The 55,666-nt window shown below is 73.0% G+C and carries 54 protein-coding genes and 2 pseudogenes (1 of these 56 cut by a window edge); 24 read left to right on the forward strand and 32 right to left on the reverse strand.

What is annotated here, in order from left to right; all coding sequences use genetic code 11:
- The first annotated feature begins 9 nt into the window (after positions 1-9).
- Positions 10-606 carry a DUF1697 domain-containing protein gene (locus AC5WRL_RS12195; protein WP_496088816.1) on the forward strand — a complete coding sequence of 199 codons (597 nt, stop codon included), beginning with the start codon at positions 10-12 and terminating at the stop codon, positions 604-606.
- A 651-nt stretch (positions 607-1,257) separates the two neighbouring features.
- Here the strand turns inward: AC5WRL_RS12195 and AC5WRL_RS12200 are convergent.
- The 5 genes from AC5WRL_RS12200 to AC5WRL_RS12220 all read right to left on the reverse strand — a co-directional run bounded on the left by AC5WRL_RS12200 (position 1,258) and on the right by AC5WRL_RS12220 (position 7,638).
- Positions 1,258-2,508, reverse strand: a complete 1,251-nt coding sequence (locus tag AC5WRL_RS12200; protein WP_496088465.1) for an MFS transporter — start codon at positions 2,506-2,508, stop codon at positions 1,258-1,260.
- Positions 2,509-2,529: 21 nt separating this feature from the next.
- The gene (locus tag AC5WRL_RS12205) at positions 2,530-3,069 is read right to left on the reverse strand and encodes a GNAT family N-acetyltransferase (RefSeq protein WP_496088466.1); all 540 of its coding nucleotides are present in this window, start codon (positions 3,067-3,069) and stop codon (positions 2,530-2,532) included.
- 90 nt (positions 3,070-3,159) lie between these two features.
- On the reverse strand, positions 3,160-6,405 hold the full coding sequence (locus AC5WRL_RS12210) for a S8 family serine peptidase (protein WP_496088467.1): 3,246 nt from the start codon (positions 6,403-6,405) through the stop codon (positions 3,160-3,162).
- A 272-nt stretch (positions 6,406-6,677) separates the two neighbouring features.
- Positions 6,678-7,148, reverse strand: coding sequence for a rhodanese-like domain-containing protein (locus AC5WRL_RS12215; protein ID WP_496088468.1), 471 nt, complete (start codon positions 7,146-7,148; stop codon positions 6,678-6,680).
- A gap of 7 nt (positions 7,149-7,155) precedes the next feature.
- Positions 7,156-7,638: a cysteine dioxygenase gene (locus AC5WRL_RS12220; protein WP_496088469.1), complete on the reverse strand. Its 483-nt coding sequence runs from the start codon at positions 7,636-7,638 to the stop codon at positions 7,156-7,158.
- A 335-nt stretch (positions 7,639-7,973) separates the two neighbouring features.
- Here AC5WRL_RS12220 and AC5WRL_RS12225 point away from each other — a divergent pair, with 335 nt between their 5' ends.
- The 3 genes from AC5WRL_RS12225 (at position 7,974) to AC5WRL_RS12235 (ending at position 9,403) form a co-directional block, all read left to right on the forward strand.
- On the forward strand, positions 7,974-8,057 hold the full coding sequence (locus AC5WRL_RS12225) for a putative leader peptide (RefSeq protein WP_354341493.1): 84 nt from the start codon (positions 7,974-7,976) through the stop codon (positions 8,055-8,057).
- Positions 8,058-8,271: 214 nt separating this feature from the next.
- Positions 8,272-8,835: an NADPH-dependent FMN reductase gene (gene ssuE, locus AC5WRL_RS12230; RefSeq protein WP_496088470.1), complete on the forward strand. Its 564-nt coding sequence runs from the start codon at positions 8,272-8,274 to the stop codon at positions 8,833-8,835.
- A gap of 31 nt (positions 8,836-8,866) precedes the next feature.
- Positions 8,867-9,403, forward strand: coding sequence for a winged helix-turn-helix domain-containing protein (locus AC5WRL_RS12235; protein ID WP_496088471.1), 537 nt, complete (start codon positions 8,867-8,869; stop codon positions 9,401-9,403).
- Here AC5WRL_RS12235 and AC5WRL_RS12240 read toward each other — a convergent pair.
- From AC5WRL_RS12240 to AC5WRL_RS12300, 13 genes and pseudogenes are all read right to left on the reverse strand, one after another.
- Positions 9,376-9,771, reverse strand: a pseudogene (locus tag AC5WRL_RS12240) (CbiX/SirB N-terminal domain-containing protein); the annotation flags it as partial. The gene AC5WRL_RS12235 and the pseudogene AC5WRL_RS12240 sit on opposite strands and share 28 nt — an antisense overlap.
- 729 nt (positions 9,772-10,500) lie before the next feature.
- Positions 10,501-10,848 (reverse strand): annotated as a pseudogene (locus AC5WRL_RS12245) (sirohydrochlorin chelatase); the annotation flags it as partial.
- A gap of 14 nt (positions 10,849-10,862) precedes the next feature.
- Positions 10,863-11,756 (reverse strand): ABC transporter permease, encoded by an 894-nt coding sequence (locus tag AC5WRL_RS12250; RefSeq protein WP_496088472.1) that lies wholly within the window; start codon positions 11,754-11,756, stop codon positions 10,863-10,865.
- Positions 11,743-12,543: an ABC transporter ATP-binding protein gene (locus AC5WRL_RS12255; protein ID WP_496088473.1), complete on the reverse strand. Its 801-nt coding sequence runs from the start codon at positions 12,541-12,543 to the stop codon at positions 11,743-11,745. Before AC5WRL_RS12255 ends, AC5WRL_RS12250 begins: the two co-directional genes overlap by 14 nt.
- A gap of 40 nt (positions 12,544-12,583) precedes the next feature.
- Positions 12,584-13,696 carry an ABC transporter substrate-binding protein gene (locus AC5WRL_RS12260; protein WP_496088474.1) on the reverse strand — a complete coding sequence of 371 codons (1,113 nt, stop codon included), beginning with the start codon at positions 13,694-13,696 and terminating at the stop codon, positions 12,584-12,586.
- 203 nt (positions 13,697-13,899) lie between these two features.
- Entirely contained in the window at positions 13,900-15,249 is a 1,350-nt protein-coding gene (locus AC5WRL_RS12265; RefSeq protein ID WP_496088475.1) for a sulfate adenylyltransferase subunit 1, read from the reverse strand.
- The gene (gene cysD, locus AC5WRL_RS12270; protein WP_496088476.1) at positions 15,249-16,169 is read right to left on the reverse strand and encodes a sulfate adenylyltransferase subunit CysD; all 921 of its coding nucleotides are present in this window, start codon (positions 16,167-16,169) and stop codon (positions 15,249-15,251) included. Before cysD ends, AC5WRL_RS12265 begins: the two co-directional genes overlap by 1 nt.
- The gene (cysC, locus tag AC5WRL_RS12275) at positions 16,166-16,729 is read right to left on the reverse strand and encodes an adenylyl-sulfate kinase (RefSeq protein WP_496088477.1); all 564 of its coding nucleotides are present in this window, start codon (positions 16,727-16,729) and stop codon (positions 16,166-16,168) included. The genes cysD and cysC overlap by 4 nt, the downstream gene beginning before the upstream one ends.
- A gap of 32 nt (positions 16,730-16,761) precedes the next feature.
- Positions 16,762-17,481 (reverse strand): phosphoadenylyl-sulfate reductase, encoded by a 720-nt coding sequence (locus AC5WRL_RS12280; RefSeq protein ID WP_496088478.1) that lies wholly within the window; start codon positions 17,479-17,481, stop codon positions 16,762-16,764.
- On the reverse strand, positions 17,478-17,657 hold the full coding sequence (locus tag AC5WRL_RS12285) for an eL43 family ribosomal protein (RefSeq protein WP_496088479.1): 180 nt from the start codon (positions 17,655-17,657) through the stop codon (positions 17,478-17,480). The genes AC5WRL_RS12280 and AC5WRL_RS12285 overlap by 4 nt, the downstream gene beginning before the upstream one ends.
- Complete coding sequence (locus AC5WRL_RS12290; protein ID WP_496088480.1) at positions 17,654-19,348, reverse strand: nitrite/sulfite reductase; 1,695 nt, start codon at positions 19,346-19,348, stop codon at positions 17,654-17,656. The genes AC5WRL_RS12285 and AC5WRL_RS12290 overlap by 4 nt, the downstream gene beginning before the upstream one ends.
- 327 nt (positions 19,349-19,675) lie before the next feature.
- Positions 19,676-20,275 (reverse strand): GNAT family N-acetyltransferase, encoded by a 600-nt coding sequence (locus AC5WRL_RS12295; RefSeq protein ID WP_496088481.1) that lies wholly within the window; start codon positions 20,273-20,275, stop codon positions 19,676-19,678.
- A 30-nt stretch (positions 20,276-20,305) separates the two neighbouring features.
- The gene (locus tag AC5WRL_RS12300) at positions 20,306-21,958 is read right to left on the reverse strand and encodes an acyl-CoA dehydrogenase family protein (RefSeq protein ID WP_496088482.1); all 1,653 of its coding nucleotides are present in this window, start codon (positions 21,956-21,958) and stop codon (positions 20,306-20,308) included.
- A 17-nt stretch (positions 21,959-21,975) separates the two neighbouring features.
- Between AC5WRL_RS12300 and AC5WRL_RS12305 the strand changes: the two genes are divergently transcribed.
- From AC5WRL_RS12305 to AC5WRL_RS12320, 4 genes are all read left to right on the forward strand, one after another.
- On the forward strand, positions 21,976-23,409 hold the full coding sequence (locus AC5WRL_RS12305; RefSeq protein ID WP_496088483.1) for a YihY/virulence factor BrkB family protein: 1,434 nt from the start codon (positions 21,976-21,978) through the stop codon (positions 23,407-23,409).
- Positions 23,384-24,283 carry a Sco1979 family transcriptional regulator gene (locus AC5WRL_RS12310; protein WP_496088484.1) on the forward strand — a complete coding sequence of 300 codons (900 nt, stop codon included), beginning with the start codon at positions 23,384-23,386 and terminating at the stop codon, positions 24,281-24,283. Before AC5WRL_RS12305 ends, AC5WRL_RS12310 begins: the two co-directional genes overlap by 26 nt.
- 93 nt (positions 24,284-24,376) lie before the next feature.
- Entirely contained in the window at positions 24,377-26,779 is a 2,403-nt protein-coding gene (gene lon, locus AC5WRL_RS12315) for an endopeptidase La (protein WP_496088485.1), read from the forward strand.
- A gap of 42 nt (positions 26,780-26,821) precedes the next feature.
- Entirely contained in the window at positions 26,822-27,292 is a 471-nt protein-coding gene (locus AC5WRL_RS12320) for a PPOX class F420-dependent oxidoreductase (protein WP_496088486.1), read from the forward strand.
- Here the strand turns inward: AC5WRL_RS12320 and AC5WRL_RS12325 are convergent.
- Positions 27,289-28,491 (reverse strand): MFS transporter, encoded by a 1,203-nt coding sequence (locus tag AC5WRL_RS12325; protein ID WP_496088487.1) that lies wholly within the window; start codon positions 28,489-28,491, stop codon positions 27,289-27,291. The two genes, AC5WRL_RS12320 and AC5WRL_RS12325, sit on opposite strands and share 4 nt — an antisense overlap.
- A 92-nt stretch (positions 28,492-28,583) precedes the next feature.
- Between AC5WRL_RS12325 and AC5WRL_RS12330 the strand changes: the two genes are divergently transcribed.
- Entirely contained in the window at positions 28,584-29,003 is a 420-nt protein-coding gene (locus tag AC5WRL_RS12330; RefSeq protein WP_496088488.1) for a MarR family winged helix-turn-helix transcriptional regulator, read from the forward strand.
- A gap of 58 nt (positions 29,004-29,061) precedes the next feature.
- A complete protein-coding gene (locus AC5WRL_RS12335; protein ID WP_496088817.1) occupies positions 29,062-30,519 on the forward strand; it encodes an AlkA N-terminal domain-containing protein in 1,458 nt (485 codons plus the stop codon).
- Here AC5WRL_RS12335 and AC5WRL_RS12340 read toward each other — a convergent pair.
- The 5 genes from AC5WRL_RS12340 to AC5WRL_RS12360 all read right to left on the reverse strand — a co-directional run bounded on the left by AC5WRL_RS12340 (position 30,485) and on the right by AC5WRL_RS12360 (position 33,761).
- On the reverse strand, positions 30,485-30,667 hold the full coding sequence (locus tag AC5WRL_RS12340) for a hypothetical protein (RefSeq protein WP_496088489.1): 183 nt from the start codon (positions 30,665-30,667) through the stop codon (positions 30,485-30,487). The two genes, AC5WRL_RS12335 and AC5WRL_RS12340, sit on opposite strands and share 35 nt — an antisense overlap.
- Positions 30,668-30,824: 157 nt before the next feature.
- Positions 30,825-31,202 (reverse strand): PPOX class F420-dependent oxidoreductase, encoded by a 378-nt coding sequence (locus tag AC5WRL_RS12345; RefSeq protein ID WP_496088490.1) that lies wholly within the window; start codon positions 31,200-31,202, stop codon positions 30,825-30,827.
- 25 nt (positions 31,203-31,227) lie between these two features.
- Positions 31,228-31,713, reverse strand: coding sequence for a DUF456 domain-containing protein (locus AC5WRL_RS12350; RefSeq protein ID WP_496088491.1), 486 nt, complete (start codon positions 31,711-31,713; stop codon positions 31,228-31,230).
- 51 nt (positions 31,714-31,764) lie between these two features.
- Positions 31,765-32,778: a DUF2637 domain-containing protein gene (locus tag AC5WRL_RS12355; RefSeq protein WP_496088492.1), complete on the reverse strand. Its 1,014-nt coding sequence runs from the start codon at positions 32,776-32,778 to the stop codon at positions 31,765-31,767.
- A gap of 155 nt (positions 32,779-32,933) precedes the next feature.
- Positions 32,934-33,761 (reverse strand): (2Fe-2S)-binding protein, encoded by an 828-nt coding sequence (locus tag AC5WRL_RS12360; RefSeq protein ID WP_496088493.1) that lies wholly within the window; start codon positions 33,759-33,761, stop codon positions 32,934-32,936.
- A gap of 147 nt (positions 33,762-33,908) precedes the next feature.
- Here AC5WRL_RS12360 and AC5WRL_RS12365 point away from each other — a divergent pair, with 147 nt between their 5' ends.
- Positions 33,909-34,607: a GntR family transcriptional regulator gene (locus AC5WRL_RS12365; RefSeq protein WP_496088818.1), complete on the forward strand. Its 699-nt coding sequence runs from the start codon at positions 33,909-33,911 to the stop codon at positions 34,605-34,607.
- A gap of 243 nt (positions 34,608-34,850) precedes the next feature.
- Here AC5WRL_RS12365 and AC5WRL_RS12370 read toward each other — a convergent pair whose 3' ends face one another.
- Positions 34,851-35,636, reverse strand: a complete 786-nt coding sequence (locus AC5WRL_RS12370; protein WP_496088494.1) for a hypothetical protein — start codon at positions 35,634-35,636, stop codon at positions 34,851-34,853.
- 163 nt (positions 35,637-35,799) lie between these two features.
- Between AC5WRL_RS12370 and AC5WRL_RS12375 the strand changes: the two genes are divergently transcribed.
- On the forward strand, positions 35,800-36,897 hold the full coding sequence (locus AC5WRL_RS12375; protein WP_496088495.1) for an ABC transporter permease: 1,098 nt from the start codon (positions 35,800-35,802) through the stop codon (positions 36,895-36,897).
- Between the two features lie 21 nt (positions 36,898-36,918).
- Here the strand turns inward: AC5WRL_RS12375 and AC5WRL_RS12380 are convergent, their stop codons facing one another.
- Positions 36,919-38,565 (reverse strand): PucR family transcriptional regulator, encoded by a 1,647-nt coding sequence (locus AC5WRL_RS12380; RefSeq protein WP_496088496.1) that lies wholly within the window; start codon positions 38,563-38,565, stop codon positions 36,919-36,921.
- Positions 38,566-38,748: 183 nt separating this feature from the next.
- On the opposite strand from AC5WRL_RS12380, the gene AC5WRL_RS12385 reads away from it, so the two are divergent.
- Genes AC5WRL_RS12385 through AC5WRL_RS12400 form a run of 4 tightly spaced genes read left to right on the forward strand, consistent with a single transcriptional unit; the run spans position 38,749 to position 43,597 of the window.
- Positions 38,749-39,630 (forward strand): FAD binding domain-containing protein, encoded by an 882-nt coding sequence (locus AC5WRL_RS12385; protein ID WP_496088497.1) that lies wholly within the window; start codon positions 38,749-38,751, stop codon positions 39,628-39,630.
- Positions 39,621-40,118, forward strand: a complete 498-nt coding sequence (locus AC5WRL_RS12390; protein ID WP_496088498.1) for a (2Fe-2S)-binding protein — start codon at positions 39,621-39,623, stop codon at positions 40,116-40,118. The genes AC5WRL_RS12385 and AC5WRL_RS12390 overlap by 10 nt, the downstream gene beginning before the upstream one ends.
- Position 40,119: 1 nt before the next feature.
- Positions 40,120-42,483 carry a xanthine dehydrogenase subunit D gene (gene pucD, locus AC5WRL_RS12395; protein ID WP_496088499.1) on the forward strand — a complete coding sequence of 788 codons (2,364 nt, stop codon included), beginning with the start codon at positions 40,120-40,122 and terminating at the stop codon, positions 42,481-42,483.
- A gap of 4 nt (positions 42,484-42,487) precedes the next feature.
- Positions 42,488-43,597: an XdhC family protein gene (locus AC5WRL_RS12400; RefSeq protein WP_496088500.1), complete on the forward strand. Its 1,110-nt coding sequence runs from the start codon at positions 42,488-42,490 to the stop codon at positions 43,595-43,597.
- Positions 43,598-43,774: 177 nt separating this feature from the next.
- On the opposite strand, the gene AC5WRL_RS12405 is transcribed toward AC5WRL_RS12400, so the two are convergent.
- Positions 43,775-44,461 carry a hypothetical protein gene (locus tag AC5WRL_RS12405; protein ID WP_496088501.1) on the reverse strand — a complete coding sequence of 229 codons (687 nt, stop codon included), beginning with the start codon at positions 44,459-44,461 and terminating at the stop codon, positions 43,775-43,777.
- 297 nt (positions 44,462-44,758) lie between these two features.
- On the opposite strand from AC5WRL_RS12405, the gene AC5WRL_RS12410 reads away from it, so the two are divergent.
- From AC5WRL_RS12410 to AC5WRL_RS12440, 7 genes are all read left to right on the forward strand, one after another.
- Complete coding sequence (locus AC5WRL_RS12410; protein ID WP_496088502.1) at positions 44,759-45,094, forward strand: DUF5955 family protein; 336 nt, start codon at positions 44,759-44,761, stop codon at positions 45,092-45,094.
- A 40-nt stretch (positions 45,095-45,134) separates the two neighbouring features.
- Positions 45,135-45,410 (forward strand): hypothetical protein, encoded by a 276-nt coding sequence (locus AC5WRL_RS12415; RefSeq protein ID WP_496088503.1) that lies wholly within the window; start codon positions 45,135-45,137, stop codon positions 45,408-45,410.
- The gene (locus AC5WRL_RS12420) at positions 45,407-45,799 is read left to right on the forward strand and encodes a helix-turn-helix domain-containing protein (protein WP_496088504.1); all 393 of its coding nucleotides are present in this window, start codon (positions 45,407-45,409) and stop codon (positions 45,797-45,799) included. The genes AC5WRL_RS12415 and AC5WRL_RS12420 overlap by 4 nt, the downstream gene beginning before the upstream one ends.
- A 96-nt stretch (positions 45,800-45,895) precedes the next feature.
- Positions 45,896-46,741 carry a 2-oxo-4-hydroxy-4-carboxy-5-ureidoimidazoline decarboxylase gene (gene uraD / locus AC5WRL_RS12425; protein ID WP_496088505.1) on the forward strand — a complete coding sequence of 282 codons (846 nt, stop codon included), beginning with the start codon at positions 45,896-45,898 and terminating at the stop codon, positions 46,739-46,741.
- A 5-nt stretch (positions 46,742-46,746) separates the two neighbouring features.
- Positions 46,747-47,652 (forward strand): factor-independent urate hydroxylase, encoded by a 906-nt coding sequence (gene pucL / locus AC5WRL_RS12430; RefSeq protein ID WP_496088506.1) that lies wholly within the window; start codon positions 46,747-46,749, stop codon positions 47,650-47,652.
- Positions 47,653-47,665: 13 nt separating this feature from the next.
- On the forward strand, positions 47,666-49,033 hold the full coding sequence (locus tag AC5WRL_RS12435; RefSeq protein WP_496088507.1) for an 8-oxoguanine deaminase: 1,368 nt from the start codon (positions 47,666-47,668) through the stop codon (positions 49,031-49,033).
- A gap of 44 nt (positions 49,034-49,077) precedes the next feature.
- Positions 49,078-50,337, forward strand: a complete 1,260-nt coding sequence (locus tag AC5WRL_RS12440) for a sulfite oxidase (RefSeq protein ID WP_496088508.1) — start codon at positions 49,078-49,080, stop codon at positions 50,335-50,337.
- A gap of 9 nt (positions 50,338-50,346) precedes the next feature.
- Here AC5WRL_RS12440 and AC5WRL_RS12445 read toward each other — a convergent pair whose 3' ends face one another.
- From AC5WRL_RS12445 to AC5WRL_RS12465, 5 genes are all read right to left on the reverse strand, one after another.
- Positions 50,347-51,510, reverse strand: a complete 1,164-nt coding sequence (locus tag AC5WRL_RS12445; RefSeq protein WP_496088509.1) for a phospholipase D-like domain-containing protein — start codon at positions 51,508-51,510, stop codon at positions 50,347-50,349.
- Between the two features lie 42 nt (positions 51,511-51,552).
- On the reverse strand, positions 51,553-53,133 hold the full coding sequence (aceB, locus tag AC5WRL_RS12450; protein ID WP_496088510.1) for a malate synthase A: 1,581 nt from the start codon (positions 53,131-53,133) through the stop codon (positions 51,553-51,555).
- Between the two features lie 69 nt (positions 53,134-53,202).
- Entirely contained in the window at positions 53,203-53,799 is a 597-nt protein-coding gene (locus AC5WRL_RS12455; protein WP_496088511.1) for a nucleotidyltransferase family protein, read from the reverse strand.
- A 36-nt stretch (positions 53,800-53,835) separates the two neighbouring features.
- Entirely contained in the window at positions 53,836-54,429 is a 594-nt protein-coding gene (locus tag AC5WRL_RS12460; protein WP_496088512.1) for a Uma2 family endonuclease, read from the reverse strand.
- Positions 54,430-54,594: 165 nt separating this feature from the next.
- A complete protein-coding gene (locus tag AC5WRL_RS12465; RefSeq protein ID WP_496088513.1) occupies positions 54,595-55,371 on the reverse strand; it encodes an IclR family transcriptional regulator in 777 nt (258 codons plus the stop codon).
- Positions 55,372-55,522: 151 nt separating this feature from the next.
- On the opposite strand from AC5WRL_RS12465, the gene allB reads away from it, so the two are divergent.
- Positions 55,523-55,666 carry the start of an allantoinase AllB gene (allB, locus tag AC5WRL_RS12470; protein ID WP_496088819.1) on the forward strand. It continues 1,233 nt past the right edge of the window, so 144 of the gene's 1,377 nt are visible here — the first part of the coding sequence; its start codon is at positions 55,523-55,525; the stop codon falls past the right edge of the window.

Raw genomic sequence — 55,666 nt, forward strand, 5'->3', positions numbered from 1 at the left:
GCTGCGGACATGACGGAAGGCACCGAAGACACGACCGAAGGCGCGGCGGCGGACACCGCCCGGTTTGTCGCGCTGCTGCGCGGAATCAACGTCGGCGGGCACCGCAAGGTGCCGATGGCCCAGCTGCGGGAAGTGCTCACCGAGCTGGGGCACGGGGCGCCGAAGACCCATCTCCAGAGCGGCAACGCCGTCTTCTCGGCACCGGCCGGCGCGGACCCGGCCGCGCTGGGCCGGGAGCTGGCGGCGGCGCTGGAGCGGCGGTTCGGCTTCGCGGTCGACACCCTGGTGCTCGGCGCCGACCAACTGCGCGCCACCGCCGGGCGCTGCCCGTACGACGCCGCCGCGCTCGACCCGGCCAAGCTGCTGGTGCTCTTCCTGGACCGTGCCCCGGATCCGGCCGCCCTGGCCCGTGTCGACCCGGCCCGCTACGCCCCGGACACCTTCCGGGCGGGCGAGCGCGAGATCTTCGCGTACTTTCCGGGCGGCATGGGCCGCAGCAAGCTCGACGGCGCCCTGGGCAGCGCCCTCAAGGGCCACCTCGCCACCGGCCGGAACTGGCGCACCGTCATGAAGCTGATCGAACTGACGGCCGGGGAGCCGGGCTGACCCCGGCCCGGTTCCGGGCAGGGAGCCCGTCATCGCGGTGCGATGCACGGCCTGACGGCCGGGCGCTCGACCGGCGCGTTCGGAGCCGGGGCGGCACCCGGTAGTCGCCCGTCTCTCCGGGCCCGCGGGGGCCCGGAGAGACGGGCCGGCCGCCGGGCCGCGCGCTGTGGTGAGACGCCAGGGCTGATCCGCCGTCCCGTCGGACCCGCCCCGCCCGGGGCGCTCCGGGAGGCCACCCGCCCGGCAGTGGCCGCCTCGGGCCGGCGCCGGTGCTGGCCCGCCCGGCGTGGCCTGGCGGGCCGCTCGGCGGGGGGCCGTGTGCCGTTGGGCCCGGGGTGGGTACCGCCCGGTACCGGCGCTGCCAGCGGCGGCGTCGCCGGCATGGTCAGCGGGCCGGTAGTGGTTCGGGTGGCTTTGGGCGGGGGGCCGTGTGCTGTTGGGCCCGGGGTGGGTTCTGCCCGGTGCCGGCGCTGCCAGCGGCGGCGTCGCCGGCATGGTCAGCGGGCCGGTACTGGTTCGCGTGGCTTTGGGCGGGGTCCGTGTGCTGTTGGGCCTGGGGTGGGTTCTGCCCGGTGCCGGTGCCGGTGCCGGCATGGTCAGCGGACCGGTGCTGGTTCGGGTGGCTTTGGGCGGGGGCTGTGTGCCGTTGGGTCAGGCATGGTTTTGTTGGAGGGGTGTTGGGGTGGGGCTTGCCCGGTAGCGTGTCAGCTCCGGTACCAGCGCCGCCAGCAGCAGCATCGCCGTCACCGTCAGCAGGCCGCCGCCGGTGATCGCCCAGGTGGTGCCGAAGGCGGCGCCTGCCGGGCCGTGGGCCAGCTGGGCCAGCCACGGCCCGCCCGCCGACACCACCGTCATCACGCCCTGGAGCCGGCCGCGCAACTCATCGGGCACGCACTGCTGGAGCACTGTGGTGCGGAAGACACTGAGCAGCATGAGCGCCACCCCGCCCAGCACCAGGAGCAGTGCCGCCGGCCACAGCCGGCGGGTCACTCCGAAGGCGGCGATCGCCAGCCCCCAGCCGCACACCGCCACCGTGATCACCAGCCCGTGCCGTACCAGCCGGGTGAACAGGCCGGAGGCCAGCCCCGCCAGCACCGCGCCCAGCGCCAGCGCCGCCGTCAGCAGGCCGAGGGCGAAGCCGCCGCCGGGCGGGTCGCCGAAGGTCCGCTGCGACACCTCGGGGAACAGCGCCGCCGGATTGCCCAGCACCATCGCCAACAGATCCGCCACCGCCACCACCCACAACAGCCGGCGGCCCGCCAGATGGCGCAGCCCCTCCCCGACCTGCCGCACCCCCGCCCGCCGTCGGGCGCCGGTGCCCGGCAGGGGCGGCAGCCGCCACACCGGGATCAGGACGGCGGCCAGGGTGAGGGCGTTCAGCAGATACAGCGTGGCCACCCCGGTCAGCGGCAGCAGCGCTCCGGCGAGCAGCGGCCCGATGACCGGGCCCAGCCAGCGCACCGTGCTGTCCAGGGCGTTCGCCGCCGCCAGCTGCGGGCCGGGCACCAGCCTCGGTACGATCGAGCCGCGCGCCGTGTGGTTGGCGCCGTAGCAGCCCTGCACCAGGCCGAGCAGGACGAACAGCCACCCCAGGGAGTTCAGGCCGGCGGTCAGCCACAGGGCCCCGCCGACCGCCGCCATGGCGCCGTTGGTGGCCAGCAGCAGCCGCCGCCGGTCCATCGCGTCGGACAGCGCCCCGCCCCACAGCGCCGCCACGGTCAGCGGCCCCAGGGCGGCCAGCGCCGACAGGCCCACATAGGTGGAGGAGCCGGTCAGCTCGTAGATCTGGAGCGGGACGGCCACGGCGGTGAAGCTCGCGCCGATCGCGGTACCGGCGCTGGACAGCCACAGCGCGCGGAACGCCGCAATCCGCAGCGGACGCACATCGATTCCCCACCCCATGGGGGAGGGGACGCCTCGGGCTCAGTGATCGGTTGCGAGCCGGGCGTGGAGTTCCACGTCGTGCCGTACGCCGTCGTGGCGCAGTTTCTCGCGCTGGACACCCTCGACGGCGAAGCCGGCGGCGGTGGCCACCCGGCAGGATGCGGGGTTGTCGAGCCGGTGGCCCAGTTCCAGCCGGTGCAGGCCGAGATCGCCGAAGCACCAGGTGGCCAGGGCGCGTACCGCGTCGCTTGCCACGCCCCGGCCGCGGGCGGCGGGCACCGTCCAGTAGGACACCCAGCCGCCCTCGTGTGCCCGGTTGAGCCGGGAGAGGGCGACGCACCCCAGGACGGCGGGGCCCTCGACAACGGCCCAGGAGTATCCGGTGCCTTCCGTCCGTTCGGTGGCGCGTCGCGCGATCCAGTCGGCCGCTGCCGCGTCGTCCACGGTGCGGGCCGGTGGTATCGATCCGAATGGTCGAAGCATCAGGGGGGTGTTGAAGGCGTCCCGGACGGCCGGCAGATCGGGCGCGGCCCAGGGGCGCAGCCGCAGCCCCGCCGGGGTGGTGAGGTGAGCGTCCATCGGGCGGACCGTAGTCGGGGCGGCCGGGGGAGTCGAATGATTTCCCCCCGGTGATCCGCCGCCCGGCGGGTGCCGGGCGGCGGGGGTGGGTCACCTGGTGAGGTAGGCGTCCTTGATGGTCTGGACGGAGCGGTTGCCGTCGCTGTCGGCGGCGGTGGCCCGCAGGGAGACGGAGCCGCCGGCGGCCGGGTTGTCGACCGTGATCCCGGCGATGTCGCCCGCACCGTCGTGGACGGTGTGCCAGCTCTGCCCGCCGTCCACCGAGGTCTCGATCGTCAGGGACGCGGCGGTGCCGCCCTGGACGGTCAGCGGGATGGAGAAACCTTTCTGCTCGGCGGGCGCGGTGCTGTCCGGCGCGAGCCGCGGGGTGTAGCGGATGGCCAGCGGACCGGTCACCGGCTCGAAGTCCTGGGTGGTGCCGGTGGTGAAGGTGTAGTCGACCGTGACCTCGGAGGAGACATTGCTGTAGCCGAGATCCGCCCGGGAGGCGGTGGAGACCACCCGGTACTCCGCCTCGCCGGCGGCGACCCCGAACACGAGGTTCTCCGCGATCCGGTCCAGATCACGCTCCAGCTCACCGTCGCGGTAGACGCGCGTGGTGCCCGTAGCGGATGCGCCCCAGCCACTCCGGGCGGTGCCGGGCGAGAAGAAGGTGAAGTCGGCGAAGAACACATTGCCCTTGCGTACGAACGCGGAGCCGTCGGCGTAGACCGGCCCGAAGACGCCGTTGTTGAGGGTACGTTCGAACGTCTCCCCGGCGGCGAACTCCTCGTCCGGGTACATGACGCCCTGCGCCATCATGCCGTCCGCGTCGTACTGATGGCTGGACAGCCCCCAAGGCGTGCCCGACTGGAGCCAGAGGTCGGCCGTGCCGGGCAGCTCGATGAAGTCGCCCAGGCCGAGGCCGAACACCGAGGGCGCCGCCCCGACCCAGCCCTGCGCCCCCGGGTCGCCGGTGCCCACCGTCGCCGCGACGTGGGCCATGTCCGGGAACTCCGGGTGGTTGACGAGACCGGTGGGGAAGGCCCCGTTGTGCTCGCGGTGGCCGTAGTACTGCTCCCCGTTCTCCCCGGTGTGGTGGGAGAGCAGCGCGAGGGTGAAGGCGGAGCCGGCCGGGGTGTCCCCGATGGAGAGGCTGTTGACGCCCTCGGGCTGGTTACCGAAGTACCACATCCACTGGGCGACGCCGGGCATCTCGTAGGCGGTGCCGAACTCGCTCAGTTCCGCGTCGGGGTCCGGGGCGGTGAAGTCCAGTCGCTCGGCCTCGCGCAGGTCCACGTGCAGGGTGGTCGGTTCACCGATGGCCAGCATGGGTGCCATCGCCCATTCGACGCTGAGGTCGTCGGGGCCGGCGTCCCACGGGCTCGGGGCGAGGACCTCGATGAGATAGTCACCGGCCGGGACCCGCCCGCTGACGGTGCCGTTCTCGCTCACGGCGTTGAAGCCGTACTCCCAGCCGTCGACGAACACCCGTGCGCCCTCGGCCGGGTTGCCGTCCCGGTCGGTGATGTCGACGGAGATGTCGAAGAGTTCGACCTCCAGGGTGATGGTGCCGGCGGTGCGCACCTGGTGGTCACCGCTGGTGCCGGTGACGACGAAGCCGTGCGTGCCGGCCCCCGACGCCGCCATGACGGAGGGGTCGGCGGTGATCTCGACGGTGGCGGTGCCCCCGGCGGGGACGGTCACCGTCCCGTCGGTGAGGGTGTACAGCTTCTCCGGTGCGGCGGTGGACAGTTCGAGGTCGAGGGTGAGGTCGTCCGCGCCGCTGTTGCGGTAGGTGATCTCCCGGGTGACCTGGCCGGCGCCGCCGTAGGGGTGGGCGACGGTGCCGAAGTTCAGGGTGTTGGAGTCGGCGGTGACCGTCTGTTCCAGGGCGCGGACGACATCCAGCCGCCCGCTGCCGGTCTGGACGGGAGTGCCGTCGATCCCGGTGGCGGAGCCGACCAGCGCGCTCTTGAGCTGCTCGCCGGTCCAGTCGGGGTGCTGCTGGAGCAGCAGCGCGGCGGCGCCCGCGACATGCGGGGTGGCCATGGAGGTTCCGTCGATCGCCGCGTAGCCGTCGGCGACCGGCGTACCGGTCAGCTCCACATCGCTGCCGGCGGCTGCGGCGGCGGCGATCTGTACGCCCGGTGCGGACAGGTCCGGCTTGAGCGCGCCGTCGAGGGGGTTGGGGCCCACCGAGGAGAAGTCGGCGATCGCGTCGTCGCCGTCGACCGCGCCGACGGTGAGCGCCGCCTCCGCCACCCCGGGCGAACCCACGGTGCCCTCGCCCGGCCCGTCGTTGCCGGCCGCGACGACGAAGAGCGTGCCGTGCTCCCGGGACAGCTCGTTGACGGCCTCTACCAGCGGGTCGTAGCCGGGGTAGGCGTAGCTGCCCAGGCTCATGTTGACGATGTCGGCGCCCTGCTCGACGGCCCACTCCATGCCTTCGAGAATCCAGGACCCCAGGCCGCCCCTCTCGCCGAGGACCTTGCCCACCAGCAGGTCGGCGCCCGGGGCGATGCCCCGGTAGCGGCCGTCGGAGCGGTCGCCGGTGCCGGCGGCGGTGGAGGCCACATGGGTGCCGTGCCCGACGATGTCGCCGGCGTCCTCGTCGGTGAAGTTCGCCGTGTCGCGGATCTTGTCCTCGAAGTCTCCGTGGCCGGCGTCGATGCCGGTGTCCAGGACCGCGATGGTCACCCCGCTGCCGTCGAGCCCGGCCTCCCACGCCTGGTCGGCGCCGATCTGGCCGGCGCTGGTGTCCAGGGTGGGGCGTACGACCCGGTCGAGGTTGACCGCCTTGATGCCCGGGGTGGCGGTGAGCGCCAGCTCGTCCTCGACGCCGGGCTCGGTGAGGGTTTCCCACAGGGAGGCGGTCGACTCCTCGGGCACCGTGAGGGCGTCCGCCGCCAGCGCGCTGAACTGCGCGCGGACTTCGAGGTCCGCGTCCTCGCGCAGGGTCTCGGCCACGGACGCCGACCGTGAGCCGTCGTCGTAGCTGACGATGAGCGGGGTCCCCGCGAAGGTGCGATACGCCTCCCGGGACAGCTCGGTGACGTCGAACAGGCCCCGGTCCAGGGTCCCGTCCTCGATCAGGCCCTGGGCGTCCCACGGGACCACCAGGGTCGCGCCGTCCTGCTGGACGACGCGGACCGGTATGTGCTCGCGGCCCTCGGCCCGGATCAGCCCGGAGACCGATCCGGTGGCGTCGAGCAGTACCCGGTCGCCGGTGATCAGGGTCACCGAGCCGCCGCCGGCCGCGCCTGCGCGGAGGTCCTCGCCGCCGCCGCGCGCTGCGGCGGCGCCACCGAGTCCGGCGGTCACCGCCAGCACGACGCCGGTGGCGAGCACCGCCACGCCCGTTTTCCTGCCTCTTTTCCTGCCTCGCGTGTTCAAGAAGCCTCCAGCGCAGTTCCATGGGGGTACACGGGGCGCCGATCGGCACGCCGCTGCGCTGGAAGGTACCTACTTGCATACTGAGTATGTTGGGGTTGGCTGAGTATCAGCCACAGTTGGCGGATGTTCCTGGGTTCGGGCGGGCGCGGGACGCAAAAAAGTGACGGACCGCTGTCGCCCCGTACGGAGTGTGAGCATCAGGGCGCCCACTGGCGGTAATCGGTCCGTACCATTTACGATGACGGACCCGCCGGGGTGGGAGAGGGACCCGGCCGGTGGTTGAGCTGCGTGCTGTCGCGTAGGGGGGAATCGCCGGTCGGGTCTGGGGCCGTCACGGGCAGCCCCGCCCGGCGCCACGCCTGGAACCCGCCGATCAGATCGGTGGCCCTGCGCAGCCCGATCGCCCGTAGGGAGGCGGCCGCCAGCGAGGAGGCGTACCCCTCGTCGCACAGCACGATCCAGTGCACATCCCGCCCGGTCGCCTCCGGCACCGAAGCGCCGCTCGCCGGGTCGCAGCGCCACTCCAGATGATTGCGCTCGATGATCAGCGCACCCGGAACGGTGCCGTCCGCGTCCCGCTGGAAGGCCGGCCGGGTGTCCACCAGGATCGCGCCGGCCCGCCGCGCCGCGTCCGCCTGCCGGGGGTCGAGGCGGTCCAGGCCGCCCCGTACGGCCGCCAGATACTCGTCGATCGTCGTCGTCATGGCTCCGTCAGTCGTCAATCGTGTCGGTACGGTCCAGCAGCAGCGCGCCGTCCGCGCCCAGCCGGTAGTAGTTCTGCGAGGTCAGCGCCGGGCCGTACGCGTGCACGCTGATGGCCGGCTCGGTGCCCCGATTGCTCACCCGGTGGATGTGCCGTGGGCCGAAGGACCGCAGCCCGCCCACCGGCAGCCGCCGCACCCCCGGGAACGTTTCCTCGCTCAGCGTGCCCTCGACCACCGTGAACGCCCCGGACGAGCCGCCGTGGTCATGGATCTCGGTGCCCTGGCCCGGCAGCCACGTCAGCAGCCACACCTCGTACCCCTCGGCACGGTGCAGCCGGTGGTACCAGCGCTCGGGCGAGGTGAAGCGGGCCGGCGCCCGCCAGGACTCGGGACGGTCGGCGAACCGGCGTACGGTTTCGGCCAGTCGGGCGGGCGGGTACGGGACGGCGGCGTCGGCGGACGAACGGGGCGGAGCGGAGAAAACAGACATGGCGCGACCTCTTGTGCGGTGCCGGATGCGGTGGGCGGAATGCGAGACGCCGCGCCCACGGCAGACACCGGGCGCGACCGTCAGAGACGGCCGCGGCGACACAGCGCGCTGGCCACGCGGACAAAGTCCACGTGCTGCCTGGAGAAGAAGCGCTTGCCGGTCGACATGAGGGCCACATTGACAGCACACCCGCGCGCCGGTCAAGCGGCCCCCGGAGTTTTCACGGGCTTCATCCGGCGAAATATGACCCCTCCCCGATTGCCGGCGTTCCAGTAATTGAGACAAGGCGGCAATACCTTGACGCCGGAACACGGTTGCTGGCAAGCTCACCCACTGTGAGTCAAGCTGACGTTCTCGTGACGCGCCTGCACGTCGATCTGCGACGGCAGGCCAGCGCTATCTGTGCCAACGGCCACTGAACACACCACAGCTGACCTTCTCCGGCCCGCAACGGCCGTGAATCTCCGGCATCAGCCGCAGCATCGAATCCCCACCCGCCGGCGGGCGGTATCCCGTCATTCCCGCGGCTCATTCCGGAAAACGCGCCACCGCGCCACAGTGCCACCCCGCCCTGCCCGGCGCTGCCCGATTTCCCCGGCCCATTTCTGGTTTCCGATGCTCCCGGAGTGATTCATGACGCACATTCTCGCGGTATCGGCCAGCCCGGCCAGGGAATCGCGCACCGCCGCACTGGTGCAGCACGCCATCGACCGGCTCTCGCTCACCGGATTCGACGCGGGGCACCTGGTGCTGCGGGAACTGCCGGCCGAGGAACTGCTGGGCATCCGCCGCCCCGGCGCCGTGACGCGGCGCGCACTGGAGGATGTCGCCGTCGCGGACGGGCTGATCGTCGCCACCCCCGTGTACAAGTCGGCCTACACCGGCCTGCTGAAGACCTTTCTCGATCTGCTGCCGCAGTCGGGACTGGCCGGAAAGACGGTGCTGCCGCTGGCCACCGGAGGCAGCTACGCGCATGTACTGGCCATCGACTACGCGCTGCGTCCGGTGCTGACCGCGCTGCGGGCGCGCCATGTGGTCGGCGGCTGTTACCAGCTGGAGGACGACATCGCCCGCCGCCCCGACGGATCCGCGCAGATCCGTCCCGAGGCCGAACTGCGCCTGTTCGACGCGATCGACGACTTCATCGAAGCGCTCCCCGCGTCCACCGCCGCCGGTTTGACGCCCTCGCCGCAGTGACACCAGTGACCCCTGGAAAGGCACCGACCGCATGACCACCCAAGGCTTCGACCGCCCCATATCCGTGAAGGAGCCGATCATGCCGCAGCTGACCACACCCCTGTCAGATCTGTCCGACATGACGATCACCGTTGTCCCCGAAGGCGTGGACAGCTCCGTACCCCTGGTCGGCTATCTGGTTCTCGCGCCCGCGGGCACCCGGCTGTCCGAGTTCATCTCCCTGCCGTCGAACATCACCGCCACGGGGGCCGGCTCCGGTGCCGCCGGTGCCGGCACCGGGCTGGGCATCAGCATCGACGAGGAGGAACGCACCGCCCGGGTGGACGGGACGCTGCTGGAGCTCACCTACCTCGAATTCGAGCTGCTGTCGCACCTGGTACGGCACCCGCACCGGGTGTACAGCCGCGAGCAGTTGGTGACGACCATCTGGGGCTACGGCCCGGTCGGCGACCAGCGGACCGTGGACGTACACATCGCGCGGCTGCGCCGCAAGCTCGGTGAGGCGTACCGGGAGCGGATCGTGACGGTGCGGCGGGTCGGCTACAAGTACGTGCCCGCCGCGCTGTAGCCGGCCGCCGCCTCGGCCGCCGCCTCGTCGCGGCGGCGCAGCAGGAGCTCCGCCAGTTCGGGGGCGGCGCCCAGCACGGGGGCCAGCGCGTCCGCGCCGGCCTCCCGGGCCCCCGCCGCGATCCGCTCCGGCAGCCGGCCGGGTGCGATCACCAGCGGGGCGACCAGCACCCGTCCGATGCCGTCCGCGCGCAGCGCGCGGACGGCATCGGCCGTACGCGGCCCGGCACCGGAGGCGAACGCCACCCGTACCGCACCCCATCCCCCGGCCACCGCCCACTCCCGCGCGACACCCGCGACCGCAGCGATGGCCGCCGGATCGGACGACCCAGCGGCAGCCAGCACGATCCCCGTGCGGTCGGCACGGCCGGCGCCTGTGGCCCGGTCAGCCGTTGGTTTGGATGTACTGCTGGCGGTCGGCGCGATCCCCGTGTGGTCGGCGGAGTCGGCGTCTGCGGCCCGGTCGCCCGAGACCGTCTCGATGGCTGCCCGTTCGGACGACCCGGCGCCGGTCAGCGTGATCCCGGTGCGAGCCGGGTCGGCGGTGTCTGTGGTCCGGTCGGTGGTCGTGCCGGTCGGTGGGGGAGTGGCCGAGCGTGAACGGCGATCGGCGGCGGCCGGCACCTGTGGGCCGTACCCCGCTCGCGCGGGTACGGCGGCGTTGACCGAGCCGGCCCCCGCGCCGTCGGCGTCCGGCGCGCAGGGTGGCCCCGGCCGCGACCCCGGACTCGCGTTGCCGGCGCGGGCCGGTGGTGGGGCTGCGGCCGGGGGATTCGTTGCGCGGGCGTGTCGCTCCGGGGCGTGCACCGACGATGTCGATGGGGGAGGGGCATCCACTTCTCGCCGTTCTGCGCGCGGCTCAGGGCTCGCCCCAACGCGTTGGGCCGGGGGCCTTTGGGGCTCGTCGTCGCCCGGAGCGGGCCGGCAGCCGGGCGGCCCGGGCGACGGCCTGGGCGTTCGCCGGCCTGCGCCGATCGGCGTCGTCGTGTCGTCGGCGCGCGGGCGCGGGACAGCCGCCGTGGCGCGCTGGTTCGCGGTGTCGCGCTCACGCGATTCGTCCGTGCCGGAGTGCGTCGACGGGAGGGGGCGCAGGGGTTCCGCCTCCGTCAGGCGGCCTTCCAGGGCCGCGAGCAGCAGGGGGTCGGGGGCCAGGACCGCCGCCTGGTGGATGCGCAGGCCGGGCAGCGCCCGCCGGCCGGCGGACAGGACAGCGGGGATGTCCGTTTTGGCGTGGTAGGCGTGGGTCAGCAGCAGCGGGACCGCGATCACCTCGCGCACCCCGTCGGCGTACAGGCGCCCGAGCGCATCCCGCACCGTGGGGGCGTTGAACTCCAGAAAACCCACCGTCACCCGCAGCCCGGGCCGCAGCGACCGCACCCGCGCCGCCAGCGCGTGCACGGTCGCCGCGTGCCCCGGGTCCCGGCTGCCGTGGGCGATCAGCAGCATCGGGGCGGCGCCGGTCAGCCGTTCCTCGCCAGCAGGCCCCTGCTGCGCAGCACCCGCCGCTCCAGCGGGGAGAAGAACAGCAGATCGATGGCGACCCCCACCAGCAGGATCAAGATGATGGTGGCGAGCACCCCGGACATGTTCTGCATCGCCCGGAAGCCGTCCATCAGCTGGCCGAGCCCGGTGCCCAGCTTCGCCGAGGTGACGATCAGTTCCGCCGCCATCAGCGAGCGCCACGAGAACGCCCAGCCCTGCTTGAGCCCGGCCAGATAGCCGGGCAGCGCGGCCGGCAGCAGGATGTGCCGCACGCTGGTCAGTCCGCGCGCGCCCAGCATCCGGCCGGCCCGCAGGTACAGCGGCGGTATCTGGTCCACGCCCGCCACGATGCCGTTGGCGATCGAGGGCACGGCGCCCAGCAGCACCACCGCGTAGATGGTGGTGTCGGTGAGCCCGAACCAGATCAGCGCCGCCGGCACCCACGCGATGGACGGCAGCGACTGGAGCCCGGTGAGGATCGGACCGATCGCCGCCCGTACCAGCTTCACCCGGGCCACCAGCAGCCCCAGCGGGGTGCCGACCGCGATGGCGATGGCGAAGCCCAGCACGCCGCGCGAGACGCTGGTCCAGATGTACTCCAGCAGCACCCCGTCCAGCCACATCTTCTCGATCGCGCCCCACACATCCAGCGGGCCGGGCAGGATGTAGTCCGGCTTGAGCTCCGCCCAGTAGGCGAGCTGCCACACCGTGAGCACCAGCGCCACCGCCACCAGCGGCGGCACCAGCTTGCTCAGCAGCAGCCGGCCCAGCGGCGGCCGTTCGTCCGCCGAGCGGCTGTCGAGGGCGTCCAGGCCCGCCTCCAGGCCGGCCAGGTCCGTGCTGGGCCCGGCGGTTTTCTCAGTGCTGGCCATGGCGCCGGATCTCCTCCCTCAGATGTTCGGTGATGTCCACGGACAGGGCCGACACCTCGGCGTCCTCGATGCGGCGCGGCTGCGCGATGTCCACCTCCCAGGTACGGGCGATCCGCCCCGGCCGGGAGGACAGCAGTACGACGCGCTGCGCCAGGCGGACCGCCTCGCGTACGTTGTGCGTCACGAACAGCACCGACACCCCGGTCTCGGACCAGATCCGGGTCAGTTCCTCGTGCAGCACGTCCCGGGTGATGGCGTCCAGCGCCGCGAACGGCTCGTCCATCAGCAGCAGCCGGCTGTCCTGGGCCAGCGCCCGGGCGAGCGCCACCCGCTGCCGCATGCCGCCGGACAGCTCGTGCACCCGCTTGTCGTACGAGCCGGTCAGCCGTACCAGCTCCAGCAGCCGCCCGGCCTCCGGGCGGCGCTCCGCCTTGGGCACGCCGCGCAGCCGCAGCGCCAGCTCGATGTTCTTGCCGGCCGTCAGCCACGGGAACAGGGCGTGTTCCTGGAACATCAGGGCGGGCCGGCCGCCCGGGACCGCGATGGTCCCGGACGTCGGCCGGTCGAGCCCGGCGACCAGGTTCAGCAGCGTGGACTTGCCGCAGCCCGAGGCGCCGAGCAGCGTCACGAACTCGCCGGGCGCGACATCGAGCGAGATGCCGTCCAGGACGAGCTGGGCCCGCCCCGCCCGGCCGAAGGACTTCGAGACCTGGTCGAGCCGCACCGCCGGCTCGGTCCCGGCGGTGGTCGCGGTCGGTACGTCCGGTGCGTTGAGTGCGGTGGCCATCGCTCTCACCTCGTGGTCGTCGGATCTGTGGGACGGTTCGTCACTCGACACCGAGGCCGCCGTCGCTGACCGGGTCCTGGCCCTCTTTGGCCAGCACCTTGTTCAGCAGGGAGAGGTCATAGATCCCGTTCAGGTCGACCTCGTCCAGCAGCCCGGCGTTGACCGTGCTCTCGGCGCTGATCCGCAGCGAGTCGGCCAGCGGGTCGTTCAGGAACTCCACATGGTCGAACGCCGGGTCCAGCACCTCGGCGGGCAGCTCACTGCCGCCCGGCAGGGCGGCGATGGCGGAGTTGAACTGCTGCTTCGCCTCGTCCGGGTGCGCGTTGATCCAGGCGTTGGTACGGACCACCCCGCGGATGATGGCCTCGACCACATCCGGGTGCTCGTCCAGGAACTTCTGCGCGGCGATGACATGGGTGACGACGTACTGGCCGTTCTCCCACAGCTCGCCCTCGTCCAGGATCTCCACGGCGCCCTGGCTGACCAGCTTCGCGGCGGTCGGCTCGGGCACCCACGCGCCGTCGATGTCGCCGCCGTCGAAGGCGGCCGGGATCTCCGCGTTGGGGATGCGGGCCACCTCCACGTCGCCGGCGCCGGTCGTCGGGTCGACGTCGAAGCCCTGGTCGGCGAGGTAGCTGAGCAGCGCCACATCCTGGGTGTTGCCCAGCTGCGGGGTGGCCAGCGTCTTGCCCGCCAGGTCGTCGAGGCCGGAGATCCGCTCGGGGTTGACGACCAGTGAGGCGCCGCCGGACGCCGCGCCGGAGACGATCCGCAGATTGCGCCCGCCGGACTGGGCCCAGCCGTTGATCGCCGGATTGGGGCCGATGAAGGTCACATCGATCGAGTCGCCGTTGAGCGCCTCGATCGCGGAGGGGCCGGCGTTGAAGATGGAGGGGGTGAAGCCCGTACCGCCCAGCTCCTGCTCGATCAGCCCGCCGTCCTGGAGGCCGATGACGGCGGTGGCGTGCGTGATGTTGGCGAAATAGCCGATGTTGACGTTGTCGACGGACAGCTTGTCGCCGGTGTTCCCGCTCGCGGCGGGCTTCTTGGTGTCGTCCTCGGCGGAGTTGGAGCCGTAGCCGCAGGCGGTCGCGCCGATCAGCAGCGGGGCGACGGCGAAGGCGGTCAGCAGGGAGCGGCGTGCGGTGGTCAAGGAGGCGTCCTCTCGGGGGACCGCGCGGCGGGCCGGAGCACGGCCGGGCGGCGGTCGGGGCGAATGGGGTGTGTACGGGGCGAGCGGCGTCGGTGCTCAGTGGCCCGCACATCGCCCGATCCCGCCGTGCCCCGCGCCGAGGGCGCCGCTGCCGACCCGGCCGCCCTCCTTCGCGAAGGTCGAGAAGACATCCCTGAGCATGATCAGAAATCCCACCCCTCGTCGTCCGCCGCCGGGGCGGTGGAGCCGGGCACGGGCGCGTCCGCGAAGGCGTCGCCCGCCATGCCGGCGGTGAGGGTGGCGCCGTCCGCCGGATCGATCAGCAGAAACGATCCAGTGATCCGGGAGGCGGCGTACGCGTCCAGCGGCAGCGGCTCCGCGGCGCGCAGCACGACGCGGCCGATGTCATTGGCCGCCAGCTCGCCCGGCGCCGGGTGCTGCGAGAGGTCCCCCAGGGTCAGCCGGGACGGGATCTCCTTGACGATGGCCTTCACCGTACGGGTGGTGTGCTTGAGCAGCACCCGCGCCCCGGGGGCCAGCGGCCGGTCGTGCAGATGGCACACGGTGGCGGTGATGTCCTGGGTCGGCACCGGCCCGCCGCCGGCCGGGACCAGCACATCGCCGCGCGAGATGTCGAGGTCGTCGGCGAGCGTCACGGTGACCGACTGCGGCGCGCGGGCCGCGTCCACGGCGGTGCCCAGCGCGTCGATGCCCGCGACCGTACTGGAGCGCCCCGAGGGCAGGATCGTGACCGCCTCGCCGACCCGCAGCACCCCGGCGGCCAGCCGCCCCGCGTACCCCCGGTAGTCGGGGTGCTCGGCGGTCTGCGGCCGGATGACGTACTGCACCGGGAAGCGGGCCGGCTCGGCGGCCGGGTCGTCGCCCACCGGTACGGACTCCAGATGCTCCAGCACGGTGGGGCCGCCGTACCAGTCCATGTGCGCGGAGGGGGTGACCACATTGTCGCCGGCCAGCGCCGAGATGGGGATGGCGGTCACCTCGGGGATGTTGAGCGAGGCGGCGTACGCGCCGAACTCCTCCGCGATCCGCGCGAAGACCGGCTCGGCGTACCCGGCGAGGTCCATCTTGTTGACGGCGAGGACGACATGGGGCACCCGCAGCAGCGCGGCGACGGCGGCGTGCCGGCGGGTCTGCTCCACCACCCCGTTGCGGGCGTCGACCAGGACCACGGCCAGCTCGGCGGTGGAGGCGCCGGTGACCATGTTGCGGGTGTACTGCACATGCCCGGGGGTGTCGGCCAGGATGAACCGGCGGCGGGGCGTGGCGAAGTAGCGGTAGGCCACATCGATGGTGATGCCCTGCTCGCGCTCCGCGCGCAGCCCGTCGGTGAGCAGCGCCAGATCGGGCGCCCGCTGCCCTCGGTTGCGGGAGGCGGTCTCGACGGCGGCGAGCTGGTCGGACAGCACGGACTTGGAGTCGTGCAGCAGCCGGCCCACCAGGGTGGACTTGCCGTCGTCCACGGAACCGGCGGTGGCGAACCGCAGCAGCGCGGTGGTGTCGGGGGTGGCGGCGTCGGTGGCGGCGTCGGTCATCAGAAGTACCCCTCGCGTTTGCGGTCCTCCATGGCGGCCTCCGACAGCTTGTCGTCGGCGCGGGTGGCGCCGCGCTCGGTGAGCCGGGAGGCGGCGATCTCCGCGATGACCTGCTCGATGGTCTCCGCGTCGGACTCGACGGCGCCGGTGCAGGACATGTCGCCGACGGTGCGGTAGCGCACGCGGCGGCGCTCGGCGCGTTCGCCGTCGCGCGGGCCGCCCCAGCCGCCGGGGGCCAGCCACATGCCGGAGCGGGCGAACACCTCGCGTTCGTGGGCGTAGTAGATGGCGGGGATCTCGATCTTCTCCCGGCCGATGTACTGCCACACGTCCAGCTCGGTCCAGTTGGAGAGCGGGAAGACCCGGACGTGCTCGCCGGGGGCGTGCCGGCCGTTGTAGAGCTGCCACAGTTCGGGGCGCTGGCGGCGCGGGTCCCAGCCGCCGAACTCGTCCCGCAGCGAGAACACCCGCTCCTTGGCGCGGGCCTTCTCCTCGTCGCGCCGGCCGCCGCCGAACACGGCGTCGAAGCGGTGCGAGCGGATGGCGTCCAGCAGCGGCACGGTCTGGAGCGGGTTACGGGTGCCGTCGGGGCGTTCGCGCAGTTCGCCCCGGTCGATGAACTCCTGGACGGAGGCGATGTGCAGCCGCAGCCCGTGCTGGGCGACCACCCGGTCGCGGTACTCCAGCACCTCGGGGAAGTTGTGCCCGGTGTCCACGTGCAGCAGCGCGAAGGGCACCGGCGCCGGGGCGAACGCCTTCAGCGCCAGATGCAGCATGACGATGGAGTCCTTGCCGCCCGAGAACAGGATCACCGGGCGCTCGAACTCCCCGGCCACCTCCCGGAAGATGTGCACCGACTCGGACTCCAGCACATCGAGGTGGGTCAGCGCGTACGGAATCTCCCCGCTCGTACCGGTCATATCAGCAGCCCCCGTTCGGTCAGCAGCGCGTGGACGGCACCGGCCGACTCCTCGACGGTGCGGCCCTGGGTGGCGAGCCGCAGATCGGGGGCGGCCGGCTCCTCGTACGGGTCGTCCACGCCGGTCAGCCCGGACAGTTCGCCCGCCGCCTGCTGGGCGTACAGGCCCTTCACATCGCGCTCCGAGCACACCTCGACCGGGGTGGCGACATGGATCTCCAGATACGCCGTACCGTTCGCCTCGTGCCGCTTGCGGACCGCCTCGCGGCTGTCCGCGTACGGGGCGATGACCGGGACCACGGCCAGCACGCCGTGCGAGGCGAGGAGTTCGGCCACGTAGCCGATCCGCCGCACGTTGGTGTCCCGGTCGGCGCGGCCGAAGCCGAGCCCGGCGGACAGGAACGCGCGGATCTCGTCGCCGTCCAGCACCTCCACCCGGTGCCCCTCGCCCGCCAGCCGTCCGGCCAGGGCGCGGGCGACGGTGCTCTTGCCCGCGCTGGGCAGCCCGGTCAGCCACACGGTGGCACCGCGCCGCCGCTTCTGCCCCTGCTGCTCGCTCATCGGGTCCTTCCCTCCTCGTCCCACCGGTGTCATCAGCCGTGCAGCCCGCACTCGGTCTTGCCACGCCCGGCCCAGCGCCCGGCGCGCGGGTCCTCGCCGGCCCGCACCCGGCGGGTGCACGGCGCGCAGCCGATGGAGGCGTAGCCGTCCTGGAGCAGCGGGTTGGTGAGCACCCCGTGCTCGGCGACGTAACGGTCCACGTCGTCCTGCGTCCAGCGGGCGATGGGGGAGACCTTGACCTTGCGGCGCCGCTCGTCCCAGCCGACCACCGGGGTGTGCGCGCGGGTGGGGGACTCGTCGCGGCGCAGCCCGGTGGCCCAGGCGTCGTACCCGGCCAGGCCCTGCTCCAGCGGGGCGACCTTGCGCAGCGCGCAGCACCGGTCGGGGTCGCGGTCGTGCAGCTTCGGGCCGAGTTCGGCGTCCTGTTCGGCGACGGTGCGGCGCGGGGTGAGGGTGATGAGGCGGACGTCCATGACGGCCTCGACGGCGTCGCGGGTGCCGATGGTCTCGGGGAAGTGGTAGCCGGTGTCGAGGAAGACCACGTCCACGCCGGGGCGGGCCCGGGCGGCGAGATGGGCGACGACGGCGTCCTCCATGGAGGAGGTCACGCAGAACCGGGCGCCGAAGGTGTCGGTGGCCCAGCGCAGGATCTCCAGCGCGGTGGCGTCCTCCAGGTCCCGGCCGGCCGCCTCGGCGAGCGCGCGCCGTCCGGTCGCGGTGCCGGCCTCGGCGCCGGCGTCGGTGCCGCTCACAGCTCCTCCCCTCCGTCCGGCTCGCGCCGCAGTCCGCCGGCCAGCAGTCCCAGGAACTTCAGCCGGAAGGCACGGTTGCAGGCCGCGCACTCCCAGACACCCGGCCCCTCCTCGGAGGGGCGCAGATCCTCGTCGCCGCAGTAGGGGCAGTAGTACGGGGCGGCCCGCTCGCTCACTTCAGCTCCTCCTCCTGCGCCCGCGCCGCCCACTGGGCGAAGGACTCGCCCTCGGTGCGGCGGTCCTCGAAGGTGCGCAGCACCCGCTCGATGTAGTCGGGCAGTTCGGCGGAGGTGACCTTCAGACCGCGCACCTTGCGGCCGAAGCCGGGCTCCAGGCCCAGCGAGCCGCCCAGATGCACCTGGAAGCCCTCCACCTGCCGGCCCTCCGCGTCCGTCACCAGCTGGCCCTTGAGCCCGATGTCGGCGATCTGGATGCGGGCGCAGGAGTTGGGGCAGCCGTTGATGTTGATGGTGAGCGGCTGGCTGAACTCCGGCAGCCGGCGCTCCAGCTCGTCGATCAGCGAGGCGCCGCGGCCCTTGGTCTCCACGATCGCCAGCTTGCAGAACTCGATGCCGGTGCAGGCCATGGTGCCGCGCCGGAACGGGGAGGGCGCGGTGGTCAGGTCCAGCGCCGCCAGCGACTCGGTGAGCGACTCCACCCGCTCCGCGGGCACGTCCAGGATCAGCATCTTCTGCTGCACGGTGGTGCGTACCCGGCCGGAGCCGTGCGCCTCCGCCAGGTCGGCGATCTTGGCCAGGGTCGTACCGTCCACCCGGCCCACCCGGGGTGCGAAGCCGACGTAGTGCCGGCCGTCCTTCTGCGGGTGGACGCCGATGTGGTCGCGCCACCGGTCCACGGGCTCCGCCGGGGCGGGCCCGTCGATCAGTTTGCGCAGCAGATACTCGTCCTCCAGCACCTGCCGGAACTTCTCGGCGCCCCAGTCGGCGATCAGGAACTTGATCCGGGCCCGGGTGCGCAGCCGCCGGTAGCCGTGGTCGCGGAAGAGCGAGACGACGCCCTCGTACACATCGGCGACCTCCTCCAGCGGCACCCAGGCGCCGAGCCGCACCCCGATCTTGGGGTTGGTGGAGAGCCCGCCGCCGACCCACAGGTCGAAGCCGGGGCCGCGCTCGGGGTGTTCGACACCGACGAAGGCGATGTCGTTGACCTCGTGCGCCACGTCCTGCTGCGGGGAGCCGGAGATGGCGGACTTGAACTTGCGCGGGAGGTTGGAGAACGCCTTGTTGCCGATGACCCGGCGCTGGATCTCCTCGATGGCGGGGGTGCCGTCGAGGATCTCGTCGGCGGCGATGCCGGCCACCGGCGAGCCGACGATGACGCGCGGGGTGTCGCCGCACGCCTCGGTGGTGGACAGGCCCACACCCTCCAGGCGGCGCCAGATCTCCGGCATGTCCTCGATGCGGATCCAGTGGTACTGGATGTTCTGCCGGTCGGTGATGTCGGCGGTGCCCCGGGCGAACTCCTGGGAGATCTCGGCGATGACCCGCAGCTGCGCGGTGGTCAGCTGCCCGCCGTCGATGCGCACCCGCAGCATGAAGTACGAGTCATCCAGCTCCTCGGGCTCCAGGATGGCGGTCTTGCCGCCGTCGATGCCGGGGCGGCGCTGGGTGTACAGGCCCCACCAGCGCATCCGGCCGCGCAGATCGGCACCGTCGATGGAGTCGAACCCGCGGTGCGCGTAGATCGTCTCGATGCGCGTCCGTACGTTGAGACCGTCGTCGTCCTTCTTGGTCTGCTCGTTGGGGTTGAGCGGGGTGAAGTGTCCGGCGGCCCACTGGCCTTCGCCGCGGTGGCGTCCGGCCTTGCGACGGGTCGGGGCGGCGGGTTTCTCGGCGGGTTCGGACATGTTTCTTTCGTCCTTCTGCAGGCAGCAAAGAGGCTCTGACCTGTGGTGATCCACGTCTGGGCGGATGTACGGGACAGAGTCGACGTCGGGCGGCCGGCGGTCGCGGGCGACGCACCGGGCGAGGGAGGGCGCGGCAGTGGCGCTCAGCCGTGCGGACAGATGGCGCTGCACATGCGACCGAGGTCGATGTGGCGCCTGCTCACCAGGGCGGTTCCAGCTCGCGACATGCCGGTCAGCGTCGCACGGGCCGCGCGGGGCAGTCCAGGGTTGTCCATTATTTGGACTTATGCGTCCCATATTCTGGGATGTGGTGTCGATGGGCCTCCGTTACGCGCCCGGCCAGGGCCCGGGCTGCGTCGCGTACGGCTCCTGCGCGACCCGGGTGTCGTACAGGCGGAAGCCGCGCCGCCGGTAGTTCTCCAGAGCGTGCTCGCCGTCCCGGGAGCAGGTGTGCACCCACACCCGGCGGGTCGGTACCCGCTGCGGCCAACGCTCGGCGAGATCCCAGGCGCGGGCGGTGCCCTGCGCCAGCAGCGCTCCGCCGAGACCCCGGCCCCTGAAGGCGGGCAGCAGCCCGAAGTAGCTGATCTCCACCACCCCGGCGTCCTGCCCGGTCAGCTCGATGAAGCCGCCCGGGGTGCCGCGCTCGTACACCACCCAGGTCTCCACCCCCGGCCGCTCCAGATGGGCCCGCCAGCGGGTCAGATCCCACGGCAGCCGGTCGGTCCACGCGACGTCCTGCCCCACCGCTGTATAGAGGAAGCGGCTGAACTCGGGGCTGGGCAGCGCCGCCCGCCCGATCCGTACCGCCGCCCCCGGGGCCGCCCCCGGGGCGGGGGCGGGCGCGGCGGGGGCGGTCTGCTCCAGATACCAGGTGGTGACGGTCTCGGTGGCGGGGTCGGCGGCGGCTGCGGGCGTGGTGCTCATTCCCGTCATTCCATCACATCGGTGCCGGGGTCAGAGGGGCAGCGCCCGCTCCACCACCGCCGCCAGGTCGAGCCCCTTGGGCAGCGTCCCGAACGCCAGCCCCCGCTCCCCGCCGAGCCGCGAGGCGCAGAACGCGTCCGCCACCGCCGCCGGCGCGTGCCGCACCAGCAGCGAACCCTGGAGCACCAGCGCGAGGCGTTCCACCAGATGCCGCGCCCGCCCCTCGATGCCGTCCAGATCCGACAGCGCCGTCAGCACCTCCTTGATCGCCGCGTCGAGCCGGTGATCGGCGCCCGCGGACTGCCCCACCTCGGACAGAAACGCGTTCAGCGCCCCCGGCTCCCGCTGCAACGCCCGCAGCACATCCAGCGCCTGAACGTTCCCCGCGCCCTCCCAGATCGAGTTCAGCGGCGACTCGCGCAGCAGCCGGGGCATCCCGGACTCCTCCACATAGCCGTTGCCGCCCAGACACTCCAGCGCCTCCACCGTCAGCGGCGTACAGCGCTTGGTCACCCAGTACTTGGCCGCCGGGACCGCGAGCCGCAGCAGATGCCGCTCGGAGGCGCTGCCCGCCCGCGCCCGGTCGTACGCCGCCGCCAGCCGCATCGTCAGCGCGGTGGCCGCCTCCGACTCCAGCGCCAGATCCGCCAGCACATTGCGCATGAGCGGCTTGTCGATCAGCGGGCCGCCGAACGCCGAACGGTACGCCGCATGGTGCACCGCCTGGGTCACCGCCTGCCGCATGATCGCCGCCGACCCCGCCACACAGTCCAGCCGGGTCGCCGCCACCATCTCGATGATGGTGGCCACCCCGCGCCCTTCCTCGCCCACCCGCCAGGCCAGCGTGCTGCCGTCGAACTCCACCTCGGCGGAGGCGTTGGACCGGTTGCCCAGCTTGTCCTTCAGCCGCTGGATGGCGAAGGCGTTGCGGCTGCCGTCCGGCAGCACCCGGGGCAGCAGAAAACAGGTGAGCCCGCCCGGCGCCTGCGCCAGCACCAAAAAGGCGTCCGACATCGGCGCCGAGCAGAACCACTTGTGCCCGCGCAGCGCGTACGCTCCGTCCTCCTGGAGCGGGACCGCCCGCGTGGTGTTGGCCCGTACGTCCGAGCCGCCCTGCTTCTCCGTCATCCCCATCCCGGCCAGCACCCCCGCCTTGCCGGCCGCCGGGCGCAGCCCCGGCTCGTACACCGTGGAGGTCAGCAGCGGCTCCCACGCCGCGGCCAGGCCCGGCTCGGCGCGCAGCGCGGGCACGGCGGCGTGCGTCATCGACAGCGGGCAGCCGTGCCCCGCCTCCACCTGCGACCACACCACGAACGCGGCGGCGCGCCGCAGATGGCCGTCGGTACGCGGCCACGCCGCCGTCAGCCCGGCGGCCACCCCGTGCTCCAGCAGTTGGTGCCAGGACGGGTGGAACTCCACCTCGTCGATCCGCTCGCCGTAGCGGTCGTGGGTGCGCAGCACCGGCGGGTTCTCGTTCGCCAGCCGGCCCCACTCCTGGGCCTGCGCGGAGCCCGCCAGCCGGCCCAGCTCGCCCAACTCGGCCGCGCTGCGGGCCGCCTGGCCGGCGTCGCCGCTGTGCCGCGCCACCGCCTCGCGCAGCGCGGCGTCCGCGCCGAAGACGTCATGGCCCACCAGGGGCGGGACTTGATTGGTCACGGTGTGCGTGCCGGAGGTGGAGGTCATGCCGTTACGTTAAGGCGGTGAACGCCGAACAGTCAGTACCCATACCGAAGGGGCAGCGCGCGCAGCGCACGGCGGAGCGGGGGGAAGCACACCAGGGCCCGGCCAAGGACCGTACCAAGCGGCGGGAGAAGGACAAGAAGGACAAGAAGGACAAGAAGGACAAGAAGGACCAGAAGGACCAGAAGGAGAAGGCGGAGAAGGCGGAGCGCAGGCGGCGCGACCGGCCCTCGCGCAGCGCCGTCTACCGCAACATCCCCAAGGGCAGACTCTCCTGGCTGCTGCTCAAGGACACCGTCACCTCCTGCTCGGAGCACCGGGTGATGGGCATGGCGGCCGAGGCGGCGTTCTTCACCCTGCTGTCGCTGCCCCCGCTGCTGCTGGGCCTGATCGGGCTGCTCTCCAGCCTGGACGCGGTGTCCGGCACCACCACGCTGCCCACCGTGCGCGGCCACATCCTCGATCTGTCCGGCGCGATGATCTCCGAGCGCGGCGTGGAGGAGGTGATCACCCCGCTGATCAACGATCTGGTGGCCGGGCCGCGCCCCGATGTGATGTCGTTCGGCTTCATCGTCGCCCTGTGGTCGGGGTCGCGGGCGATGAATGTCTTCGTCGGCACCATCACCGTGATGTACGGGCTGGACGGCCACCGCAACCCGGCCACCACCCGGCTGCTGGCGTTCACCATGTATGTGGTCAGCATGCTGGTCGGCGCGATCGCCGTGCCCGCCATGGTGATCGGCCCCGGGGTGGTCGCCGACTGGGTGCCGCAGCTGTCCGGGGCGCTGCGCTACACGTACTGGCCGCTGCTTCTGCTGCTGTGCGTCTCCTTCCTCACCACGCTCTACCACGTGTCGGTGCCGGTGCGGTCGCCGTGGCGCGAGGACATCCCCGGCGCGCTGGTGGCGCTGAGCATCTGGGCGGCGTGCGCGTACGGCCTCAAGGCGTATCTGCGGGCCACCGTCGAAGGGCCCAGCATGTACGGGTCCCTGGCGGTGCCGGTGGCGATCCTGCTGTGGCTGGCGCTGTCCGCGTTCGCGGTGCTGGTCGGCGCCGCGCTGAACGCCGCCGTGGACCGGATCTGGCCGACCGCCACCATCGCCGCCGCCCGTGCCGAGAGCGAACGCGCCCGGGCCGCCGCCGGCGCGGCCATGGCGGCGGCCGTCAAGGCCCGCCGCACCCGGGCCGAGGCGCAGGGCATCCCGGAGCCGGACGATCCGATGGTGACCGCGCGCCGCTGGGCCAAGGCGTGGCGGCGCGGGGAGCTGCGCGAGGAGCTGGAGCGCCTGCGCCGGGCGGAGGGTGAGCGCCGCCGGCGCATCAAGGGCACCGACCGCCGGGGCGCCAAGTCGGTGACGGTCAGGGCCGGATCGCGGGGTAAGGGTTCTAGTACAGTGAGGCGTTCGCGGCTACGGCATGGGAGCGGACATGGGCGTGACAAGGGCCGTGACTGAACGCACCGGCGGGCCGCTTGAGGACCGCAGATCCGGACCCACCGTTCCCCGTATGATCCTCGGCGCCAGGCTGCGCAGGCTGCGCGAGGCCCGCCGGATCACCGGCGCGGAGGCGGGCGAGGTGATCCGCGCCTCGCACTCCAAGATCAGTCGCCTGGAGATGGGCCGCACCGGCTTCAAACTGCGCGATGTCGATGATCTGCTGACACTGTACGGGGTGACCGACCCCGCCGAGCGCGCCACCCTGCTGGCGCTGGCCCGGCAGTCCAACACCCCCGGATGGTGGCACGCGTACCACGATGTGCTGCCCGGCTGGCTGAATGTCTATCTCGGCCTGGAACAGGCGGCCGTGGTCATCCGCACCTACGAGCAGCAGTTCATCCCGGGGCTGCTCCAGACCGAGGGCTACAGCCGCGCCGTGCACCGGCTCACCCACGAGCCGCCGGACGGGCTGCTGGAGCGCCGGGTGGAGCTGCGGATGGCGCGGCAGCGGATACTGCACCGGCCCGGGCCGCCGCATCTGTGGGCGGTGATCGACGAGGCGGCGCTGCGGCGCTCGATGGGCAGCGCGGCGATGATGCGTGAGCAGCTGGGGCATCTGCTGGAGATCTCCCGGCTGCCGCACATCACGCTCCAGGTCATGCCGTTCACGGCGGGTGGTCACGCGGCGGTGGGCGGCCCGGTGACGGTGCTGCGCCCGCCGGGGGCCGAGCTGCCCGACGTGGTGTATCTGGAGCAGCTGACCGGCGGTGTCTACCCGGACAAGCCCGCCGAGATAGAGCAGTACCGGCATGTGATGAACCAGGTGGTGATCCAGGCCGACCCGCCGGCCGCCACCGCCGGCTTCCTGGAGCGGCTGCTGCGCGAGGGCTGATCGCTCACAGCGAACGCCTGACCACCGGGGAACATCTGACCGTCCCACGGCATTGAGTGCAGTGAACTCAACTTGTCTGCTGAGGGAGAGGTCATGGCACCGACATCGTCATCCGACACACTCACCCTGCCCGTGCTGCCCCTGGACGGCGAGGTCGTGCTGCCCGGCATGGTCGTTCCGCTGGAACTGTCCGACACCGAGGTCCGCGCCGCCGTCGAGGCCGCCCAGGCCGCGGCCCCGGGCGGCGAGAAGCCCCGCGTGCTGCTGGTGCCACGCGTCGAGGGCACGTACGCGGCGATCGGCGTCGCCGGCCGCGTCGAACAGGTCGGGCGGCTCAACGCGGGCGGGCCCGGCGCCCTGATCCGCGGCCTGCACCGGGTCCGGATCGGCGCCGGCACCACCGGCCCCGGCGCCGCCCTGTGGGTCGAGGGCACCCCCGTCACCGAGGAACTGCCCACCCCGCTGCCCGGCGCCGTCACCGAGCTGATGAAGGAGTACAAGGCCCTCACCACCGCCTGGCTGCGGCAGCGCGGCGCCTGGGAGGTCGTCGACCGGGTCCAGCAGATCGAGGACGCCGGGGCCCTCGCCGACAACGCCGGCTACTCGCCGTTCCTCAGCACCGAGCAGCGCCTCACCCTGCTGGAGACCACCGACCCCGTCGAACGGCTGCGGCTGGCCCTGCGGCTGCTCAGCGACCACCTCGCCGAGCAGGACGTCGCCGAATCCATCGCCAAGGACGTCCAGGAAGGCGTCGACAAGCAGCAGCGCGAATTCCTGCTGCGCCGCCAGCTGGAGGCCGTCCGCAAGGAACTGGCCGAGCTGAACGGCGACGCCGCCGACGAGGGCGAGGACTACCGCGCCCGGGTCGAGGCCGCCGACCTGCCCGAGACGGTCCGCGAGGCCGCACTCAAGGAGGTCGACAAGCTGGAGCGCTCCTCCGACGCCTCCCCCGAGGGCAGCTGGATCCGCACCTGGCTGGACACCGTCCTGGAGCTGCCCTGGAACCACCGCACCGAGGACGCGTACGACATCGCCGGCGCCAAGGCCGTCCTGGACGCCGACCACGCCGGGCTCACCGACGTCAAGGAACGCATCACCGAATACCTGGCCGTGCGCAAGCGCCGTGAGGACAAGGGCCTGGGCGTCATCGGCGGCCGGCGCGGCGGCGCCGTCCTGGCCCTGGTCGGCCCGCCCGGCGTCGGCAAGACCTCGCTCGGCGAATCCGTGGCCCGCGCCATGGGCCGCAGCTTCGTCCGGGTCGCTCTGGGCGGCGTCCGCGACGAGGCCGAGATCCGCGGCCACCGCCGTACCTACGTCGGCGCCCTGCCCGGCCGCATCGTGCGCGCCGTCAAGGAAGCCGGCTCCATGAACCCGGTGGTGCTGCTGGACGAGATCGACAAGGTCGGCAGCGACTACCGGGGCGACCCCGCCGCCGCCCTGCTGGAGGTCCTGGACCCGGCCCAGAACCACACCTTCCGCGACCACTACCTGGAGGTCGAACTCGACCTCAGCGACGTGGTCTTCCTGGCCACCGCCAACATGCTGGAGGGCATCCCGCAGCCGCTGCTGGACCGGATGGAGCTGGTGCAGCTGGACGGCTACACCGAGGACGAGAAGGTCACCATCGCCCGCGACCACCTGCTGCGCCGCCAGCTGGAACGCGCCGGGCTGGACGCCGCCGAGGTGGGGGTGACCGACGGCGCGCTGCGCAAGCTGGCCGGCGAGTACACCCGCGAGGCCGGCGTCCGTTCCCTGGAGCGCTCCCTGGCCCAGCTGCTGCGCAAGGTCGCCGCCCGCAACGAGCTGGGCGAACTGACCCTGCCGTACACCGTCACCGAGGACGCGCTGCGCGACCTGATCGGCCGCCCGCACCACACCCCGGAGGCCGCCCAGTCGCCCGAGCAGCGGCGTACGGCGGTGCCCGGCGTGGCCACCGGCCTCGCCGTCACCGGGGCCGGCGGCGACGTGCTGTACATCGAGGCATCGCTGGCCGACCCGGAGACCGGCGGCGCCGGACTGAGCCTCACCGGCCAGCTGGGCGACGTCATGAAGGAGTCCGGCCAGATCGCGCTCTCCTACCTGCGCTCGCGCGGCGCCGAACTGGAGCTGCCGGTCGGTGACCTCAAGGAGCGCGGCGTCCATCTGCACATCCCCGCCGGGGCGGTGCCCAAGGACGGCCCCAGCGCCGGCATCACCATGACCACCGCGCTGGCCTCGCTGCTGTCGGGCCGCCAGGTGCGCCCCGAGGTGGCGATGACCGGCGAGGTGTCGCTGACCGGCCGGGTGCTGCCGATCGGCGGCCTCAAGCAGAAGCTGCTCGCCGCGCACCGGGCCGGGATCACCACGGTGATCATCCCGCAGCGCAACGAGCCCGACCTGGACGAGGTGCCGAAGGAGGTGCTTGACCGGCTGGACGTGCACCCGGTCACCGATGTCCGCCAGGTCCTGGAGCTGGCCCTGACCCCGGCCGGCACCGAGGTGGCGATGGCGGCCTGAAGTCGGGGGAGGGCTCATGGGATTCGACTAGGGTCGGACCCCATGAGCCCCTCCATCGCCACCAACACCCGCGTCGAGCTTCCCGAGCTGCTGGAGTTCGTCCGCCCCCGGCACCGCGCCATCCTGCTCACCCGCCGCGCGGACGGCACCCCGCAGGGGTCCCCGCTGACCTGCGGGGTGGACGACGAGGGCCGGATCGTGGTCTCCACGTACCCCGAGCGCGCCAAGACGAAGAACGCCCGCCGCGACGAGCGGGTCTCCCTGATCATCCTGTCGGACGAGTGGAACGGCCCCTGGGTCCAGATCGACGGCACCGCCGAGGTCCTCGATCTGCCCGAGGCGCTGGAACCGCTGGTCACCTACTACCGCAACATCGCCGGCGAGCACCCCGACTGGGACGAGTACCGCGCCGCGATGACCAAGCAGGGCAAGTCCCTGATCCGGGTCACGCCCACCACCTGGGGCCCGATCGCCACCGGCGGCTTCCCGGCCCGGCTGGCCCCTGCGGACTAACGCGCGGCGGGAGTGGCCGCAGTGGCCGGGGCGGCCGGGGCGGCCGGGAGCGGCTGGACGCGGCGGTCCGCGCGCAGCATGTACAGCGCCAGCGCCACCCCGGCCAGGGTGAGCCCCGCCCCGACCGGGAACAGCGCGCGCAGCCCCGGCCCGTCACCGATGACCCGGCCGCCCAGCCAGCCGGCCAGGGCCGCCGCGAGCTGGAAGCCGGACGCGTTCACCGCCACGGCCAGGGTCGGCGCGGCGCCGACCGTGGTCAGCACCCGCGTCTGCATCCCGGGGACGATCGCGAAGGCCGCCGCGCCCAGCACCGGCAGCAGGGCGACGGCCAGGACGGGGTGGGTGGCGGCCGGCCAGTACAGCGCGAGGACGGCGGCCAGCGCGGCGAGCAGCCCGGCCACCGCCGGCAGCGGGCTCCGGTCCGCCAGCCACCCGCCGGCGAAGTTCCCGGCGACCGCGCCGGCCCCGTACAGCAGGAGCAGTACGGGCACGGTGCCCTCCGCGAAGCCGCTGACCTCGGTGAGCAGCGCGGCGATGTAGGTGAAGACGGCGAGGACGCCGACGTTCCCCAGCGCGGTCAGCGCGATGGCGAGCCGGACGTCCCGGCCGCCGAACACCCGCAGTTCACGCAGCACCGGGCCGTGCGCGGCGGGCGGCAGGGCGGGCACGAGGCGCAGCACCAGGAGCAGGGCGACGGCGGTGAGCGCGGCGACGCCGGCGAACGTGGCCCGCCAGCCGTGGCTCTGGCCGATGAGGGTGCCGAGCGGGGTGCCCAGGATGATGCCGAGGTTCATCCCGAGGGCGACCTTCGCCACGGTTGAGGACGCCTTGCCGGCCGGGGCCATCGACACGGCGGTGGCGATGGCGGTGGCGAAGAAGGTGCCGACCACTGAGCCCGCGATGAAGCGGGTGGCCAGCACCAGGGCGTAACCGGGCACCAGCGCGGAGCCGAGGTTGCCGAGCACGGAGACGGCTATCAGCCCGGTGATCAGCGGTTTGCGCGGCAGCCGCGCGGTGAGGACGGTGATCACCGGGCCGCCGATGATCATGCCGAGGGCGTACGCGGTGACCAGCCGCCCGGCTTCCGGCAGCGACACCGACAGATCGGCCGCCACTTCGGGCAGCAGTCCGGCGATCACGAATTCGCCGGTGGTCAGCCCGAAGACCACCAGCGTGAGGGAGAGGACGGGCAGCGGCACGGAAAGCGCTCCAGGTGATTCGAGTTCGAATAATGTGAGTCAGAACTATCATGATTCGAATCATCGGCGCCACTGCCCGCTACACTCGCTCCATGACCAGCCAGCTCGACCGCGACGTCTGCAAGCTGATCCATCGCTTCACCCAGCGCCTCGACAGCCATGTGCGCGGCGTCGCCGAGGAGCTGGACCTCACTCCGTCCCAGGTCATCGCCCTGCGCGAGCTGTCCGAACCGATCACCGCCCGCGAACTGGCCACCCGGATGGTGTGCGAACCCTCCAACGCCACCTTCGTCCTGGACCGGCTGGAGGGCCTCGCGCTCATCGAACGCCGCCCGCACCCCACAGATCGGCGCGCCAAGCAGATCGTCCTCACCGAGGAGGGCACCCGGCGCCGCGCCGGCGTCCTGGACCGGCTCGCCGCGCACTCCCCGCTCGACCCGCTCAGCGCCGCCCAGCAGGAGTCCCTGCGCGAACTGCTCGGCATACTCGCCGCCGCCCCGCCGCCGCCCTGACGGCCATGTCCGTTTTCCGCCGGTACGCGGCCCGGGCCGGGCGCAGACTGGGGGTGTGATGGACGACGACAGCAGGTACGAAGCGGTCCGCAGCCGGGACGAGCGGTTCGACGGGGTGTTCTACACGGCGGTGCGCACCACCGGCATCTACTGCCGGCCCAGCTGCCCCGCCGTCACCCCCAAGCGGGCCAATGTCACCTTCCACCCCTCGGCCGCCGCCGCGCAGGCCGCCGGATACCGGGCCTGCCGGCGTTGCCGCCCCGACGCGGTGCCCGGATCCGCCGAGTGGAACGTCCGCGCCGACGCCGTCGGCCGCGCCATGCGCATGATCGCCGACGGCGTCGTGGACCGGGACGGGGTCACCGGCCTCGCCGCCCGGCTCGGCTACAGCCCCCGCCAGGTCCAGCGCCAGCTCACCACCGAACTCGGCGCCGGGCCGGTCTCCCTCGCCCGCGCCCAGCGCGCCCACACCGCCCGGATCCTGCTCCAGACCACCGCCCTGCCGGTCACCGAGATCGCCTTCGCGGCCGGCTTCTCCAGCGTCCGCCAGTTCAATGACACGATCCGCCAGAGTTACGCCCGCACCCCCACCGAACTGCGCGGCTGCCGGTCCGTCCCGCCCCGGGACGGGGCCGGTGTCCCGCTGCGGCTGGCGTACCGGGGCCCGTACGCCGCCCGGGAGATCTTCGACTTCCTCGGCCGGCGCGCCATCGCCGGCATCGAGGAGCTGACGGGCGAGCCGGGCGGGCGCACCTACCGCCGCTCCCTCGACCTGCCGCACGGCACCGGCGTCGCCGAGGTCGGCGAGCACGACGGGACCGGCTGGCTGCCCGCCCGGCTGCGGCTGACCGACCTGCGCGATCTGACCACCGCCGTGCAGCGGCTGCGCCGGCTGTTCGACCTGGACGCCGACCCGTACGCCGTCGCCGAGCGGTTCGCCGCCGACCCCCGGCTGGGTCCGCTCGCGACCGCCCGCCCCGGGCTGCGGTCCCCCGGCGCCGCCCAGCCGCACGAACTGGCAGTGCGCGCCGTCCTCGGCCAGCAGATCTCGGTGGCCGCCGCCCGTACCCTGGCCGGCACCCTGGTCGCCGCCCACGGCAAGCCCCTGCCCGCCCCCGACGGCGCCCTCACCCATGTCTTCCCCGACGCGGCGGCCCTCGCCGACGCCCCGCTCACCGAGCTTGGCATGCCCGAGGCCCGGCGCCGTACCCTGCGCGCCGTGTGCACCGCGCTCGCCGACGGCACCGTGGCGCTGGATCCCGGCGCGGACCGGAACGAGACCGAGGCCGCGCTGCTGGCGCTGCCCGGCATCGGCCCGTGGACCGCCGGCTATCTGCGCATGCGGGCGCTCGGGGACCCGGATGTCTTTCTGCCGGGCGACGCCGGAGTACGGCACGGGCTGGCCGGTATCGGCGCCACGACCGGCGATGCCGAGGGGTGGCGGCCGTGGCGCTCGTACGCGGTCCACCACCTGTGGCAGGTCACGCCTGCCGCGCGTGCCGGTGCACGAGAGTGACACCGGCGCCGAGGGCGACCACGCCCATGCCGGCGCCGGTGGTGTACCCCTGGGCGTTGTCCATGATCAGCGCGGCTGCCACGGCGGCGGCCGAGTTGAACACCAACAGGAACCACAGGATGCGCTTGTCCGAGAGCAGAGCCTTCATGGCGGTGCGTCCTTCCGGTGCGGTGCGGGGAGAACCGGAGCCGGCCGTTCCGGCCCCGACCCCCACCACACTCCCCGCCTCCACCCCGCGCCGTCGTCATGCGGTGACAGGCATCCGCCGTACCGGAATCGCCGTACGCGGCCACCGCCCGCTGCTGTCAGTCCGGCAGTCCCCAGCTGATGATCCGGCGCGGACGGACCCGGATCACCTCCGGGCCGAAGCCCTGCCCCAGATCGACCTCGCCCACCAGCAGCTCGGCCACCCCACGGATCTCCACCCCGCGCACCCGCCACGGTGTCACGCTCGCCAGATCGTCCACGACCAGCGACAACAGCGGATTGGCCGTCAGATTGCGCCACTTCTTGGAGGCGCCCATCGCGTGGCCGCCGATCAGCACCGTGCCGTCGTCCCGGGGAAAGAAGCCCACCGGGTTCGCCTGGGGTTGCCCCGCGGGATCGACCGTGGCCAGCCGGCCGAGCCGCTGGGTGGCCAGATAGGCGCGCTCGGCGGCGCTGAACTCCACCTGCTCCGTCATGGCCGCAGCCTGCCACGGCCCGCCCTCAGCCCCAGCGCAGCACGCCGAGCCACAACCCCGTCACCAGCAGACACGCCGCCAGTTCGACCAGCATCCGGCGCCCCACCGAGCGCATGATGACCCGGGTGGAGGCCAGTGCCGCGCCATGATCGCCCAGCCTGGCCCGCTCCCACCCGTACAGCGCCCCGACGAAGCCCGGCACCAGGCCGGCCACCGGCAGGACGAAGAAGCCGATGATCCCGGTCCCGCCGGCGAACAGCAACTGCCGCCGCCGCACCCCGGCGTCCCCGCGGCCGGCGGCGGCCGGAAGCAGCCACCGCACCACCTGATGGACCAGTAACAGCGCGGTCGTGATGACCAGCACCCACCACGCCTGCGAGGTGCCCTCGGCGGAACTCCACCAGAACACCGCCGCCCACACCACCAGTGGCCCCGGCACCGCGGGCACCATGGTGCCCAGCAGGCCCAGCAGCATTACCAGGCCCACCAGCAACAGCTGCCATATCCCCATGGGCCCCAGGCTGCCGCATTCCGCTCAGCGGTGGGGCAGGCGGGTCCCGGTTCAGCCGAACTGACGCTCGATCTGGGCCAGTTTCTCCTCCAGGGAGTTCAGCCGGCCGTCCGCACCGGACAGATCCGAACCCGTACGGGAGGACCCCGCCGCACCGCTTCCCTTGCTGCCGACCCCCGGCGCGTCCAGCGCCCGCCGGCCGCCCGGGACCTGACCGGACTCCAGCGCCGCCGGCTCCGACCGGTCGCCGCCCGCCTGCTCCACCTCGACCTCGACCCGCTGCTGCCGGCCCAGTGCCTTCATCCGTGCCTTGTCCAGCTTGCGCTGCTCCTTGCGGCGGGCCTTCGCCAACTCCTTGGTACGGCGCTCCTCGCGGACCTCCTCCACCGCCTCGTCCAGGGTGCGGACGTTCTCCAGCAGCATGAGGGACCAGGCACCGAACGTCTCGCGCGGCGCCCGCATCCACCGGACGAACCGGATCTGCGGCAGCGGACGCGGCACCAGGCCCTGCTCGCGCAGCGCCGCCTTGCGGGTCTGCTTGAGCGCGCGGTCGAAGAGGATGGCCGCCGACAGCGACATCCCGGCGAAGAACTGCGGGGCACCGGCGTGCATGTCACCGCGCGGCGCGTGCACCCAGTTGAACCAGGCGGCGGCTCCCGCGAACAGCCACACCAGCATCCGCGAACCCAGCGACGCGTCGCCCTGGCTCGCCTCGCGCACCGCGATCACCGCGCAGAACATGGCCGCGCCGTCCAGGCCGAACGGGACCAGGTACTCCCAGCCGCCGGAGAGGTTGAGGTTCTCCCGGCCGAAGCCGACCAGACCCTGAAAGGACAGCGCCGCCGCCACTCCGGCGCAGCAGAACAGAAGGAGATAGGAGGCGGTCGCGTACGCGCGCTCCTTGCGCCGGCGGCGCTCCTCCATCACTTCCCACGAGTCGCTCTGCGCTCCGTCGGCAGCCGCTGCCGCGGGTTTGCGTCCCCTGCTCATGAGGGTCACCGCGACCAGGGCGCCGGCCAGGAGCACGGCCCCCGCGATCACCCAGCTGAACTCTATGTCGGTCATAGCGGTGCACCTTACCCGGCTCGGAAGGACCTCTTTCGCGGCTGTGTTTCCGCCAGCATCCTGTGCCAACGGGGGCTCGCGCTGGTGGGGTTCACAACCCGGCCCCACCAATGGGTGAGGCGTGGACGGGGCTTGTGCGATTTGTTGCGAAACCTTTAGCGAACGGACGACAGCCGTTCGATCCGATCGCTGTCACACATGCGCGGGCAGGTCACACAAGTGGCCTCGGGACGCAGGGTGTAGAAGAGGCAGCAGCTGACCCGGTCCCGGGTGCGCAGCAACGCACCATCCGGACCGGTGAGATCCCGGAACGCGGCACCACCCGGATAGGGGGTGGTGCCACCTGGCAGCAGCAACTGCGTCTCGGCCAGCGCGCGCTCCTCCTCGCCGAGCAGCGAGCCCACGTACCACAGGCTCTCGGTCAGCTCATCGGTCGCCATCCCCCACAGCGCCCGGCTGCCCCGGCGCATCCGCGGCCGGAAGCCCTCAAGTACCGGCCCCAGATGGGCCGCCGCCGCCTCGCGCACCGCCGCCCGCAGCGCCTCCTCGTCCGCCACCACCCGGGCCTGCGGATGGCCGGCCAGCGGATCGTCCGGCAGACAGCTGAACGCGCCGGGACGCGCGGTGATCAGGCCATCCGCGCGATGGAATGCGACATCCTCCGGAGCCAGCCACGGCACCCGGCGCAGCAGGAAGTAAGGGAGCGTGAACAGGACGGCGGCGGGCCACGCGTAGCGGTGCAGTGCGAAACTGGCCACGACCTGCGGCCTGCCGCGCTGCCCGTAGTCGGCGAGAATGCGTTCGTCGTCCCAGGCCAGGAAGGACTCCAGCACCGGCCCCGCCGCGGCGAGATCGCTGCCGCGCACCCAGCCCGGGCCGCCGCGCGGTTCCTCCTCGGTGAACCGGAGGGTGCTCAGGACGTCATTCGCACGATCGAGTGCGGGTGCCAGCGGAAGGGCCGGGGCGAGAGCGGAGACGTGCATGGTGCCACCGAATCAAGTGCAAGGGCGAGACGGAGAGGTAAGGCTTACCTTACCCGATCAAGGAGGGGGTTTGATCTCGGGCGATATCGGCCTAGGGTGCTCGGCAGCACTTTTTCCAGGGAAGGGGGCGCCCGCGTGGATTCGTACATAGCGACCGCCCCGGACGCGCCGGTGCTGCGCCCCGAGAAACCGCCCCTGCCGGTACGGCCCCGGTCCCTGCCGGAACGCCACTCCGTACGCGCCCAGGTGCTCGCCGCGCTGCGCGACGCGCTGGCCGGGGGCCAACTGGCGCCCGGCGAGGTGTACTCGGCGCCGGTGCTCGCCGAACGGTACGGCGTGTCCGCCACGCCGGTGCGCGAGGCCATGCAGCAGCTGGCGAGCGAGGGGGCGGTGGAGACGGTGCCCAACCGGGGCTTCCGGATCGCCGGCCACACCGCCCGCGACGCCGCCGAACTCGCCGAGGTGCGGGCCGCCCTGGAAGTGCCCGCCATCATGCGGCTCGCGCACACCCTGCCGCCCGACCGCTGGGACGAACTGCGCCCGCTGGCCGACGCGACCGTCACCGCCGCCACGGTCGGCGACCGCGCCGCCTACGCGGAGGCCGACCGCTGCTTCCACCGGGCGCTGCTGCGGCTGACCGGCAACCGGCAGCTGGTGCTGATAGCGGAGGATCTGCACCGGCGCTCCCAGAGCCCCGCCGTCCAGGGACCCTTGCCCGGCACCGCCGAACTCCTGGCCGACGCCCTGGAACACGCCGCCCTGCTGGACGCGCTCCGCCGCCACGACACGGAGGCGGCGGAACAACTGGCGACCGAGCACTTCACCTGCGTCCGGCGCGGGAGGTAACCGGAACGGCGCCCTGCGGGCGGCTTTCCGGTGCGAGGGGAGGAGAGGGAAGGCGCGCGGCTGGGCATCCGGTCATCGGGGGATGACCGCCCCGCCGCCGCCGCCGCCGCGCCAGGGCACGGGCCCTGGCCCGGCGTCCGGGCACCGGGCTCCGGTCGCCTGCGGCGTCCGGTCATCGGGGTGACCGGGCCGGCGCCGGGTCCGTGCGCCGGCGCCCGCGTGCCCGGCGTCCGGTTCCGGCGGTCAGGCCGCCGGTGACGGTGGTGTCAGTTGGGCGGTCAGCCAGCGGGGAACCCGGTCCAGGAGATGGAAGAGGCGGGACGCCTCCGTCCGCAGGCGGGTGGCGTCGGGTTCGGGCTGGACCTCCGCCAGCGCCACCAGGGCCGGCGCGATGCCCACCAGGAAGCCGGTCTCCTCACGCAGCCGCAGGCTGTGCGTGAAGCCCTCGCGGGCCTGGTCCAGGTCGCCCTTCTCCTGGGCCAGCGCCGCCAGATGCCGCCAGGTGTACGAACTGAGCAGCGCGTCGCCCCGCCCCACTGCCTCGGCGTGCGCGCGCCGGTAACCGGCCTCGGCCGCCTCCGCGTTGCCGCTGACATGCTGCGCCATCAGCCCGCGCCGGAAGTCCAGCAGCGCCCGCCCCGGCGAGTCCGGGGCCAGCAGCGCCGCCGCCCGCCCCAGCGCGGCCCGCGCCTCGTCCGTACGGTCCCGCACCCGCAGTAACGTCGAGGCGTACGCCAGATAGCCGCGCTCGCCCGCCGCCGCGCCCCGCTCCTCGTCCGTCAGCGCCATCGACTCCACGGCGCGCAGCGCGTCCTCCGCCCGCGCCCACCCCTCGCCGGTGAACATGCAGCACTCCACCAGCAGCTCGGCGCGGCGCAGCGCCGCCGCCGGTGAGGTGGCGGCCGGGCGCTCCAGCAGCGCTGCCGCGTCCTGCCAGCAGCCACGCGACCGAAGCCGCCACACCGCGCTGTCCAGGGGAACGGTCGGTGGTATGGCGGTGTCCGCCACATTGCCCTCCAGGCGCGTCATTGAGCCGATGGTGCACGCGTGAATGTGCGTACGTGATGACTGTGCAGGCATCTCAGCACGCGCCACCGGGCCCGGCCAAGAGGCGTGCGTGAATCAGTTCACAAATCCCCAATGGCCGATCCCAGCTGGGCATCCGCCCTGCCTCGCCCGCACGATGCCAGGTATGGAGCCGATATCCGGATACGCGCGCGGCGGGTTTCTCAGCTCGCTGCGCGGCGCCGTGACGCCCCGCGCCGCGCTGCTGGTGCTGGGTGCGCTGCTGTTGCAGTGGGCGTTCATCACCTCCTATGTGGGCGCGCTGCACGACCCGAAGCCGCACCGCATCCCGATCGCGCTGGTGGCGCCGCAGGAGATGGCGAAGCAACTCGTCTCGGAGCTGGACGGGCTGCCCGGGAATCCGATCCATGTCAAGCACGCCACGACCGAAGAGGCGGACGGGCTGCGCATGGTGCGGCACCGGGACGTGGACGGGGCGCTGATCGTGGACGGCACCGGCACCCAGGACACCCTGCTGGTGGCCACCGGCGGCGGCACGTCCACCGCCGAGGTGCTCGCGCAGCTGATGCTGGCCGTGGAGACCTCGGCGAACCGGACCCTGGACATCCAGGACGTGGCTCCGGCCGGTGGCGCCGACGCGCGCGGTCTGACCTCGTTCTTCCTGGTCATCGGCTGGGTGGTGGGCGGTTATCTGTGCGCCGCCGCGCTGGCGATCAGCGCCGGCAGCCGGGCCGGCACCGTACCCCGGGCGCTGTTCCGGCTCGGCGCCCTGCTGGTGTTCTCGCTGCTGTCCGGGCTCGGCGGCGCGGTGATCGTGGGTCCGGTCCTGGACGCGCTGCCCGGGCGGGTGCTGGCACTGGCGCTGGTGGGCGCGCTGGTGGTGTTCGCGACCGGGGCGTTCACGCTCGCGCTCCAGGCGCTGTTCGGGGTCATCGGCATCGGGCTGGCGCTGCTGGTGGTGGTGATCCTCGGCAACCCCAGCGCGGGCGGCGCGATCGGCACCGCGCTGCTGCCCACCTTCTGGCGCGGCATCGGCTCGGGGATGATCCCGGGCGCCGGCACCTGGGCGGTGCGTTCCATCGCGTACTTCCAGGGCCACGCCCTCACCAATCCGCTGGTGGTGCTGGGCATCTGGGCGCTGGCCGGGGTGGTGGTGACGCTGGTGGCGTCGCTGCTGGGCGGGCGCCGCAAGTGGACCGAGGAGATGCCCTATCGCACGGTCCCCGACGGCGGGTTCCTGGGCATCAGGCCCTGGACCCGCTGACACCGAGCGCCGCTCAGCCGCTCAGCCGTTCAGCCGCAGCGCGAGAAAGAAGTCCAGCTTGTCCTCAAGGCGGGTCAGATCCCGGCCGGTCAGCGCCTCGACCCGGCCGATCCGGTAGCGCAGCGTGTTGACGTGGAGATGCAGCCGGGCCGCGCACCGGGTCCAGGAGCCGTCGGCCTCCAGGTACGCCTGAAGGGTGGGGATCAGCTCGGAGCGGTGCTGCCGGTCGTAGGCGCGCAGCGGCTCCAGCAGCCGCGCGGTGAAGGCGAGCCGCACCTCGTCCGGGACGAACGGCAGCAGCAGTACGTGGGAGGCCAGTTCGTCGTGGCCGGCCCCGCACACCGGCTGGGGCCGGGCGGCGGCGACCCGCCGCGCGTGCCGGGCCTCGTCCAGCGCGCCGCGCAGCCCGCCGGCCGCGCCGACCGGGGCGCTCGTCCCCAGCGTCAGCCGGCCGGTGGGGCCAAGACCGGCGGACAGGACGTCACGTACCGGGGCGAGTACGGTCTCGGCCCGCAGCGCCGGGCTCTCGGCGGGCGGTGCGGGCAGGGGTACGAGCGCCACCGCCTCGCCGTCCGCCGTGCCCGCGACGAGGGCGGGTTCGCCACGGCCGGGGACGGCGGTCAGCAGTTCCTCCAGGACCGCCTCGGCCACCCCCGCGCCCTCGCCCGCGCCGTCGATCTCGACCCTGGCGACGACGACCTGCCAGCTCGGCTCGGCGAGCCCGGGCAGCAGGATGGGCCCGGCCACCCGCAGCCGCGCCGCCACCTCGGCGGGCGCGGCGCCGTCCCGCAGCAGCCGCAGGATCTCCCGGGCGAGCCGCCGCTGCACCGTGCGGGACGCCTCGCGCCGGTCGGCTTCGGCGGCGATCAGCCGTACCACCTTGGCCATCAGGTCGCGGCGTTCGGCCGGCCAGTCGCGGGCGTCGGCGCGTACCGCCAGCTGCCGGCCGGTGAGCGCGGCGGCCCGCCCGCCGCCCGCGCCCGCCGGGCCCGGCACCGGGACCGGGAAGAGCGCGTACCCGACGGTGTCGTCGGCACCGATCGGCACCCGGTACGGGCCCGGCCGCCCGGCCGCCGCCGCGGTCATCCGGTGCGCGGCCAGCTCCGCGCCCACCCCGGGCGGCAGCGGCTCCCGCCCCGAGCCGGCGATCACCCGCCCGGTGGCGGACAGCAGCCAGGCCGGCAGATCCAGATCGGTGCCCAGCAGGGCGAGGACCGCCTGCGGCCCGTCCTCGCCCGGACCCGCCGACATCAGCCGCCGGTGCCGGTCCACGACGGCCGCCAGATCCCCGGCCCGGTGCCCGGAGATCTGCCGCACCACGTGTTCGGTGATTTCCGCGAAGGCCACTTCCCGCACCACCGCGAACAGCGGCAGCCCGTGCCGCGCGCAGGCGGCGGTCAGGTCCTGGGGCACCGCGCCCAGTTCGGCCTCGCCCGCCGCGAGGCCCGCCACCCCGGCCCCGGCCAGGATCCGTACGAAGGGCTCGGAGTCCGCCGGGCCGCGCCACCAGGCGAGCCCGGTCAGGACGAGTTCGCCGCCGCGCAGATAGCGGCTGGGGTCGCGCAGATCGGTGGTCATCACGCCGCGCACCGGGGCGTCCAGATCGCCGCCGTCGTGCAGCAGCCGCAGCCCGAGCGCCTGGTCCGCGAGCAGTGTGCGCAGTCGCATGTCCGTCCGCCGATGTCGTCGGTGTTGCCGGTGGGCTGCCGCCCCATTGCCGACCCCAATTCCTCATACGAACCTACAAGAAGTGGGGGCGCGGGCGAATGGGTGCTTCGGCCCTTCGGTGACTGCCCCCGCGGGCCGCCCGGCGTTCTACTGGGTCCACCACCACCCAGGGAGAACCGCCGCATGGACTTCCTCCGCCCCACCGGCTGGGCCGACGCGCTCGCCGCCAAGGCCGCGCACCCCGACGCCGTACCCATCGCCGGCGGCACCGATGTGATGGTCGAGCTCACCTTCGACCGGCGCCGCCCCGAGCGGCTGCTTGATCTCTCCCGCATCCCCGAACTGCGCCGGTGGGAGACCGGCGAGCGGACCGTACGGCTGGGCGCCGCCGTCCCGTACACCACCGTCATCCAGCGCCTGGCCACCGAACTGCCCGCCCTCGCCCTCGCCGCCCACACCGTCGGCTCCCCGCAGATCCGCAACCGGGGCAGCGTCGGCGGCAACCTCGGCGCCGCCTCCCCGGCCGGCGACAGCCACCCCGCGCTCCTCGCGGCCGGCGCCGAGGTGGAGGCCGCATCCGTACGCGGCACCCGCCGCATCCCCATCGACGCCTTCTACACCGGCGTCAAACGCAACGCCCTCGCTCCCGACGAACTCATCCGCGCCATCCACATCGACAAGGCGACCGGGCCACAGCAGTTCGCCAAGGTCGGCACCCGCAACGCCATGGTCATCGCCGTGTGCGCCTTCGCCCTCGCCCTGCACCCGCACACCAGGACCGTCCGCACCGGCATCGGCTCCGCCGCGCCCACCCCCGTACGCGCCACCGACGCCGAGGACTACCTCACCGGCGCGCTGGCCGGCGCCGGCGCCTGGGAACGCCCCGGCCCCCTCCCGGACGCCGTGGTGCGCCGCTTCGCCGAACTGGCCGGCGCCGCCTGCCGCCCCATCGACGACGTACGCGGCACCGCCCGCTACCGGGTGCACGCCATCGGCGTGCTCGCCCGCCGCACCCTGAACTGGACCTGGAACGCCTACCGGAAAGGGCCCACACCGTGCGCGTGACCTGCACCGTCAACGGACGCCGACAGGAGGCCGACGACGTCTGGGAGGGCGAGAGCCTGCTGTACGTGCTGCGCGAGCGGTTCGGCCTCCCCGGCGCCAAGAACGCCTGCGAACAGGGCGAATGCGGCTCCTGCACCATCCGGATGGACGGCGACCTGGTGTGCGCCTGCCTGGTGGCGGCCGGCCAGGCCGAGGGCGCCGACCTGCGTACCGTCGAGGGCCTGACCGGCGCCGACGGCGAACTCGCCCCCGTCCAGCGCGCCTTCCTGGACACCGGCGCCGTGCAGTGCGGCTTCTGCACCCCCGGACTGCTGATGGCCACCGAAGAACTCCTGGAACGGATCCCCGACCCCTCCGACGCCGACATCCGCGAGGCCCTGGCCGGCAATCTGTGCCGCTGCACCGGCTACGAGAAGATCATGGACGCGGTACGGCTGGCCGCCGCCCGGCATCCGGCCCGGCACCCCGGCAGCACCACGGGGGCCTGACATGACCACGATCCGGCCCGGCGCCCTCAGCCAGCGCAGCGCCCACGGCACCACCGGCGGCATCGGCGAATCCACCCACCGCCCGGACGGCGCCCTCAAGGTCACCGGCGAGTTCGCCTACTCCTCCGACCTGTGGCACGAGGACATGCTGTGGGGCCACACCCTGCGCAGCCCCCACCCGCACGCCGAGATCCGCGCTGTCGACATCACCGCCGCCCTCGCGCTCCCCGGCGTGCACGCCGTCCTCACCCACCACGACCTGCCCGCCGCCACCCACTACGGCCTGGAGATCAGCGATCAGCCGGTCCTCGCCCACGACGTGGTGCGCTACCAGGGCGAGCCGGTGGCCCTGGTCGCCGCCGACCACCCCGAGACCGCCCGCCGCGCCGCCGCCCTGATCGCCGTTGACTACCGCGAACGGCCCGTCGTCCACGACGAGACCTCCGCCACCGCCCCCGGCGCCCCCGTACTCCACCCCCACCGCACCGACCACCACGCCGCGCACACCCCGCACCCCAACATCGTGCACCGCCAGCCCATCCGGCACGGCGACATGGCCGCCGCCCGGGCCCGCGCCGAGATCGTGGTCAGCGGGGAGTACGAGGTCGGCATGCAGGACCAGGCGTTCCTGGGCCCCGAATCCGGGCTCGCCATCCCCGCCGAGGACGGCGGCATCGACCTCTACATCGCCACCCAGTGGCTGCACGTGGACCAGAAGCAGCTCGCCCCCGTCCTGGGCCTGCCGACCGAGAAGGTACGGCTCACCCTCTCGGGGGTCGGCGGCGCGTTCGGCGCCCGCGAGGACCTGTCCATGCAGGCCCACGCCTGCCTGCTGGCGCTGCGCACCGGACGCCCCGTCAAGATGGTCTACAACCGCGAGGAATCGTTCTTCGGGCATGTGCACCGGCACCCGGCGAAGCTCTCCTATGAACACGGCGCGCTGCGCGACGGCACCCTGCTGTACGTCGCCTGCCGCATCGTCCTGGACGGCGGCGCGTACGCCTCCTCCTCCCCGGCCGTCGTCGGCAACGCCGCCTCGCTCAGCCTGGGCCCGTACGAGATCCCGGCCGCCGACATCGAGGCGCTCGCGCTCTACAGCAACAACCCGCCGTGCGGCGCCATGCGCGGCTTCGGCGCGGTGCAGGCGTGCTTCGCCTACGAGGCCCAACTGGACAAGCTCGCCGCAGCCCTGGAGCTGGACCCGGTGACGCTGCGGCAGCGCAACGCCATGCGGCAGGGCACGGTGATGCCCACCGGACAGCCGGTGGACGCCCCCGCCCCGGTCGCCGAGCTGCTGGCCCGGGTCGCCGCCCGGCCACTGCCGCCGCCGCGCGAGTGGGAGTCCGCGACGGGTGCGGTGGACGTACGGGCGCTGCCCGGCGGGCTGTCCAACACCACCCACGGCGAGGGCGTGGTACGCGGCGTGGGCTACGCGGTCGGCATCAAGAACGTCGGCTTCTCCGAGGGCTTCGACGACTACTCCACCGCCCGGGTCCGGCTGGCGGTGGTGGGCGGCGAACCGGTGGCCGTGGTGCACACCGCGGCGGCCGAGGTCGGCCAGGGCGGCGTCACCGTACAGGCGCAGATCGCCCGCACCGAACTCGGCGTCACCCAGGTCACTCTGCTGCCCGCCGACACCACGGTCGGCTCGGCCGGCTCCACCTCCGCCTCCCGGCAGACCTATATGACCGGCGGCGCGGTGAAGCTCACCTGCGAGGCGGTACGGGAGCAGGTCCTGCGGCGGGCGCGGCAGCGCTTCGGCGCGGCGGCGGCCGGCCTGGACGCCGGGAAGGTGGTGACGGCGGACGGCGCGGTGCTGGCCACCCTGGCGGACGTGCTGGGCGAGGAGACCATCGAGATCGAGCGGGAGTTCCACCACCGCGCCACCCAGCCGTTCCATCCGCGCACCGGGCAGGGCCACGGCCATGTGCAGTACTCCTTCTGCGCCCACCGGGCGGTGGTGGAGGTGGACACCGAGCTGGGCCTGGTGAAGGTCATCGAACTGGCGGCGGCCCAGGACGTCGGCAAGGCGCTCAACCCGCTGTCGGTGGCCGGTCAGATCCACGGCGGCAGCGCGCAGGGCCTGGGGCTCGCCGTGCTGGAGGAGATCGTGGTCGGCCCCGACGGCCGGGTCCGCAACCCCTCCTTCACCGACTATCTGATCCCCACCATCCTGGATGTGCCCCCCATGCCGCTCGACATCCTCGAACTCGCCGACGACCACGCCCCGTACGGCCTGCGCGGGGTCGGCGAGGCCCCCACGCTGTCGGCCACCCCGGCGATCGTGGCCGCCGTCCGGCAGGCCACCGGGCTGCCGCTGCGCCGGGTGCCGGTGCGCCCGGAGCATCTGACGGGCACGGCGTAGCGCCGTGCTGGAGCTGGCCGGGGAGCTGGGGGAGTGGCTGCGGGACGGCCGGCCGTTCGCGGTGGCCACGGTGACGGCGGTACGCGGCAGCGCCCCGCGACCGCCGGGCGCGGCGCTGGCGGTGGACGCGGCGGGCACGGTGGTGGGCAGCGTCTCCGGCGGCTGCGTGGAGGGCGCGGTGTACGAGCTGTGCCGGGCGGCGCTGGCGGACGGCGTGGTGCGGGTGGAGCGCTTCGGCTACAGCGACGCGGACGCCTTCGCGGTCGGCCTGACCTGCGGCGGCAGCATCGAGGTGCTGATCACCCCGGTGCCGGCGCACTCCGCGCTGCGGCCGGTGCTGGCGCGGGCGCTGACGGCGGGGCACGGGGCTCTGGTCCGCCCGCTGGCAGGCGGCGGCGCGCTGTACGTGCCGGCGGCGGGGCAGCCGTACGGGTCGCTCGGCGGCGGCGGTGCGGCGGTGGACGGTGCGGCGGTGGACGGTGCGGCGGTGGCCCGGGCCCGGGCGATGCTGCGGGCCGGCCGCACCGGCCCGGTGCGCCTGGAGTGCGGTGCGACGGTGCTGGTGGAGAGCCGGGTGCCGCCGCCGCGCCTGCTGGTGTTCGGCGCGGTGGACTTCGCGGCGGCGCTGGCCGCCGCCGGGGCGTTCCTCGGCTACCGGGTGACGGTGTGCGACGCCCGCCCGGTCTTCACCACCCCGGTGCGCTTTCCGGCGGCGGACGAGGTGGTGGTCCGCTGGCCGCACGAGTATCTGGCCGCCGAGGCGGCGGCCGGGCGTCTGGACGAGCGGACGGCGGTGTGTGTGCTGACCCATGACGCCAAGTTCGATGTGCCGCTGCTGGAGACCGCGCTGCGGCTGCCGGTGGCGTACATCGGCGCGATGGGCTCGCGCCGCACCCACACCGATCGGATGAACCGGCTGCGGGCGGCCGGGCTGACCGAGCCCGAACTGGACCGGCTGCGCTCGCCCATCGGCCTTGACCTCGGCGCCCGCACCCCGCAGGAGACGGCCCTGTCCATCGCGGCCGAGATCGTGGCCACCCGGGAACGCGCCACCGGCCACCCCCTCACCGACACCCGCACCGCCCGCATCCACCCTCCCCTGCCGACGGGTTGAGCCGTCCGGTGTGATGACGACGAGGGCGTCACCGCGGTGGCGGGACCCGGGGGCCGCCGGGTACGCGCTTCGACGACCGTACCCGGGGAAGCCGGAGTGGTCGGCGGGCGGCAACGGCCGTCACGCGCGGGCGTACCCCTTGTTTTCAGCCATTGTCAGGGGCTCATGGACACGGGTTCATGCACGCGGGCTCGCGCCGTCCCGCAGCAGGATGTCCGCCGGGTCGTTCACCGGCTGCGGCGCACCCGTCAGATCCAGGACGAACAGCGGCAGTCGCAGCTCGTCCGCCCGCGCTCTGGCCTGCCGGTCGAACCCGGCCAGCGAGAAGGCCACCGCCCGGGCCGGCTCCAGCAGGCCGTGCATCCACAGCGTCTCGATCTCCCGGGTGCCGGTCGCCTCGGTGGTCGCGTCCACCAGCCCCACCACACCGAGGCCGTGCAGATCCACCCCCGACTGCGGGCGCGGCATGGCGGTACGCACATCGCGGAACCCCAGCCAGCGCAGAAACGCCGCCGCGCACGCCACCGCGTCGTACCCGGTCCTGATGGTCAGCGGCTGGAACGGTGACCGCTCCGGTGCCCCGCCCCGTCCGGCCCCGGGCCCGGGCCGGTCGGCGGACAGCCGGACCGTCACCCCGCACGGGCAGTCGAACTCCGGCTGCGGCCACTGCCCCGCCCGGCCGCAGGACGGGCAGTCGAGCTGTGCCCAGGACGCCGCCCACGACCGATGCCGTATCTGGGTGGGGGTACCGTCCCACAGCACCGGTACGGACACGGGTGCCCCGCAGGAGCATGGGTACTCCGGGGGGACATAGCTGTGCTCGCGGCGACACGCCGGACAACGCACGGGCCTGCTCTGGGTCATCGGACGCTCCTGGGCCGGCACTGGGCCATCTCAGTGTTCCTTATGGCCCCTTGATCACGCAGGAGTATGCTCACGGGTGGTGGCTGTACGCCATTCGGGGCGCGTCAAGGGTGCCGCGAGCATTCACGCGAATGTGACCGGGACTTTAGCCCTCCGTATGGCGCAATGTGCGGACAGTGATATTTACTGTCGTTGTTCGTGGCGGGCCGGCGCCAAGCATGCGCCTGGCGGGCGCGGGCGCACTGGGTGGTGTGAACGGCAGGGGAGGGCCGAGTGGCGGCAGGCGAAGCTGAGGCCGTGCGCGTCAGTGCGAGCACGGTGGCCGATGGGGGAGACCCCCGGCTCCTGGCCCTGCGCGCCGCGGTGCAGCGGCTGCGTACGGATCTGAGCGGCTATCAGGCACCGCTGGCGGACCGGGAAGTGGCGGAGCGTGAGCTGGCCGCGCTGCTCGACCTGCTCACCGCGGGCATCCCCGAGGACACCACGCTGAGCACCGCGCTGCTCCAGATCGCGGCGGCCGTCGGTTCGGTCAGCGCGCTGGCCCCGGCGGTGGTCCAGCTGCGCGAGGCCGTCGAACTGTTCGGTGTGCCGCGGCACCGGGTGCTGCCGCCCGCACGGCACGGCGCCCCCTGACGCCGCCGCCCGGCGGGGGTGGCCGGGTTAGGTTGGCCCGGTGCGACTGAAACTTGAGTTCACCACCGAGCCCTTCAATCTGGATGAGCCCCCGGCACACGCCCTGATGGCCCGCGAGGTGGCCCTGGGCGCGGCGCTGGACACCGTCGATGTCGGCCCGTTCGGCAACACGGTCGAGGGCGGCGCCGAGGAGGTGCTGACCCTGGTGAACGACCTGCTCAGCAAGTCCCTGGCGGTCGGTGCCACCCGCATCTCGCTCCAGCTGAACGTGGTCGAGGGCAGCGGCGCCGCCGCCCCGGACGGCGCCGCCTCGTGAGCCCCGGCGGCGCCGGCGCGAGCGCGGGCTCCTCGGCGGCCTCCTTCATAGCCGCGGTCGCCCCGCTGGTCGACGCCATCGGCGGCGAGCTGATCACCCCCGGACAGGCGGGCCCCGACGATGTGGTGCTGTCCTGGGAGGGTGCGGCGGCGGTGGCCGTCCGGCTGCCGGATCTGTCCGGGTCGCTGGAGCACATCCTGGCCGAGCTGCGCCGCCGGCACGGCATGCCGCTGGCCGAGCTCGACCGGGCGACCAAACAGCAGGTGGTGCGCACCCTGGAGGCACGGGGCGCGTTCGCGATGCGGCACGGTGTGGAGACGGTGGCCGGCGCCCTCGGGGTGAGCCGGTTCACCGTGTACAACTACCTCAACCGCGAACAGAACGGCTGATGTCGGCGGGCGCCGGCGGGCGCCGGTGGGCTCCCCCGTGAGCGTGATCTTCAACAAACTGTTGACGTCACTCGGAGTGCCCGGTTAGCTGGGGCCATGTCCCCGCCTTCCCCGTCGGCCCCTCCCGCGCGCCTCGACCGGTTCAACGCCGCGCCGGAGCGCACGGCGCTCGACGCGCTGCACGAGATCTGCGCCGCGCCCGCCTGGGCCGGGGCACTGGTGGCGGGGCGACCGTACCCCGGTCTTGAGGCTCTGCTGGCCGCCTCCGACGCCGCCACCGCCGGTCTGGACCCCGCCGGCATCGGCCGGGCGCTCGCCGCGCACCCCCCGATCGGCCGCCCCGCCCCCGGCGACGCCACCTCCGCCCGCGAACAGCGCGGCATGGCCGGCGCCCCGGCCGCGCTCGCCACCGAGATGCGCGAGCTGAACCACGCCTACCAGGACCGGTTCGGCCAGGTCTTCCTCATCTGCGCCACCGGGCTGACGGGCGAACAACTGCGGGCGGCGCTGCGCGCCCGGCTCGCCGCCACCCCCGAGGCCGAGCGCGAGACGGTGCGTACCGAGTTGGCCAAAATCAACAGGCTCCGGCTGACCCGACTGCTCACCGACCCCGACCCCGACCCCGACCCCGCCGCCGCCACCATCTCCACCCACATCCTCAACACCGCCGAAGGCCGCCCCGCGACCGGCGTCGCGGTGGAACTGTCGATCCCGGACGGGACCGGCTGGCGGGTGCACGCCACGGCCGTCACCGACGCCGACGGCCGCTGCAAGGACCTGGCCCCGCTGCCGCCGGCCGCCACCACCGCCCGGCTGCGCTTCGCGGTGGCCGGCCCGTTCTTCCCCGAGGTCACCACCACCTTCACCGTGGCCCCCGGCGAGCACCATCACGTACCCCTGCTGCTGAGCCCGTTCGGCTACTCCGTCTACCGAGGGAGCTGATCCCGATGCCCATACTCGGCCAGAACCAGTACGGCAAGGCGGAGACCCGGATCGTGAAGGTGACCCGCGAGGGGGCCACCCACCATCTGGAGGACCTCCAGGTCTCCATCGCCCTCTCCGGCGACATGGACGAGGTGCACTACTCCGGTTCCAACACCAGCGTGCTGACCACCGACGCCACCAAGAACACCGTGTTCGCCTTCGCCAAGGAGTACGGCATCGGCTCGCCGGAACGCTTCGGCACCCTGCTGGCGCAGCACTTCACCGAATCCCAGCCCACCGTGACCCGGGCCCGGATCCGCATCGAGAGCTACGCCTGGGAGCGGATCGCCACCCCCGGCGAGGGCGAGCACTCCTTCCTGCGGGACGGCCGGGGGGTGCGCACCGCCCAGATCACCCACGACCGCGAGGAGGGCTGGGAGGCGCTGTCGGGACTGACCGGCCTCACCGTGCTGAACTCCACCGACTCCGAGTTCCACGGCTTCCTCAAGGACCGTTACACCACCCTGGCCGAGACCCGGGACCGGATCCTGGCCACCGATGTCACCGCGCTGTGGCGGCACCGCTGGGCCGGCCCGCAGGACGGCACCCCCGACTGGGACACCAGCCACGCCGAGGCGCGACGCCGGCTGCTGAACGCCTTCGCCGGCACGTACTCGTACTCGCTCCAGCAGACGCTGTTCGCGATGGGCTCCCAGGTGATCGACCACCGTCCCGAGATCGACGAGATCCGTCTCTCCCTGCCCAACAAGCATCACCTCCTGGCTGATCTCACCCCTTTCGGGATAACGAACGAGACCGAGGACGGTGCCGTCTACTACGCCGCCGACCGTCCGTACGGGCTGATCGAGGCCACCGTGCTGCGCGAGGGCGCCACCGCCCGGATCCCCGTCGACGCCACCCACCGCTGAGGACACCGCCGCCATGACCCTCGTCATCGAGCACTGCGCCATCGCCACCGTGGACGCGGCCGGCACCGAGTACGCCGATGGTCATCTGGTGATCGCCGGCGACCGGATCGCGGCGGTCGGCCCAGGACCCGCCCCCCGCGAACTGCCGGACGACGGGGACGCCGTACGCCGCATCGACGCCTCCGGGGCGCTCGCCACCCCCGGACTGATCAACACCCATCACCACTTCTATCAATGGCTGACCCGTGGGCTGGCACAGAACGCCAATCTCTTTGACTGGCTGGTCACGCTCTATCCGATGTGGTCACGGATAGACGAGCGCATGGTGCACACCGCCGCCCGCGCCTCGCTCGCCATGATGGTCAGGGGCGGCGTCACCAGCGCCATGGACCACCACTACGTCTTCCCGCGCGGCGCCGGCGACCTGCTCGGCGCCGAGATCGCCGCCGCCCGGGAGATCGGCGTACGGTTCACCGCCACCCGCGGCTCGATGGACCGCGGCGCCTCCGACGGCGGACTGCCCCCCGACTTCGCCGTCGAGACCACGGACGACGCGCTCGCCGCCACCGAAGCCGCCATCGACACCCACCACGACCCCGGCTTCTCCTCGATGCTGCGCATCGCCGTCGCACCCTGCTCGCCGTTCTCGGTCTCCACCGAACTCATGCGGCAGGCCGCCGGACTCGCCCGCCGCAAGGGCGTACGGCTGCACACCCACGGCTCGGAGACCGTGGAGGAGGAGCAGTTCTGCCACCACCTGTTCGGCATGGGGCCCACCGACTACTTCGAGTCCACCGGCTGGCTCGGCGACGATGTGTGGATGGCGCACTGCGTCCACATGACCGACGCCGACGTGGCGGCCTTCGCCCGCACCGGCACCGGCGTGGCCCACTGCCCCTCCTCCAACGCCCGGCTCGCCGCCGGCATCGCCCGGGTCCCCGACCTGCTGGCAGCCGGCGTCCCGGTCGGCCTCGGAGTGGACGGCACCGCGTCCAACGAATCCGGCGAACTCCACACCGAACTGCGCAACGCCCTGCTCATCAACCGCCTCGGTCCGCACCGCGAGGCCGCCCTGACCGCCCGCCAGGCGCTGCGGCTCGCCACCCACGGCGGCGCCCAGGTGCTCGGCCGCGCCGACGGGACCGGCTCCCTGGAGCCGGGCAAGCTCGCGGACGTGGTGCTGTGGCAGCTGGACGGGCTCGGCCACTCCACCATCGCCGACCCGGTCGCCGCGCTCGTGCTCGGCCCGCCCGCCCCCGTCACCCTCTCGCTCGTCGGCGGCCGGCCGGTGGTGGAACACGGGCGGCTGCTGACTGCCGACGAACACGAGATCGCCCGCACCGCCCGCGCCGAAGCGCGCCGCTTGACGGATTGTTCATAGCCCGTCCATGGTCTTGCGGATGGCCCGCCGCCAGGATCGGTGCCATGACGAACGACGAGCGGGCGTACGACCGCGGGCGGCTGCGCCAGTGGCTGGCCGGTACGGCACGGGCCGACGGCATCGAACGGCGCGATCTGCTGCGGCTGCTGGCGGCGGCCGGGATCACGGCGGCGACGGCGGGCGCCACGGCACGGCCGGCCCGGGCGTCCGCCACGACGGCAGCGGCGGGGATCGTCAAACCCCTGCCCGGGGACCGGTTCACCGTGCACGGCACCAACGCCGAAACGCACTGGTCGGCGCTGCGCGGCACCGGCTACCACACCCCCAACGACCTGTTCTTCGTCCGCAACCACACCGTCACCCCCACCCTCGACGCCGACAACTGGCGGCTGCGGATCTGGGGCGACGGACTGCGCGACCCGCGCGGCGCCGCGTTCTCGCTGGCCGACCTGCGCGCGCTGCCCGCCACCGAACACTCCGCCTTCGTCGAATGCGCCGGCAACGGGCGCAGCTTCTTCCAGCGCCAGCAGGGCGAGACCGTCTCCGGCACCGCCTGGTCGCTGGGCGCCATCGGCATGGCCCGCTGGCGCGGCGTCCGGCTGGGGCGGGTGCTGCGGCTGGCCGGCCTGTCCCCGCACGCCGTGGACATCCAGCCGCGCGGCCTGGACGACGAGTTCTTCTCCGGCGGTGTCAACCTGGGCCGGGTGCGCCGCCCGCTGCCCCTCGCCAAGGCGCTGGAGGACGTACTGCTGGCGTACGAGATGAACGGCGCGCCGCTGCCGCCCGACCACGGCCACCCCGTACGGCTGCTGGTGCCGTCCTGGATCGGCATCGCCTCCATCAAGTGGCTGGGCGACATCGAGGTGTCGACGACCCCGCTGTACTCCCCGTGGAACACCGACCTCTACCGCCTCTTCAGCCCCCATCACCCACCGGAGGGCAGCGCCCCGCTGACCCGGCAGACCCTCAAGAGCGCCTTCGAACTGCCCTGGGACGCACCGCTGGCCGCCGGCCGCCCCCACCTGCTCACCGGCCGCTCCTGGTCGGGCGGGCGCGGGGTGCGCTCGGTGGAGGTGAGCGTCGACGGCGGCGCCGGCTGGCGCCCCGCCACGGTGCACGACGCACCCCGCCGCGCCGGCTGGGTGCGCTGGTCCCTGCACTGGACCCCGCGCACCCCGGGCCGCACCGAACTGCTGGCCAGGGCCACCGAACTGGACGGCAGCCGCCAGCCGGACCGCACCCCGCACAACACCCAGGGCTATCTCTTCGACGCGGTGGTCCGGCACCCGGTGACGGTCGGCTGACCCGGCGCCCTACCCGGCCCGGGACCACAGCTGGGAGAAGTTGCTCCGGTAGCTGTCGGCGATCCCGGGCAGCTCGACCCGGATCATCGTCTCGTCGTGCGCGCGCAGCGAGGGCCCGGTGAGATTGTGCGAGCCGGTGAACACCAGGGACCGGCCGGCGGTGCCGTTGTAGTTGCCGGTGTAGACGATGTACTTGGAGTGCAGGCTGTCGAGCCGGCGCACCGTGATGTTGGGGTGCCCGGCCAGCCGGTCGCGGATGTAGTCGGTCATGTTGTCGCCGCCGACCACCCGTACCCGGCAGCCCAGCCCGGCGATCCGGATCAGCTCGTCGGCCACCGGGGCGCGCGGCCCGGTGAACTGGGCGTGTGCCACGTCCACCGCGCAGCCCGCCTGATAGCGGGTGATGTAGCTCAGCCGGCCGACGACCAGGTCGGTGGACGCCTCGGCACCGGTGCCGCCCGAGGAGTCGGCGCGCGGCGGGAAGAAGACCCGGATGTCACTCACCGGGGAGGCGAAGTAGCCGTCCGCCGAGGTGTAGTAGTTGTTGTTCCGCCGCTGGTTGAGCAGATTGGTCATGTGCCGCAGGAACGCGGCGCGCAGCTCGGCGTCCCCGTGGATCACCACGGCGTTGTTGAACAGCCGCAGCTGCGGGTTGGTGAGGTTGGCGGAGCTGACGAACACCACCTGGGACATGCCGCCGGTGGCGGAGAAGGTGAAGAATTTGTTGTGATTGATCGAGTTGGAGCGGTTGGCGATGCAGGAGGAGTTGCCGACGCCGCTGTTGCCGCACAGCACCAGCCGGGTGAGACCGGCGCTCTTGAGGGTGCTGATGGCGGCGTTCGCCGGGTTGGAGTTGCTGCCGCCCTCGCCCTCCTTGTCCACCGCGAGCGACACACTGACGCCGCGCGCCTGGGCGCGGGCCAGCGCGTCGGCGACCGGGGTACGGGTCCAGGTGTACATCGCCCCGTGGATCGCCGACCCGGCCGGGGCGCCGTCGATCAGCTCGACCAGATGGTTCTCGATGGTGTGGTCGGGCTGCCCGTCGGCCGGCATGTTGAACACGGTGTACGACCCCACGGCCGCCGCCCCGGCCGCCGGGGTGGCGGCCGTGACGGTCAGCAGGGCGGTCAGCGCGAGCGCCAGTAACGAGGCGAGCGGAACATGGATACGCATGATCTCGTTCGTACCCGCCCGGCAACCCCGGTAACAGCGGCCTCAGTCGAGCAGCTCGTACGCCGGGAGGGTCAGGAAGTCGACGTACTCCTCGTCGAGGGCGATGCGCAGCAGCAGGTCGAAGGCCCGCTGCCAGCCGTCCGCCGCGAAGGCGGCCTCGCCCACCTCCTCCCGGATGGCGGCCAGTTCCTCCCCGGCCACGGTTCGCACATACGCGCGGGTGACCCGCTGCCCGCCCGCCAGCTCGACGCCCGCGTTGATCCACTGCCACAGCTGGGAGCGGGAGATCTCGGCGGTGGCGACGTCCTCCATGAGGTGGAAGACGGCGACCGCGCCGCGGCCGGCCAGCCACGCCTGGAGGTAACGGGTGCCCACCTGCACCGCGTTGCGCACCCCCGCCTCGGTGGGGCGGGCGTCGAGCGAGCCGATGTCCAGCAGATCGGCCGCCGTGACCTTGACGTCCTCGCGCAGCCGGTCCTTCTGGTGCGGCCGGTCGCCGAGCACGGCGTCGAAGGACGCCCGGGCCACCGGCACCAGACCGGGGTGGGCCACCCAGGAGCCGTCGAAGCCGTCGGCGGCCTCCCGGTCCTTGTCGCCCTTGACCTTCTCGAAGGCGACGGCGTTGGCCTCGGCGTCCTTGGCCGGGATGAACGCGGCCATGCCGCCGATGGCGTGCGCGCCGCGCAGATGACAGGTGCGCACCAGCAGTTCGGTGTAGGCGCGCATGAAGGGGGCGGTCATCGTCACGGCGTTGCGGTCGGGCAGCACGAACGCCGCTCCCGCGTCCCGGAAGTTCTTGATGAGGGAGAAGAGATAGTCCCAGCGACCGGCGTTGAGGCCGGCGGCGTGGGCGCGCAGCTCGTAGAGGATCTCCTCCATCTCGAAGGCGGCGGTGATCGTCTCGATGAGGACGGTGGCGCGGATCGAGCCGTGGTCGATGCCGATGTACTCCTCGGCGAAGGTGAACACGTCGTCCCACAGCCGCGCCTCGCGGTGCGATTCCAGCTTGGGGAGGTAGAAGTACGGGCCCTTGCCGAGTTCGAGGAGCAGTTCGGCGTTGTGGAAGAAGTACAGCCCGAAGTCGACGAGCGCGCCGGGGACGGGACGGCCGTCGAGGACGAGGTGGCGTTCGTCCAGATGCCAGCCGCGCGGCCGGGCCACGACGGTGGCCAGCTCCTCCTCGGGGCGCAGGGCGTAACGCTTGCCGCGCTCGTCGGTGAAGTCGATGCGTCGGCGGTAGGCGTCGGCGAGGCTGAGCTGACCGCCGATCACATTGGCCCAGGTGGGGGAGGAGGCGTCCTCGAAGTCGGCGAGCCAGATCTTCGCGCCGGAGTTGAGGGCGTTGATGGTCATCTTGCGGTCGGTGGGCCCGGTGATCTCCACCCGCCGGTCCAGCAGCGCCTGGGGGGCGGGCGCGACCTGCCAGTCGCCCTGCCGGATGTGGGCGGTCTCCGGCAGGAAGTCGAGCGTGCCGGTACGGGCGATCTCCTCCCGCCGCTCGGCCCGCGCGGCGAGCAGTTCGTCCCGCCGGGGGGTGAACCGCCGGTGCAGCTCGGTGAGGAACGCCAGGGCTTCGCCGGTCAGCACCTCCTCCTGCCGGTCCACAACAGCCGTGACGGCCATGGCACTCACTCCTTCGCGAGACGAGAAACCAGCATCAGAAATGGATACTAGTTTCCTCATCGCGGAACCTCAATGCGGTGGGTCGAACGCGGCGAGGTCCTGCGGGGTGTCGATGTCGGCGGGATCGGCGATGTCTCCGCACTCGACGAGCACCAGGCCGGCCGCCTGCGCCCGCAGATACTCCCGCGCCCCCCGATCGCCGTGCGCGGTGGCCCGTACCCCGGTGAAGTGCCCGGCGCCGATGAGCACCGGATGCCCGCGCCGGCCGTCGTAGGCGGCGGCGGCGAGGGAGGCGGCGGACCGATGCGCCGCCCGTACCCGCGCGACGGCCGCGGCGCCGATGCCCGGCTGATCCACGAGCGTGATCAGGGCGGCGTCGCCGCCCACGGAGCCGACGGCGTCCAGAGCGGCCCGCAGCGAGGAGCCCATCCCCGACTCCCACGCCGGATTGTCGACCAGGAGACAGCCGCGCAGCGCGGTCAGCCGCCGCACCTCGGCGCTCCGCGCCCCCAGCACCACCACGACCCGCCCGCACCCGCCGTCCCACAGGGCGCGTACCCCGTGCTCCACCAGCGGCCGCCCCCCGAGCCGGAGCAGCGCCTTCCCACCCCCACCCATCCGCCGCCCCTCACCGGCGGCGAGCAACACCCCGACGACGTCAGTCATGCGCGACAGCGATGCGGAGCGCCGGGCGGGGGAGGTTCATTCAGCCGGGCTGGTGAAGGACTCGGTGATCGCGAACCCCTTCGCCGGGCCCGCCGGAATCACGGCATCGGTGCCGAAGGGAACCCGCAATTCGTCGGTGTACAGGCCCTCGGTGGGCTTGGGATCGCTGAGGATGGTCACCACACCGTCCTCGTCATGACCGTCGATGATGACATACACCGGGATTCCGGCCCGGGCGTAACCACGGCGCTTTCGCGTACGGTCGCGGCTGATGCCGTCATGACCGGGTGAGACCACTTCGACGACGAGTTCGACGCATTCGGCGAGCAGCGAGGCGCCACCTTTCGTCTTGTACTGGGCGATCGCCCGTGGCGCGACGAAGAGATCAGGAATCCACTGACTTCCCTGATGGATGACGTTCATGTCGTTTCGGACGCGGAATCCCGCTTCCGCCAGATAGGGGGCGAGCGCGTCCCGCACCTTGTTGATGACTTCGCCATGGTCGACGCTGCCGGCGGGTGACACCTCGATGGTCCCCTCGATGATCTCGGCGCGGTAGCCCTCCGGGAGTTCCAGGGAATTCCACGCCTGCCACAGAGTCTCGTCGAAGTCCTCATCGGGAGAGTTCATGGGGACCTCACAAGCGAGAGCGGTCGTCACGGGGCACCTCCTCCGTAGTGTGGATGTTCTGTCGGTCGCGGGCAAGCGACCCATCCGAACGCTAGGGGCGGGGGGATGCGGCGAATCGATACTGCGGATTTTTGTCAGCCGATCGGGTCATCCCGATCTACCGGTTTACGGACCGGCCAGCGCCGCCGACAGGTCCGATGCCACCGCCCGCAGGATCGGGGCGAAGCGTTCCGTCGCGTGCTCCGTCACCCTCCCCGCCGGGCCGGAGACGGAGATCGCGGTGGCCGTGGGGGAGTCCGGGACCCGCACCGCGATGCAGCGCACGCCTATCTCCTGCTCGTTGTCGTCCACCGCGTAGCCCCGCTCGCGCACCGTGGCCAGCGCCCGCACGAACGCCTCGGGCGTGGTGATCGTCCGGTCCGTCGAGGCCGGCATCCCGGTGCGCGCCAGCAGCGCCCGTACCTGCTCCTCCGGCAGCTCCGCCAGCAGCGCCTTGCCCACCCCGGTGGTGTGCGGCAGCACCCGGCGGCCCACCTCCGTGAACATCCGCATCGAGTGCCGCGAGGGCACCTGCGCCACGTACACGACCTCGTCGCCGTCCAGCAGCGCCATGTTCGCCGTCTCGCCGGTCTCCTCCACCAGCCGCGCCAGCTGCGGGCGCGCCCAGGTCGCCAGCGGGCGGGCCGCGCTCTCGCCCAGCCGGATCAGCCGCGGGCCGAGCGCGTACCGGCGATTGGCCTGCTGCCGCACATATCCGCAGCTCACCAGGGTCCGCATGAGGCGGTGGATGGTCGGCAGCGGCAGCCCGCTGGTGGTGGCCAGCTCGCTCAGTCCGATCTCGCCCCCCGCGTCCGCCATGTGCTCCAGCAGACCGAAAGCCCGTTCGAGGGACTGGACCCCGCCACCGTTGGCGGAGGGCTTGCGCACATCGGACGGCGGCACGTCGCGTTCCTTTCCCAGCCGATAGCCGCAGCCTACCCGTCCTTGACGCGCCGCCCGGGCCCGCCGAAGATCTGTTCAACAAAGCGTTGAAGCAGCCACGACGAAGGGGCGCCCCTTGTCCGCTGTATCAGATGTGCCGGATGTGTCAGGTGTGCCAGGTGTGGTGCTGCGTTCCACCCGGGTCGTGCTGCCGGACGGCGTACGGCCCGCCGCCGTCGACGTGGCCGGCGGGCGGATCCGGGCCGTACACGACCACGCCGCCCCCCTCGACCCCCGCGCCGTCCTGCGTGACTAC

The sequence above is a fragment of the Streptomyces sp. NTD107 genome (genome assembly GCF_059510435.1).

Coding starts and splice junctions, on each gene's coding strand:
- AC5WRL_RS12290 (WP_496088480.1), bottom strand. CDS start 19,348: ATGTCCGAACCCGCCGAGAAACCCGCCGCCCCGACCCGTCGCAAGGCC.
- AC5WRL_RS12445 (WP_496088509.1), bottom strand. CDS start 51,510: ATGCGTATCCATGTTCCGCTCGCCTCGTTACTGGCGCTCGCGCTGACC.
- AC5WRL_RS12205 (WP_496088466.1), bottom strand. CDS start 3,069: ATGGACGCTCACCTCACCACCCCGGCGGGGCTGCGGCTGCGCCCCTGG.
- AC5WRL_RS12200 (WP_496088465.1), bottom strand. CDS start 2,508: ATGGGGTGGGGAATCGATGTGCGTCCGCTGCGGATTGCGGCGTTCCGC.
- AC5WRL_RS12380 (WP_496088496.1), bottom strand. CDS start 38,565: ATGCGACTGCGCACACTGCTCGCGGACCAGGCGCTCGGGCTGCGGCTG.
- pucD (WP_496088499.1), top strand. CDS start 40,120: ATGACCACGATCCGGCCCGGCGCCCTCAGCCAGCGCAGCGCCCACGGC.
- AC5WRL_RS12335 (WP_496088817.1), top strand. CDS start 29,062: ATGGACGACGACAGCAGGTACGAAGCGGTCCGCAGCCGGGACGAGCGG.
- AC5WRL_RS12320 (WP_496088486.1), top strand. CDS start 26,822: ATGAGCCCCTCCATCGCCACCAACACCCGCGTCGAGCTTCCCGAGCTG.
- AC5WRL_RS12455 (WP_496088511.1), bottom strand. CDS start 53,799: ATGACTGACGTCGTCGGGGTGTTGCTCGCCGCCGGTGAGGGGCGGCGG.
- AC5WRL_RS12195 (WP_496088816.1), top strand. CDS start 10: ATGACGGAAGGCACCGAAGACACGACCGAAGGCGCGGCGGCGGACACC.
- AC5WRL_RS12340 (WP_496088489.1), bottom strand. CDS start 30,667: ATGAAGGCTCTGCTCTCGGACAAGCGCATCCTGTGGTTCCTGTTGGTG.
- AC5WRL_RS12215 (WP_496088468.1), bottom strand. CDS start 7,148: ATGACGACGACGATCGACGAGTATCTGGCGGCCGTACGGGGCGGCCTG.
- AC5WRL_RS12265 (WP_496088475.1), bottom strand. CDS start 15,249: ATGACCGACGCCGCCACCGACGCCGCCACCCCCGACACCACCGCGCTG.
- AC5WRL_RS12435 (WP_496088507.1), top strand. CDS start 47,666: ATGACCCTCGTCATCGAGCACTGCGCCATCGCCACCGTGGACGCGGCC.
- AC5WRL_RS12235 (WP_496088471.1), top strand. CDS start 8,867: ATGACCACCCAAGGCTTCGACCGCCCCATATCCGTGAAGGAGCCGATC.
- AC5WRL_RS12350 (WP_496088491.1), bottom strand. CDS start 31,713: ATGGGGATATGGCAGCTGTTGCTGGTGGGCCTGGTAATGCTGCTGGGC.
- AC5WRL_RS12300 (WP_496088482.1), bottom strand. CDS start 21,958: ATGACCTCCACCTCCGGCACGCACACCGTGACCAATCAAGTCCCGCCC.
- AC5WRL_RS12310 (WP_496088484.1), top strand. CDS start 23,384: ATGGGCGTGACAAGGGCCGTGACTGAACGCACCGGCGGGCCGCTTGAG.
- aceB (WP_496088510.1), bottom strand. CDS start 53,133: ATGGCCGTCACGGCTGTTGTGGACCGGCAGGAGGAGGTGCTGACCGGC.
- lon (WP_496088485.1), top strand. CDS start 24,377: ATGGCACCGACATCGTCATCCGACACACTCACCCTGCCCGTGCTGCCC.
- AC5WRL_RS12250 (WP_496088472.1), bottom strand. CDS start 11,756: ATGGCCAGCACTGAGAAAACCGCCGGGCCCAGCACGGACCTGGCCGGC.
- cysD (WP_496088476.1), bottom strand. CDS start 16,169: ATGACCGGTACGAGCGGGGAGATTCCGTACGCGCTGACCCACCTCGAT.
- AC5WRL_RS12345 (WP_496088490.1), bottom strand. CDS start 31,202: ATGACGGAGCAGGTGGAGTTCAGCGCCGCCGAGCGCGCCTATCTGGCC.
- AC5WRL_RS12440 (WP_496088508.1), top strand. CDS start 49,078: ATGACGAACGACGAGCGGGCGTACGACCGCGGGCGGCTGCGCCAGTGG.
- cysC (WP_496088477.1), bottom strand. CDS start 16,729: ATGAGCGAGCAGCAGGGGCAGAAGCGGCGGCGCGGTGCCACCGTGTGG.
- ssuE (WP_496088470.1), top strand. CDS start 8,272: ATGACGCACATTCTCGCGGTATCGGCCAGCCCGGCCAGGGAATCGCGC.
- pucL (WP_496088506.1), top strand. CDS start 46,747: ATGCCCATACTCGGCCAGAACCAGTACGGCAAGGCGGAGACCCGGATC.
- AC5WRL_RS12220 (WP_496088469.1), bottom strand. CDS start 7,638: ATGTCTGTTTTCTCCGCTCCGCCCCGTTCGTCCGCCGACGCCGCCGTC.
- AC5WRL_RS12255 (WP_496088473.1), bottom strand. CDS start 12,543: ATGGCCACCGCACTCAACGCACCGGACGTACCGACCGCGACCACCGCC.
- AC5WRL_RS12405 (WP_496088501.1), bottom strand. CDS start 44,461: ATGACCCAGAGCAGGCCCGTGCGTTGTCCGGCGTGTCGCCGCGAGCAC.
- AC5WRL_RS12370 (WP_496088494.1), bottom strand. CDS start 35,636: ATGACGCGCCTGGAGGGCAATGTGGCGGACACCGCCATACCACCGACC.
- AC5WRL_RS12330 (WP_496088488.1), top strand. CDS start 28,584: ATGACCAGCCAGCTCGACCGCGACGTCTGCAAGCTGATCCATCGCTTC.
- AC5WRL_RS12460 (WP_496088512.1), bottom strand. CDS start 54,429: ATGAACTCTCCCGATGAGGACTTCGACGAGACTCTGTGGCAGGCGTGG.
- uraD (WP_496088505.1), top strand. CDS start 45,896: ATGTCCCCGCCTTCCCCGTCGGCCCCTCCCGCGCGCCTCGACCGGTTC.
- AC5WRL_RS12355 (WP_496088492.1), bottom strand. CDS start 32,778: ATGACCGACATAGAGTTCAGCTGGGTGATCGCGGGGGCCGTGCTCCTG.
- AC5WRL_RS12385 (WP_496088497.1), top strand. CDS start 38,749: ATGGACTTCCTCCGCCCCACCGGCTGGGCCGACGCGCTCGCCGCCAAG.
- AC5WRL_RS12360 (WP_496088493.1), bottom strand. CDS start 33,761: ATGCACGTCTCCGCTCTCGCCCCGGCCCTTCCGCTGGCACCCGCACTC.
- AC5WRL_RS12375 (WP_496088495.1), top strand. CDS start 35,800: ATGGAGCCGATATCCGGATACGCGCGCGGCGGGTTTCTCAGCTCGCTG.
- AC5WRL_RS12295 (WP_496088481.1), bottom strand. CDS start 20,275: ATGAGCACCACGCCCGCAGCCGCCGCCGACCCCGCCACCGAGACCGTC.